Raw genomic sequence first — 55874 nt, 5'->3', positions numbered from 1 at the left:
CAGCGGTGCTGGACAAGTGCCACGCGGAGGGGTTGGCGGCTGGATTCGCGGCTTCGCGCGAACGACTCGGGCGGCGTGGTGTTGCTGATGATGTCCATGGTGGATCGTCCTGACTGGACCTAGGGGTCCTTGTCTCGTGGGGTTCTTGAGGAACCCGATATGTGGTTGTGGTGCTTGTGGTTGTTCATGAGCCAAGGTCCTCTTCGGAAACCTTGCGCAGGGGAGCGGTCAGTGAGTCGATGGCGCCGGACACCAGGGAACGTGCGTGTTCCGTGGTGATGAAGCCGCTGAGCCAGCGTCCCGAGATGCCCTCCACCAGGCTGGTGAGGATTTCTGCCGTGACGGCTGCTTCCTGGTTGCTGGTGCCTGCGTGGACGGCCTGGATGGCCTCGGCGATTTCGCGGTTCCATTCGGACGTAGTGCGGGAAAGGGGCTCGGTCAGTTCCGGTTCGAAGATGGAACAGGCCCGGAGTTCGTTCCACGCCACCGAGTTCCGGCGGACGTCGGCGTCGTCCTTGATTTCGTCCAGGAGGAGGTGCCGTAAGTGCTTGCCGCTGTCCTGGGTGGCCTTCGCCGAGGGTGCGTCGTCCTTGCTGACCTGCTTGTTGATGTGCTCGAGGGTAGCGGCGAGCAGGCCGGCCCTGTCCGTGAAGTGGTAGTACAGCAGTCCGGAGGAGACGCCGGCTTCCTTCGCAACATCGTTGACCCGCAGTCCCCGCACACCGCTCCTGGCAATGCAGGTGGTGGCGGCGGTCAGGATCTTGGCTAGTTTGTCAGTCATGGTTTGACAGTAATACGTGCTCACCCCGCTCCGTTGCCGTGCCATCCTGTACAGCCGGAGCCTCCGGCCAAAGCCGCAGGGCTGCCAGGTATCCGAGCGATCCGATCACCGTGGATCCCACGAAACTCAGGTCCACGCCACCGCCCAGGTGGGAGAGGGGGCCGGTATAGAGGGAGGTGTCCGTGGCGAGCACGCCAAACACGGAACCGAGTGCCCACGGAATGACTGCCCTCAGATTCCAACCCTTGGTGAACCAATAGCGTCCTGAAGGACCGTTTGCCCTGAACAATTGGAGGTCTGCGGGACTGTACTTTCCCCGGCGGGCAACAAGGAAACCGAGCACGTTGATGGCCACCCAGGGACCGGCGAAGCCGTTGAGTACCAGCGTCATCGCTGTGATGGAGTCGACGGCGTTGTACACGAAGACGCCAAGGTAAAGAAGCCCGACGGCGGCTGCCGAGGTGATGAGCGTGGTGTGGATCCTGCGGAGCCGCGGAAAGAGGGCTTCAAGGTCGAGGCCACTCGCGTAGAGATTCAGGACCCCTTGGCCCAGGCCGCCCGCCAACGCGATGACCAGGATGGGCAGCAGGTACCAAACGGGCGAAGCATGCACCAGGTCAGCGACGTACGAGCCGCCCAGTTCTGGAATGGCGGAGGCGGTGAACGCGCCGAAGAGCGCTGTGACGAACAGGCCCAGGAAAACACCTGAGCAGGTTGCGGCGAGGACGGCGCGATCCGAGTGGGCTTTGCGGGAGATACGCCGGCTGTAATCTCCCAGAGTGGGCGCATAGGACAGCGGGCCGCCAATGGAGATCACCACGGACAGAATCCACGTGGGCCAGAAGTCGCCCAGGAGGTAGTCGCCGTGCACGGTTGTGGGGCTGAACGTGGGGGCGAAGGCCACGATCCCTGCTATGAGGAGAAGTCCGACCACCGGCGCCACGAACTTCTGCATGGCGACCACCGTGCCGTGGCCGAAGAGTGCTACCAGCACGATCTCGATGGAGATGATCGCGTAGCCGATGGCGAGCGTGGTGCTGTCCAGGGGTATGCCCAGGAGCCGTTGGGCAGCTGCCACGAGCGCGTCCCCGGAGGTCCATACGGCAATGGCTGCATAGGCCAGGGCGAAGAGGAGGGTCAGTCCGGAACCGATCAACCTTCCCCGGGTGCCGAAGTGTGCGGCGCTGGAAACGGTGTTGTTGGTGCCGGTCCGGGGGCCGAGGAGTGCCATGGGGGCGATGAGGATGGTTCCGATGAGGAGTCCGGTAAGGCTGGCTGTTGCGGCACCCAGGAAATCGAGCCCGAAGGTTATGGGGAGCCAGCCGAAGACGATGACGGAGAAAGCAAAGTTTCCGCCGAAGAAGACTGAGAAAAGGTTACGTGGGCGGGAAGTGCGTTGTTCGTCGGGAATGTACTCGATGCCGACTGATTCGATGCGGCCGAAGCTGTCCTTGGGAGAGGACTCGGCACCGACGGGATCCGCGTCTTTGCGGAAGCGCGTGCTGAACATGTCAGAGCCTTTCGTGAACTACATCACGTTGATGCGGTGTATCCACTATAGATCCTGACTGAAATTTCAGTCAAGAGTGGTCATGGGTCGCAAGTCCGGAGGGGAGTGGCGGCAATCATGAATATGTCGCACCCACTGACGCCCTGCGCCACGTTTCTCGCGGGCGCGCAAGGCGGGAGCGGGTGCGCTGGGCGGGCCTTGGTGGTGCGTGGGCGGTGGGTGCGCCCGCGAAGGCCTCACGCCGGTTCCTGGATCCGCGCGGCCTTCCGCCCACGTTGCCTCAGGGCCAGCATCGGAAACAGCAGCACTGAAAGCATCCCGGCGCCCACCAAAGCCGAAGCTATGCCGTTGGGGATGATCCCCGTATCCTGCCCGATCCCGGTCACGGCCACGATGATGGGCAATCCGGTTGCGCCGAACAGGGCAACAGCCCGTTTCTCTGCAAACGAGGAGCCCTTGGGTGCGGCGAGCATGGACGGCAGGCCGCGGATGACAAGGAGAAGCAAGAGGAGAAGGGGAACCAGGGCAAGAGTCAGCGGGCTGGCAGTCAGGGCGCCAAGATCGAAATCGATGCCGGTGTCAATGAAGAAGATCGGTACCAGGAATCCGAAGGCGATGGCGTCGACTTTGGCTTCGATGACTAGGCGGTCCTGCTCCGGCGCGCGGGCGATGACCACCTTCCAGAGGATGCCTGCCGCGAACGCACCCAGCAGCATGTCCAGTCCCAGGGTCATGCTCAGGACCACCAGTACGGTCAGGATGAACATGATGGAGCGCACGGCGAATTGACTGCTGGTGTGCAGGGTCCGGGTCACTTGGGCGTGCAGGAACCGGTGCCTTGAGCGGGATGCGAGGAAGACGGCCAAGCCGGTGAGGACCACGAAACCGAGCAGCACGCCAGTGGCCGGCCCCAGTTGCTTGCCGCTGAGGAAGAGTGAAATTGCCACCAGCGGACCAAATTCCCCGATTGCTCCGAGGGCGGTCACCGCGATGCCAACGGGCGTGCGGGACTGGCCTGCGTCCCGAAGGATCGGCAGCAGCGTGCCAAGCGCGGTTGAGCAGAGTGCGACGCCGATAATCACTGCTGCTTCCACGCTCGGTCCCAGCAGCAGGCCGGCCCCTATGCCTGCGGCCAAGGAGATCAGCCAGCCGAGTCCGGCGCGCGACGCCGGCCGGCCACGGATCAGGGCAAAGTCGATTTCGTTGCCTGCGACGAAGAACAGCATGGCCAGCCCAAAATCGGCCAGCGTGTCAGTGAATTGAACAGATTGGACCCAGCCGAGCACGCTGGGACCCAGAAGGATGCCCAGCACTATCTCGAACACCACCAGCGGAACCTTCACCACCCGGTCCAGTGAACGGACGGCCAGTGGTGCGGCGACAGCGAGCAAGGCAATGACCACCAGTGACGTTGATAAGCCTTGCATCAGCGGTACCTCCACCGCATTGAAGGAAGAGTAATCCAAAGCTACAGCCACGGCTCGCGAGGACGCCATAAAAACCCGGGCGCCTTAAAGGACTCCGTACGACGACGGGACTCACCGCTGGTGGTGAGTCCCGTCGTCGTACGTCTTGCTATGGCGTGGGGCTGCCGCCGTTCACATTCAGCGTTTCGCCAACCACGTAGCTGGATTCCGGCGAGGCAAGGAACACGTAGGCCGGCGCGAGTTCGGCCGGCTGCCCGGCCCTGCCCAGGGGAGTGTCCTTACCGAACTCCGGCAAGGCTTCCTTCGGCTGGCCGCTGCTGACCTGGAGCGGGGTCCAAATGGGACCAGGAGCTACGGCGTTCACCCGGATTCCCTTCGGTGCGAGCTGCTGGGCCAGGCCCTTCGTGAAGTTGTTGATGCTGGCCTTGGTGGTGGCGTAATCCACCAGCGTTGGCGAGGGGTTGTAGGCCTGGATGGACGTGGTGTTGATGATGGTGGAACCCTCGGGCAGGTGGGGGAGGGCTGCCTTGGTCAGCCAGAACATGGCGTAGACGTTGGTCTTGATGGTGTGGTCGAACTGCTCGTCGGTGATTTGTTCCAGTTCTTCCTGGGCCACTTGCTTGCCGGCGTTGTTGACCAAGATGTCGATCCCGCCCAGGGAATCCACTGCGGTGTCCACAACGTTGCGGCAGGCTTCGGCGTCTTTGAGGTCGCCGGGAACCTTGACGGCCTTGCGGCCTGCGGCTTCGATGATGCGGGCAATGCGGTCGGCGTCTTCTTCTTCCTGGGGCAGGTAGGAAAGGACGATGTCGGCACCCTCACGGGCGAACGCGATGGCAGTTGCTGCACCGATGCCTGAGTCTGCTCCCGTGACGATGGCCCTGCGGCCCTCCAAGCGCCCGGTTCCGCGGTACGTGTCCTCGCCAAGGTCCGCTTTCGGGGTCAGTTCCGCATCCAGGCCCGGCTCTGGCTGGTGCTGCTTGGGCGGGGAAATGTGCTCGTAGGCAGTGACCGGGTTTCGGAACGTGTACTGATCGGTCATGGTGATCCTCCTGGGGAGTAGGCGTGGAACACTGGCGGTTTCGCATGCTTATTAGTAAGTAAGCTTACTGTTTTAGCCTAGGCATGATGGTTTGGAGTCGCAAGTGAGGCGTGGTCTGGGCGGTGCCTGCAGTCGGATAAGATAGCCGCGGACAGGTGGTTGTACCGGTAGGCATCCCTCGCTTCCAGCGTCGCCTACGGAAACCTTCGGACCCTGTCTTCGCATCTTTGTTGGGGGACTCTTGAGCTCTGTACTCCGCCGTACCCGGCGCCGCGTTTCTGCTGCCATTCTTGCCGCCGGAGTTGGCGCGTCGCTCCTCTTCGCAGCTCCCGCACAGGCTTACGACGCTCCTGTCTTTGACGTGCCGGATGCCTCGCAAGAACCGTTGCCCTACATTGGCCGGGCTGCTGATGCGGCCGATGTCCTGGAACTCTGGACCAGCGGCGGGCCGGCCACGCGCAAGGCTGCAGGCGTGGCGCTGACGGGTGGCGCCGGTGCCGTGCAGGCCTTCATCGACGGAGGACAGGACGGGCCGCTGGCAACTGACCGGAAGCAACTGGTGACCGAATTGTCGCAGAGCGGCACGGAGCACGTGCGTTCGTCCGCCTCGAAGATGCTTGCCACGGGCGATCCCGCAAAGATTGACGCTTTCCTGGCCACAGGGTGGGAGCGCGCCTGGCAGGTTGACTTGCGGATAGCGGCCACCAACTTCCTCCACTACGGAGTGGCGAGCGTGCAGAAGGCTGCCTCCACCAGCCTGGATACGTCCGAGGACGCTGTGGAGGAATTCGTGCTCAACGGCTGGAAGAAGGTCGCGGCCACCAACGACCGCGTGGAAGTCACTTGGTTGACGGATTCCTCTTCGCCCAGCGTCACCCTCGGAGCGCAGGCGGCCCTCGATACCTATGAGCCGGCTGCGCTGGCGGATTTCCTGCGCTACGGCCAGCATGTGGCCGCCGGCCGCGATGCTGAGGCAGCCTCAGTCACGAAGGTTCTGGAGCAGGTCAAGGCCGACGTTGCAGGCAACCCAACTGGAACCGCAGCTGTGGCTGACAGGGCGGAAGCCGCCGTCGGGCAGGCCAAAACCATCGCTGCCGCAGCGAGGACCGAAGACCAGACGAGGCTGGGAGCGGACAGGACAGTTCTCGTCTCCCAGGCTGGGGAGAGGGCGGCACTGGAAGGCGTTGTCCTCGCCCGGCAAAAACCGGCGCGTGAGGCGTTTGCCAATGCTGCGAAAGAGCTCCCTGGGCTGTTGAAGGCGCTGGCCGGAGCGGACCTGGACCAGAACATCGCCAAGGCCCGTCAAGCGACGTTGTACGTCTCCCTGGTTGAAACTCCGACGGTACAGAAGGCGGCCACGGATGCCTTGGTGGGCGGTGACCAAGCCGTCAAGGCGTTCATTGCTGCCGGGCTGGATGACGCCAGGGCGGCCGGCGGCTCGGAGTTCGAGTCCGACCGCCAGCGCATCTACCACGCCATCGGCACCGGGGGTCCCACCGTCCAAAAGGCTGCGAAGGTGGCGCTGGAAACGGGCAGCCACCCGGATGTCCGCTACTTCCTGGAGTACGGATGGGCTCAAGCTGCGGAGCTGGACAACTCCATTTTCGCGTACAAGAGCATCGCGAACGGTGGCCCGGAAGAGCGCACTGCCGCGGATGTTGCCTTGAGCGGCAGCCGGGAAGATCAGCAGGTCTTCGCAACTGCGGGACAATCCACCGCCGCCAATCGTGATGCGGCTACTGCCGCGCACATTGGGCGCATCGACTCCATGGTTGCGGAGCTGACGGCCCTCGCCAACAAGGCAAGGCTCGACGCCGGTGCCGCGGCTGAAGCGGCGAAGGCAGCAGAAGCCGCCCGGGCCGCGGAAGCGGCGCGCCAGTCGGCCGGCACGTCTGCGAATGCGCCGTTCTTCGACGCGTCGCGTGGATCCGCCCCGATCGTCATGCCGTGGCCCCAGCTGGGTTCCTCCGCAGTTCCGCTCGGCGAGCCGGGTGCACAGCCGCCGGTGGATGACTCGGCGAACCCCCTGCCCACCATCACCGTCCCGTCACCGCAGGCAGCCTCGGAAGAATCGGCGCTTGCCGGAGTTCCCTCTGCAGAGCAAGCCGCGCAGTCCGCCAGCTCTACTGCTTTGGGTGGATGGACCATGGGACTGATCGTCGGTTTGGTCCTCGCCGCAGCGGCAGCCATCACTGCGCTGCTTCGCAGGAAGGCGCCGGCCGCCAAAGTTCCGGCAAAGAAGGCGTAGCCCCGCTGTTCGGACAAGCCCAATTCCCGATCGTGAGCATGGTGGGGATAGGGTGGATTCTCGGCTGAAGCAAGCGGCCACAGTCACAACTGTGCGGAGCTGCTTCAATGCCGGACTACTCATATCTGATCGACGCCGCCGCCTCGGCGTTCAGCCTTCCCGAACTCCGGGACGGACAACTCGATGCCATGGGCGCGCTCACCGACGGTCGTGATGTCCTGGCCGTCATGCCCACCGGCTACGGCAAGTCAGCCACGTACCAAGTGGCGGCGTGGTACCTCCACCAACGCAAGGGCAAGAACAAGACCGCACGTCCCGCCGTCGTGGTTTCTCCCCTCATTGCGCTGCAAGAGGACCAGCGGGAAGGGCTGATTGAGCAGCTGGGTGATGGTGCTGCAGTGGCCATCAATTCGTCCCGTAGTGACTCTGACGTCGAGGCCGCGTGGGACGCAGTTGAATCCGGGCGGGCGGTTTTCCTCTTCCTGGCCCCCGAACAACTGGCCAAGCCGGGCACCGTGGACAGGCTTGGCAAGCTGGACCTCTCGGTGTTCGTGGTGGATGAAGCCCATTGCGTATCGTCCTGGGGCCATGATTTCCGGCCCGATTACCTGGAACTCGGCAGCGTCCGGGAGCGGCTGGGGAACCCTCCCGTGGCAGCACTTACAGCCACGGCATCGCCACCGGTTCGGGACGAGATCCTGCATCGGCTCAACATGCGGGACCCCTTGGTCCTGGTACGAGGCTTCGACCGGCCGAACATCAGCCTGGACGTCGTCCGTCACCAGGACGACAAAGCCAAGCGGTCGGCTCTCCTGGAGCAGGTTGCCAGGCTGGCGGGGGCGGGTGAGAAGGGACTGCTCTATGCGGCCAGGCGCAAGGACACTGAGAAGTACGCCGCAAAGTTGGCGGAGGCCGGCGTGAGTGCCGAGGCCTACCACGCTGGCCGCTCAGCTGCCGACCGCGAACGCATCCACGAGCAATTCCTGGCGGATGAACTGGATGTTGTCGTCGCAACGACGGCCTTCGGAATGGGCATCGACAAGCCCAAAGTGCGGTTTGTGGTGCACGCGGACATTCCCGAATCGCTGGACGCCTACTACCAGGAGATTGGCCGCAGCGGCCGGGACGGTGGGCCAGCGAAAGCCGTGCTGCACTATCGTGCCGAGGATCTTGGGCTGCGGAAGTTCTTCGGCACCCATGCGCCGGATGAGGAAGCACTGCTGGCCGTTCTGAAGGTGGTGAAGCACGCCGGCGAGGCTGCGCCTAAGACGGCCATCGCCGAGTTAACCGGTTTGAAGGCGCGCCGTGTCACGGCGCTGGTGAACCAGCTGGAGGAATCCAAGGCAGTGCGGGTGGGGAGGCGCGGTGTCAGGCTTGTTTCGAAGGCCAAGCTTCCCGCATTGGTGAATCACGCTGTTGAGCTCGCTGAGGCAAGGCAGCGCGTCGACGAATCCCGCCTCACCATGATGCGCGGGTATGCGGAGACCGATGGGTGCCGCAGGCAGTTCCTCCTGGGGTACTTCGGCGAGGAACTCCCGGAACCGTGTGGGAATTGCGATGCTTGCTCGGAGGCGGCCCGGCGCGCCGAAGCGCCGCTCGCCGATTCAGGAGCGCACGACGGCGGTGGGTCACCTTCTGATGGTCCCTTCCCGTTGCAGTCCCCGGTGGTCCACAAGGAGTGGGGTCCAGGGCTTGTCATGCGGTATGAGGATGACGTCATCACCGTGCTGTTCGAACGCGAGGGTTATAAGACCCTTTCCCGCTCGGCTGTTGTGGAGAATGAACTCCTGAAACCGGCCTAGGTATTCAATTCGAGCATCAATGCAGGGAGTTGGTCGGCGAGTTCGCGTGCGAGGTATCCGAGAGGACCAAGCTTGCTTGCCAAGCGGTCCGCGGCAGCTGCATGAAGGTGGGTTCCCCAGCAGGCTGCCTGGGCATGGCTGGTTCCCCGCGCGCGAAGGCCGGCAATTGCTCCGGCCAGCACATCGCCGCTGCCGGAGGTACCCAGGCCGCCATATCCCGTGGTGATCTTCCATAGTTCGGAGTCGTCCTGTTTGACGCCTGGGGGAGCTGCAATGAAACCCTGGCAGCTGACCACCGCGTCGAACCTCCGCGCCACGTCGGCTACGTCCTCCTGCAGGTCTTTGGTGTCGCGGCCAAGCAGGATTCCTGCCTCCGTGGGATTGGGAGTGAGGATCAGCCTGCCGCGCCACGGATCCAGTCGGTCCTCGAGCTTGGTTACCGAGGCCAGCGCGTAAGCGTCCAGTACGACGGCGGGGCCGCTGCCGGTGCGCTCCGCACCGGCTGATTCCTCCCGGGCAAGGAGGGCGGCCAGCAGTTGCTCCGTCAGCCCTAGGTTGTCCAGGCCGGGCCCGACCAGGATGGCATCCGATCGGTCCAGGTACGAGGAAATTCGGTCAAGTCCTCCGCCTGTCATGGAGCCCTCGCCATTTTCCGGCAGACCCACCGCCCCGCACTCCGGCAAAGCAACCCCCAGCTGGACGGCCACAGATTCGGGAACCGCCAAGGTCAATTTGCCGGCACCGGCCCGTAGGGCAGCGATCCCCGCGAGCAAAGCAGCCCCCGGCGTCGAGCGCGAACCACCTATCACCAGCACCGCGCCACGCGAATACTTGTCTTCGCCTGGCGCCGGCAGCGGCCAGTCACGCAGCAGTGACGGTGTGACGGGTATGGGAGTTTCACTGTGGATGGACACTGGCATCCCCGGCATGCTCGGTTACGGTGACTCCCTGCTCCGTGAGGTGGTCCGCCACGTTGAAGCTCTCCAAGGTCCACGGGCCGGCGCCTGAAGGCCGGACATACCTTGTGATGGAGGCGTTCAGCACCGAGGTGGTTGACGCCAGGTCCAGGATCTCCTCCTCGGACATCCCTTCCAACACGTAGCGAACCAGCAGGATCACGGCGTCGTGGCACACCAGCATGACGCGGCGTCCACTGTTCAGGGTGTTGAGTTCGGCGAGCACGGAACGCAGCCTCAGCGCTACATCAGCCCACGACTCGCCCCCTGGCGGCCGGTAGTACAGCTTCCCCAACCACAGCCTGCGCTCCGCTTCCTCGGGGAACCGCGCCTGGACGCCACGGCTTGTTAGCCGGTCCAGGATGCCCAATTCGCGATCCCGAAGCCGCTCGTCAGTGAGGACGCTTGCTTGCCAGCCCGCCGCCTCGCAAGCTATGCCCGCGGTTTGCCTGGCCCTTGCATAGGGTGAGGACACCACTGCGTCCGGCCGGGAATCTTCCGGTATTTTTGCCAACGCCGTCCCGAGTGCCTTTGCCTGCTCCTGCCCGGTGCCCGAGAGGTTCACATCCGCGTCGCGAGCGGGGACATCGATGACCTCCCGGCCGGCTTCGCGGGCCTCGGTGGCAGCCACGTTGCCCTCGCTCTCGCCGTGCCTGATCAGCAGCAGCTCCACGGCACCCGCTTCCTGCACCGCATCTGTCAGTCCGTCGTCGTTCATCCGGCACCACCCCGTCTGTTTGCTTGGCCGAAAGCAGAAACCTATTCGCCCAGTACCCACTGGTGCTGGAGTCAAACGCCCGACGGCGACCTGCCGCCGTCGGGCGTCAAGGCCTGTTGCCGCCGCGCGTGGTGAAGTAAGTTGCTGGAATGGACGACACATACCAAGTCATTGTGGTTGGTGGCGGATTTGCTGGCGTTGCAGCAGCCAAGGAGCTGGGGCGCAAGGGCGTAAGGGTCCTGCTGATCGACTCAAACAACTACCATCAGTTCCAGCCTTTGCTTTACCAAGTGGCCACCTCGCAGATCGGCGTCTCGGCCATTGCGCGTCCGTTGCGCTCCGTGTTCCGTCGCTACAAGAGCGTCAAGGTCCTGACAGCCAAAGTCGCGTCCGTAGATACCGCCGGGAAAACCGTGACCATCGAGGACGGCCGGACCTTCGAAGCCCGGATCCTGGTTCTCGCCGTTGGCGCTGTTCCCAATTTCTTCAACACCCCCGGAGCCGAGCAGTACGCCTACCCGCTCTACTCCGTCACCGACGCCACGAAACTAGGCACAGGGCTCACCCGCCTCCTGGACAAGGCCGACCGTGGCTCCGAGGGCATGGTGGACGTGGTGGTTGTGGGCGGAGGGCCCACCGGCGTGGAAACAGCCGGGGCGATGGCCGAGAACGTCAAGTACGTGGTCCGCAAGTATTTCTCGCCCGAACTGGCAGCCCGCTGCCGGGTGCACCTCGTGGACATGGTTCCGGTGGTCCTGAACGCATTCTCGAAGAAATCACAGGACTACGCAGCCGACCATCTTGGGAAGGTGGGCGTTCAACTGCACATGGGTGTCGGTGTGACGGAGGTCCGGGCAGATGGCGTCTCGCTGGCCGACGGCACCTTCATTCCCGCTCAGATCGTGGTGTGGGCCGGCGGTTTGAAGGCCGGCGATCTCATCTCCGGCTCGGGGCTGGCGCAAGGGAGGGGCGGCCGGATTGACGTCCGTCCGGACCTGACTGCACCGGACGTTGACGGGGTGTATGTGCTCGGCGACGCCGCCAACATCACCGACGCTGCCGGGAACAAGCTGCCCCAACTGGGTTCGGTGGCCCAACAAGCGGGCAAGTGGGCAGCAGGAAACGTGCTTGAGGACCTGAACGGTGGCACCCGCAAGCCTTTCCATTACGTAGACAAGGGCTACATGGCAATGGTGGGACGCGGCGCAGCGGTGGCCGAGCTTGGCCGTAAGCGTCTCCAGTTGCAGGGCACCTTCGCCTTCCTGTCCTGGTTGCTGGTGCACCTGGCGCTGTTGTCCGGCCTGCAGCAGAAGGCCCGAGCACTGTTCTCCTGGCTCAACGGGTATGTCCTTCACAGTCCCGCGCAGGTGGTGGTCAGTGGGCCGGTGGACAAGGAACCTGATGCTTCTGGTCCGTCCGGGGCCTCTGGTCCGGAAGGGTCGGGGTCCACCGGGTAATAGGCTGGGGGGAGAACCCCTAGCGAGGAGCACCATGTCACTGAAGGATCGTCTCAAAGCAGACGTCGTTGAACACATGAAAGCCGGCAACAAGACCGCGCTGACCACTGTCCGCAATGTGCTGGGCGAGATCACCACGCGTGAGAAGTCCGGTAAGACCCCAGTGGACCTGGACGATACGCAGGTGACGGCACTGCTTCAGAAGGAAGCCGCCAAGCGCCGCGACACGGCCAAAATCTACACCGAAGCCGGAGAGAATGACCGTGCTGCTGCCGAAGTCGCCGAGGCCGAGATCATCGAGGCCTACCTTCCCAAGCCGCTCACGCGCGACGAAGTCGAGGCGATTGTTGACGGGGAGATCGCGGCACTGAAAGCGGACGGACAGGAACTTTCCATGCGGTCCCTCGGGGCTGTGATGAAGCCCGTGACAGCCAAGGTCGCGGGTCGTTTCGACGGCAAGACCGTCAGCGAAATCGTGCGTTCCCGGCTGTCCTAATTACGTGCGCGGGGCTGCTTCGCGTCAACCGGCGCCAAGCAGTCCCCGCAGCGTGTCAGCATTCCGCACGGCGTTCCCACCGCCGTCGTTATTGAAGTACGCGAACACATCCCTGCCGGTGCCGGCCCACTCACGGATCCGGTCTGCCCACCAGCGCATGTCGTCATCCGAATAGGAGCCGCCATAGAGGTGCTGATGGTCCGGTAAGTGCAGGCGGATGTACACGAACGGCGCCGTGGCCTTCAGGATGCACGGCAGGTTTGCGCCGCTCATGATGCAGTAGGCGGCCTGATGGCGCTCCAGGATCGCATAAACGTCAGGATGGTCCCAGGACTCATGCCTGAATTCCACGGACACCCGGATCCAGTGGGGAACGGCTGTGAGGAAGTAGTCGAGCCGGGCGTCGTCGCGGGCGAAGTCCGGCGGGAGCTGGGCGAGCAGGACCGCCCGTTTGTCACCCAACTCGTGCCAGCACCGTGCGATCCGTTCCAGCCAGACCTCCGGAGCGTAGAGCTTCTTGCCGTGGGTGAGACCCCGGGGTGCCTTCACGGACATGGCGAAGCCGGGTGGAAGCCGGTCGCGCCAACCTGCAAACGTGGTGTCCCTTGGCCAACGGTAGAAGCTGGCGTTCAGCTCGACTGTGCTGAACCGCTCCACATAGGCTTGCAGCCGCTTGGCTGTGGGCAGCCCCGGCGGGTAGAGCACGTTGGTCCAATGGTCGTAGCTCCAGCCGGAAGTGCCGATGTGGATGGCCATGGTTTGGATGGTAGTGGCTCTTCGTGGTTTATCCACAGCTCGGCTCTGCCCGTTTGGTTCTGTTTCTCGTAACTCTGGGCATTTCAGCGTTGACGAAGAGTGGCGGCATGGATCCACTCTTCCCACTCTTGACGCAAGTGCTTGGTCCGCTGGTGGCCATTTTCTCCCCTGGTGCTTCAGGCAGCACGCTCCGAAAGTCGTGGCAGTGGCTCAACCTGGGGGTTCCGCAGTAGTGAGTAAAAACTCCATTGCGGCCGTGGGCCAGGTGGGTGAAGTGCTCGCGGAGCTCTTCCCCATGCTGCGGCCTCAGTGGTCTGCCGCGTGGTTGGAGTTCAGGGAGATCGGTACCCACCGGGAAGGCCTCTTCGTTTTTGAGGTGGACGGTGGGCGCTACACCAACGACGTTCCCGCGCAGTTGATGGACCAGCTATCGGAAGTCCGGCAATTGACGTGTGGTCCCGGCGGCAGCACGTGGTTCGAATGCAAAGCCGAGCTCAACCCGGCGAAACCGGGTCACTACGAAACGGATTTTATTTACCGGGAACCCGCGTGGGTGAAGCAGCCCGAAGCCGGGGACTACTTGGCGGAAGCCGAACGCATGGAGCTTCCCGTGTGGTTCCTGCACAAGATGGCCACGGCCAGCTAGATGCGACCCCATACTCGGCTCGCGCAAACTTGCACTCCCTGCTGCACCCAGGTGGCCGCGTGTTGCTTACTTGAGCGGGGCTTCACCCCTCAGGACCGGGTGCCGAAGAGTTTCTTGCCGATCCGTGACACGATGCCGGGTTCCAGGGACGGGTCGATGATTGTTGGTTCGACGGAGAAGTCGGTGCCGCGGTCAGTGACGGGGCGTCGCCGGTTTTTCCAATCCACGGATTTGAATTCCGGGTTGTAGATCGGGGGAGTCACGCCTTCTTTCCGGAAAATGTCCCACATCCAGGCCGGTATGTTGTCGACGGTGCGAGGGTAGGTGAGGAGTTGTTGGGCCCACGTGGACGCGTCCGCTGGCTCCGCTCCCGGATGCCAGCTTCCATCACTCATTCGTCTGAGGTGCTCGTCGTCTGAGACATGGAGAATGCCTGGCTTATGCGGAAAAATACGAACTTCCGCTGTAGTCCAGGTACCGAGGCCCGGCTCATAGGCTGTTTTCCGATACTCGTCCAGCTGTCGGTGACGGTCGAAAAGTGAGCCATTGTGACGGTTGAAAACTGAGCCATTCGTTCCAAACGATTGGGTGGGTGATCACTGTGGAGGATTGGGCGCTTATTCGGCGGTTGCATCTTGCCGAGGGTGAGTCGATGAGGTCGATAGCAGCGCGGCTGGGTATCTCAAGAAACACGGTTGCGAAGGCTGTCGGTGCCGAGGGGCCGCCGGTGTATGTGCGCGCGCCGCAGGATTCTGGGATCAAAGCCGTCGAGCCGGCTATCCGGGCGTTGCTGAAAGAGAATCCGCGGATGCCGGCCACGGTAGTGGCTGAGCGGGTGGGGTGGACCGGTTCTCCGGCTTGGTTCAGGGAAAACGTGGCCCGGATCCGGCCGGAGTACGCACCGCCGGATCCCGCGGATCGGATCAGTTACGAACCGGGCGAGCAGGCCCAGTGCGATCTGTGGTTCCCGGAGGTGCGGATCCCGGTCGGGTCCGGGAAGCCGCGGATCCTGCCGGTGTTGGTGATGGTGTCCTCGCATTCGCGGTTCATCATGGCGCGGATGATTCCGTCGCGCATGACCGGGGATCTGCTCGCTGGCATGTGGGAGCTCCTTGGTGGTTTGGGCGCTGTTCCGCGGCGGCTGGTCTGGGATAACGAAACCGGCATCGGTCGCCGGAACAGTTTCGCGGCCGGGGTGTCAGCTTTCGCCGGGGTCCTCGCGACGAAGATCGTGCAGGTCAAGCCCTACGACCCGGAGTCCAAGGGTGTGGTGGAACGGGCCAACGGGTTTTTCGAAACCTCCTTCCTGCCTGGGCGGTCCTTCGCATCCCCTGAGGATTTCAACACCCAGCTCGGCCAGTGGCTGCCCAGAGCCAACGCCCGGCTGGTCCGACGGACCGGGGCCCGGCCCACGGACCTGCTTCCCCTGGACAAGGCGGGGATGTTGGCCCTGCCTCCGGTTCCGCCCGTGACAGGGTTCGCTGCGAGGATCAGGCTTCCACGGGATTACTACGTCCGGGTGGGATCGAATGACTACTCCGTCCACCCGCAGGCCATCGGCAGGTTCGTCGAGATCACCGCAGACCTGGACACGGTCCGCATCAGCCTGGACGGCAGAAGCGTCGGCGATCATGCCCGGTCTTGGGGCACGGGCTTGACGATCACCGACCCGGACCACGTCGAGGCTGCCCGGACCCTGCGGAAAGCCTTCCAAAACCCCGCCCCCGCTGCGGACGCTGCAGGGCTGCGGGACTTGGCTGACTATGATCGCGCGTTCGGGATCGTCATTGATGACGGGCAGGTCGCATAATGTCCGGGACCAAGGAAACCGTCGGCCAGATCGAGTATTACTCCCGGGCCATGAAAGCACCTCGGATCAGGGAAGCGGCCACCCGTCTCGCCGAGCAGGCACGAGAGGCCGGCTGGACCCATGAGGAATACCTCGCCGCGGTCCTTTCCCGGGAAGTCGCCGCCCGCGAAGCCTCCGGAGCCGAAGCCCGTACCAGGGCCGCGGGGTTCCCGGCCCGTAAATCGTTGGAGGACTTCAGCTTCGACCACCAGCCAGGCCTCAAACGGGACACGATCGCCCACCTGGCGACTGGGGCGTTCCTGACCGAGGCATCCAACATCGTCCTGCTCGGCCCGCCCGGCACCGGGAAAACCCACCTCGCGACCGGGCTCGGACTGCGCGCCGCGCAACTGGGTCACCGGGTCTTGTTCGCTACCGCTATCGACTGGGTCGCCCGGCTCCAAACCGCGCACCAGAACGGGCGGTTGCCGCAGGAGTTGGTCAGGCTGCGTCGCTACGGGCTGATCATCGTGGACGAGGTAGGCTACATCCCGTTCGAGCAAGACGCCGCGAACCTGTTCTTCCAGCTCGTTTCCTCACGCTACGAACACGCTTCCCTGATCCTGACCTCGAACCTGCCCTTCGCCCGATGGGGTGATGTGTTCGGAGACCAAGTCGTGGCCTCAGCAATGATCGACAGGATCGTTCACCACGCCGAAGTCATCACGCTCAAAGGCTCCAGCTACCGGCTCAAACACACACAAACGGACTCGCTGCCCTCGACAAGACCGGAAAATACGGCAGAATAACCACGTCAACGTGGATCAGTTTTCAACCCACGAAATGGCTCACTTTTCGACCAGCGCTGACACCAGCCATTCATCGTAGGCCTCATAGGTGAATTCCGCGTCCGGCTCGGTCATACCCCGCGTTCGAGTTTGGCCGTTTACGACCGCATACCTAAATCCGATAGTGTTCGAGCCCCGATGTATCAGCACGTAGTAGAGCTCGTCGACGCCATGAGCAAAACCTGACTCACCGAATGCTTGGTCACGCAGCCTCTCAAGGCCCGCGTTGACGTAGGAATTCTCTTGCAGTCCTGAATCCGTCACTTCTGCAGTTACCCAGCTTTCTGAAGATTATTTTTTCTATGCGTCGGGTCTCGCCTTCAGGAGCGGCTGCCGAAGAGCTTCTTGCCGATCCGTGACAAGACACCGGGCTCCAGGGAGGGATCAATGACTGTTGGTTCGACGGAGAAGTCCGTGCCGCGTTCTATTACAGGGCGTCGCCGGTTTTTCCAATCCACGGATTTGAATTCCGGGTTGTAGATCGGGGGAGTCACGCCCTCTGCGCGGAAGATGTCCCACATCCACGAAGGGATGTTGTCCACAGTTCGGGGGTAGGCGAGGAGTTGCTGTGCCCAGGTCTGCGCTCCGGAAGGGTGGGCACCTGGGTACCAATTTCCATTTGGCATTCGGTCTAGAACTTCCTCGTCGAAAAAATTGACGTAGCTCTGCCCTTTGGCCAATACGTGTACCTGTGCTGTCGTCCATGTACCGTGCCCGGGTACGTAGGCTGCGTTTCGGCATTCGTCGAGCCACGGGTCCATGGAACTCTCCGAATATTCGGCGTTCTGTTCACGCCTGATCCGTGTTTGGCCCGCCTTCATGTGGCCTCGTCGATATGTAGACGCTGGCCGCTTGATGACGATGTCGACCACCTCGTCAATCCCTGAAGCGAAGCCGGATGGTCCGAACGCCTCTTGATGAAGCGCCCTCAGGCCTTCGATGATAATGGGCCGTGATTCGAGATCGTAAGTCGTCAAGTTTGTAGGCCTTCCCTCCTGGCCAGGTTGTTGAAGACAACCTGGCCAGCCTTCATCACCAAACGCTTACCGGAGGCGAACATCGCTTGGTCGACCTGCGCTTTTCCAGGTGATAGGTCGATAGTCCATTGAAGGACGACTAGGTCGCCGGCGCGCAAGTCCGACTTCACTCTATCAATGACATCCATCTCGGCTTTGTGGGAGTTGTTGCTCTCATCGACTTTTGTGGGTGTGCCCTTGCCGCGGTTTTGCGCTTGTGTTTGGTGAACAGCCCGGCTTTCTCGCCGATGACCTCGGGAGCGACGTTGCAGACGTTTCACGCCCGCGTATGTGTCTAGCGGGAACCGAACAGTCTCTTGCTGATCCGTGACAAGACACCGGGCTCCAGGGAGGGATCGATGATTGTTGGTTCGACGGAGAAGTCGGTGCCGCGGTCAGTGACGGGGCGGCGCTGGCTTTTCCAGTCAACGGACTTGAATTCCGGGTTATAGATCGGGGGAGTCACGCCCTCCGCGCGGAAAATGTCCCACATCCACGCCGGAATGTTGTCTACGGTTCGGGGGTAGGCGAGGAGTTGCTGAGCCCACGCGGTTGCGTTGGCCGGCTTACCGCCCGGGAACCAACTCCCGTCGCTCATCCGTGGTAGTTGCTCTTCGTCGGAAACACGAATGTACCCAGGCCGGTCGGGCAGTACATGCACCTCTGCTGAGGTCCAAGTTCCTCGTCCGGGACTATATGCGAGCACCCTGACTTCCTTCAGCCATTTGTCTAAAGCGTCACGCGAAAAGTCGTCCTCGAAGGTTCGTCCCTTGTAGATCACTTTGTCGCCGGAGAGTTTGTGCCCGTACCCAAATGACCCGGATGCCATGGCTACAAGGACGTGAACGACCTCATCCATGCCGTGTGCAAATCCTGTGGGATTGAAAGCTTCCTTGGCTAGTTTCTCCAAGCCGGCAAGCACGAAGGGGTCTTCATTTAGTTCGAGGGCACTCACTGTGTCAGCCTATCTGTCGGTTCGGAGAGATTATTAAATTCCCCTCGCGCAGGAAGCTCGTCTCCGAACGTGTAGGCCAAATCCAGCGAATCGGGTGTAGCGCGATCTCCAGATGCCAGCCTCATCTACCATGCCAGATCTACAGGCTTGCCAGCTTTCAAGTCGCGCCTCACGACACCAATGACATCCATTTCGACCTTATGAAAGTTGTCGGCCTCGTTGACTTCAATGGGTGTGCCTTTAATCCGTTTATGCCGCTCATGTTGGGGGAAGCAGCCCGGCTTTCTCGCCAATGACTTCGGCGACGACGTTGCAGGCGATTCACGCCCGCGTAGGTGTCCTCCCTGGTCACTTTGCCTGCACTGACCCTTAGTCCAAGTGGACTCGCATCCGCCTAGGATGCCGACACGTGCAGAGTTCGTATGTGCCGGGTTTCGCCCTCAGGAACGGCTGCCGAACAGTTTCTTGCCGATCCGTGACAAGACGCCGGATTCCAAAGACGGATCAATGACGGTGGGTTCGACGGAGAAATCGGTGCCGCGGTCAGTGACGGGGCGTCGCTTGTTGTCGTAGTCCACGGTCTTGAGTTCGGGGTTGTAAATCGGCGGGGTGACACCTTCCGCCCTGAATACGGTCCACATCCACTCAGGGATGTTGTCTACCGTCCTTGGGAATGCTAATAGCTCTGATCTCAGCGTGTCAGCGTCCGATGGATCATTCCATCCCGACGCAGCAAAGAGTCCATCCGTGAGTATCTCTTCGTCAAAGACTTCAAGACGACCAGGGGCGTCCGGATAGAGAAAGACCCTATAGCTCACCCATGTGCCGACGCCCGGGGAGTAGCAACGCGACCGGACTTCAAGTAGCCAGTCATCAATCGTCTCTGTGGAGAAACGGTTGGAGAAGTCCAAGAAACCCCATTGTGAGCCGCGCCGAACGTCTTCGCACCTCCGCGACATACTCTGCTGGATCACCGAGGTGCTCACGAGTTCCTGGGCCTTATCGCCAGGGCCGCCTTCTCGGAAAGCCTCAGCTTTTAAACGCTCTAAGCCTTCGGCAACAAAGGGGGTATCAACCACCACACTGCTTCTCACGTTGTCACTAGTCCCTCGGAAGATTGTTGAATCGTTGCGTCTTTAGCGGACCACCATCGAAGCGATGATCAAGCGTCAATCGAGATGGTAGACCCAACGTTGGACTTGGAGTCATTCGCATTTCCCAGTCCAAATCTACCGTTTTGCCAGCTGCTAGGCGCTGCTTCACTTGTTTGATGATGTCAGCTTCGATCTTTCCGAACCGGACCTGGTCGATGGGAACGCCGACCCCGCGGTTATGCCACATGTGTTGTGGAAACACGCCCGCCTTTTCGCCGATGAAGCCGAGGGCGGAGGGGCTCGCGTGGCCGCCGTCGTAGCCTGGGCCACCCAGCCGCCCGGCCTTGAGTTGCTGGTAGCCGTTGCGGTTGGAGTTCCCGGCGAGCGTGGAGACGATGTGGCCCTTTGCCGATGCAAGATGGGCGTGTTGATCCATGACGAGTGTGAAGGTGTTTCGTAAGCCGCCGTCGACTTCGGCAACCACGTTGTAGGTCACGTTCGGCATCGGCTTCATCAGTTCCGGTGACCACGCGCGTTTCACGCCTGCGTAGGTGTCCACCCTGGTCACTTTGCCGGTTTCGTCGGTGTAGTACTTCTCGATGGTTGCGGTGTTGACTTCGCCGGTGTTGTCCTTCATCAGACGCCGGTTTTCAATGACGTACTCGGTGTTGGGCTTGAGGTTGGTGCGAGCGGCGAAGTTTTCCTTGCGGTGGATCGGGAATTCGATATCGCCGTGCCGCAGAGTCACGGCGTTGGTGATGTGCTCTGGTTTGGGGAACTTCGTCTCCATGGTGGAGGTGAATGTACTTGCGGGTGCGTGGGTCCCGGATGTCCTTGGCGGGGTGAACGCGGGCTGGTGGTTCTCCTTGATTGAACCCGCGATGCTGTCCAGCCTGTCGGCCATTGCGGTGTGGCCGCCGGTGCGCATCAGGACGCCGTCGGGATTGGGAATCATCGCTCGGGAGAAGGCCTCGTCCATTCTCCGGAGACCGTGGGCAGCGCCAGACAGGCTGTTGGCGGTCGTGTTCTTCACCCCAGAGACCAATCCGTCCTGCGCCTTGGTGACAAGGTTCCAGCTACCCACGCTGGCCTTGGTAAGCGCTCCCTGGACCTTCGCCGTGGTGTTGGGGGCAAGAATGTCGGAGACTTTCAGAGCCAGGGAGCCGGGCTTGTCGAGGAATTGGCCGGTCTTGAGGAGCACACTGGACGTGGCACTCAGCCTGGCAGAAAAGGCCGCTAAACGTGCACTGTCCATCGTCGCGATGCTCAGGTGCTCGGCGGCGAGCCCTGCCTTGCTGGCCAAAGTTCCGCCCTTCACCGCTGCGCCGGCCCCGACGCCGATAACCGTGCTGCCGATGTTGAAAGTGGCACCGCCGATGGCCCAACCGACGTTGGTTTCACCATCCTTGAGATGGATGAACGCGGAAGGAAGGGAACCAAAAAGGTCTTGTGCTTCCCGGATCTTTTGACCCTCGCGCTTTTGGTATTCCTTATCGTCCAAGTGCCAGAGCGAGGCGATCAGGGTCCCCGCCGCCCCCGCCATGGCATTCATGCCGCCATAGGTAGCATCACGTTTGTCTTCGTTGGTCCATGGATTGAACGACCAGACGCCGTCGACCAGTTCGACTGCGCCTGCACCGATGCCCTGCATCAGTCCCAGGACATCGTGAGGCCGGTACACGACGGTTTTATTACCCCAGGGACGTTGCTCGTCATGCTGGATTCCAAAAAACGAACCGGCGTCGTAGAGGATTTCATCCACCACGCTTCCGGACCGAAGGTCGGACTCCTCGGGGAGGTCCACCCGGTGAACCTGTCCGCCCGAGACTTCAGCCAAGGACGCTGCGCAAGTGTTCTGGGCGGCGAAGTACTCGGAGCGGATGGCCTCAACGTCTGAAGACAACCGATTTCGTCGCGCCGTGAGGTCTGAGTCACCAGTCCAGTGTCGCTGCTCGTGAGTGGTAATTTGCTGACCACCCTGGGTGATGGTCGTTTTCTCAACCGACGTTGGGAACGCGTCGATGTCAGCGTCCAGGGCGTGTACGGCCCGGCCATAGGCCTCCAAACGCAGCTTCAAATCCCTGCAGACACCGGAGAAGGTCTCGAGTGCCGCGGCTGTAGACCTTGCAGTGCTTTGTACCCGCTGCGCGGTCGGAGTCAGGTGGTCAAAAGCCGACAGCACAGTGGCGGATTCATCGGCGATGTAATGGGCCGAGAGTCCCCGCCACGCTGCCGTGGTGTTGGTGAAACTGACAAGGTAGTCCTCTGCGTGCTGACGCAGTGACTCGGACGCGGTGTCGAGCGAATCAACATCCGGGAGACGAAAGCCTCCGGAAGGGTCCAGCCCGGAGGAGCCTGTCTGGACGCACACTTCAGGGGTTAGAGCCATCTGTCCTACTCCTTCAACGCCTGCGCTGGACCGCCGTGCACGGGAGCGGGTGCGGTGGTCTCGGCCAAGGCGGCGTTGCGTTGTGCAGCGCTGGCCATGGCCAGGTCCCCTTGCTGGTAGAAGGCCAGGGCCTTGGCGGTGGACGTAAGGATGGTCTCGGACCGGCCGGCCACTTCTCCGGCGGACGGTGTAAGCCCGAGGACCACTACGTCGTTGAGTGCATTGAGGACCACTGCAGCGTCACCTGGGATCGACGCAGCGGCCTGCTCGAGTGCTTTGCCCATCCCCTCCAGCGAGGGTTGCGAAGCTTCGACGTGGGAGGCGGCTGCCTTCAGTGTTGAGGCGGTGCCGGCCGTGTCGATGTTCCAGACAGCCATCCCAGAAACAGGGGACCAGGGTTAGCCGATGCCTTGCACGGCGTTCCGTGCGGCGGTCGCAGCTGTGGTGGCGGTGTCGTCGGTTTGGGCGAGGGTGGAGCGGACCAGTGCGACGATGGACCGGACTTCGGAGGCGGCGGAGGTCCACCGGTTCTCGACTGCTTGGTATTCGGCGTCGACGCCGTCGGCGCGGAAGTCGGCCATGGCGTGGTTCACGTCCTGCTGCCGGGCGGTGATGAGGTTCTCCAATTGCGCAGCCAAGGCTTGGAAGTCGGACTGGACCTGGGCGGAGACGTTCGTGTCATATGCAATGCGGCTCATGATGGCTAGGCCCTTCCCTGGAAGCGTGCGGCGTCGAAGTTCGCGGACCCCTCTGAGCGGCGGGCCGTGTCGGAGGCGGCCTGGTCGCCTTGGGTGAAGGCGGTGTTCATCCCGGACTGGCCTTGCACGATCGCACCGAGTGCGGTGTTCAACTCTGAGGCGACCAGGTCGGAGCGGTTCTTGAAGGAGTCGAATGCGGCCTTGCCCGCGCCGCTGAACTTTCCTTCCAACGGGGTCACGGCGTCCACGAACCGGCGCACCAACGCACCCAGGTCCTGGTGCGAAGCATCCGTTTGCTTACCCAGGGTGGCGAGTGTCTGCGCACCCATATCGAAAATAGCCATGAGGTCCCCCAATTGAAGACAGTTCTGTTCCGCTGAACCAGCGGACGACCTTAACCAGCATGGTGACAAGCGTTGTTTATGTCCAGTCGATGAAGTAAACATCATCCATAAACATGATGACTTAATAGTCATACGGCTGGATTTCCACAGCCCGGGGTTTGTTGACTTGCGCTGGCGGATCAATGGCGGGATAGGTTTAAGGGCTGTGGCACCGCAGCTGAGCGGTGGCCGCGACGATGCCCGAATGGGGGAGTGCACTTGGCTGAAGACTACGATTCCCGTCTGCTGGAGTCGGCGCGCGTGCGTAAGCACAGGCTCGATGACGCGCTGTTGTTCGGGCAGAATCCGCAGGAACGCACTTACAAGTCCGCCACCGCCAGGCTGATGCAGTCGCTCCTGATTGCCGCGCTGATCGCGGCCGTTTGCGTCGGTTTCAGCTTCGTCCAGCACCTCCTCAGCGAGCAAGCAACCAAACAGCCCCCGGCGTCCTCAGCTACAGCCGTGACCATGACCGAAGGGACTGTATGAGCACCGCCCTCAGCAGGGTGACGGTGATGGCCGCGCACCGTCACTTGGACCTGAGACTTCCGTCGGATGAACCCATAGCAACCCTGCTGCCGCAGATCATCACCATGATGGCGGACCCCAGGGATGCTGAAAGCCAGCAATCGCCCGGAAGCCTGCAGGTGGTGACCACCTCGGTCCTCACAACCAGCCTCGGCTCCACGCTGGAAAGCTCCGGCTCTCTTCGCGAGGCTGGAATCCAGGACGGCTCGGTGCTCTACCTTCGCGATGAGCGTGACGTACCGGCCGCCCCCGACGTGTACGACGTTCCTTCGTTTGCCGCCGACTCGCTGGAACGCATGCAGGCGTTGTGGAAGGGGCGGCTGAGGACCGTGGGCTTGTCGGCGGTCTCCGCCGTGCTCTTGGCTGCGGCGGCCAGTTCGTTTGTACTACTGCTTCGTTCCATCGGCAACAGCACTGCAGCCCTGACCGGGATCGCCATTGCCGCCGCACTCATGGTGGCAGGCGCTGTGCTTGGGCGGACCCACTCCACCCCTGGAGGCGTGTCCCTGCTGACGGCCGGTCTGGCCGCTGCGGCCGCCACAAGCTCAATCGTGGTCCCGTTCGCAACCGGTTCGTTGCTCTTCGCCGCGGCCTTGGTCCTTGCCCTGGCAACAGGGGCGTTGGCCACGGGAAAATATGTTTCGCTGCTCTCCAGCGCGGGATTGCTTCTTGTCCTGGGTGGTTTGTGGGCCGTCCTGGGCCTCGTGACAAGGGACCAACCCCTTTCCGCCGGGATCGTGGGGATCCTGGCAATCTTCGCGCTGGGCATTGCGCCCCGGCTTGCAACGGTGCTCACGGGACTCGGCGCCCTGGACGACGACCAGCGCCAAGGCAAGCGAATCACCCGGAACACCACCCTCGATGCCATCCACGCCGCCCATGCCACACTGACCGGCTGGACCCTGACGGCGGCGGTCGTCGCAGGAACTGCCGCGCTGGTTGTGGCGACGGCGCGGGACAGGCCCGTGTGGGCCGTTCTCCTCTCGGTGTCGCTGCTCGGGGCTTTGACGTTCCGCGGCCTGGCGCTACCGCTGTTTGCGCAGCGTGCCGGTGTTTATATCGCGGCCGCAGGAGGTTGCTGGGGCGCCGCGTATGTTCTGGCGGTAGCTGCCAAGCAGCCCTTCGTGCTGGCCGCTGCAGCGGCGGTAGCCCTGCTCGTGTTGCTTGCCTCGATGCTCACGGTCCGCGAACAGACTGCCGCCAGTCTTCGCGTTGTCGCGTCGCGCCTTGAACTGATCTGCATGCTCGCCGCCGTGCCGCTGGTCCTGGGCCTCTCAGGCGCCTACACACAGTTGGGACATACCTTTGGCTGAACAACCACGCACCGGCTTCCCGTTCCAGAAACCGGGCGGCAAAAGAACACGCACGACGACGGCGGGCGGCTTTCCGGGTATGGCCGGCTCTCCTGCGAACCGGCTTGCGGTAGACGACGTACCCGGCCCCTCAACCGCCGCCCCGGTTTCGCCGCCGCAAGCAGCCGCGGCGAAAGCAGCCCCATCATTGCCGCCGCTCGCAGCGCCCGGTTCGCTGCCGCCGTCGGGCGTTGCTCCTTCCGCACCAGCCAGCCCGGCGAAGGTGCCCCGGAAAGGCGGCGATACCTGGTGGGAACGGGTTCGTTTCGAGGTGACGGATGCCGTGACCTCCGGATCTTTGTCCGAGCGGTTGATCCGGGCCAGTTCAGCGGTGGAAGCTCCCATCACCACCGGGCGCCGGGTGGTTGTCCTGGGAACGGCCGGGGGAGCGGCCACGTCCACCGTGACGGCGTTGCTCGCCAAGCTCCTGGGAAGCATCCGCCAGGAACCGGTCATGGCTGTGGATACCACGGACCTCCACGGCCGCCTCTTGAAGTACCTCGGTGTGGAGGAAACGGCCCTGCTGTCTGACTTGATGCGGCAGTACACGGCCCAACCCGTCAGGACATTGCCGGATGCCGTTGCTGCCGCCGGCAGCAGTGTAAGCAGGGTGTTCGCGGTGGGGCGCGGGGACGTGCCAGCCATGGCGGATGCACCGATTGGCCTGCAGGAATGGACCGACGTCTCGGCCACCCTCTCGCGATTCATGGCCGTCACGATCGTCGACGGCGGCGCCTCACCTTTCTCACGGCACGCCGCGGCCCTGCTGGACAGCGCGCACGCAGTGGTGTTCGTTTCGCCGGTGGACGCGGACCCGTCAAGGCTGCAGGAGCTAAGGGAGGACCTGCTGCGCTCCTATCCTGAAGTCCATCAGGTGCCCGTCACGGTGCATTCGCGCCAAGGCCGCGGCGGTGCGTTTGCCGATGGTGTGCTGCCCTTTGACCGGCACCTCGCCATGGCAGGGAATCTGCAGCTTGGCAGGCTCGGAGCGCGCACCAGGATCGCGGCCACCGAACTCGCCGGCAGGGCACTCATGGCCGCGAACGGGGCGTGACCCCATGACCACCCGCCTGGTTCACCGTCCTGCCCGCACCACGCTCCCGGATCAGCCGCCCGAAGCCGCGGTCATTGATGCGCCTCCCCAGCTGGCCAGCGGTGCCGGCGGAATGAACCTGCTGGCCTTGGTGCCCATGCTCGGCGCGGCTACGTCAGTCACAGTGATGATGTTGTTCCGTGGTTCGTCCCTGGCTGGCATCGGTGCGCTCATGATGGTTGCCACTGTGCTGGCTTCCGTGGTCCTCATGTTCTCGCAGCGCGGCAAGGCCACCCGGCAACGGGCTTCCAAGCGCCGGATGTACATGGATTACCTTCGACGCCGCCGGAGTGACTTCGAGGCAGACGAACAAGCTGCCAGGGCCAGGGCAAACGCAGCCCACCCGCGGGCCGACGTGCTTGTCCAGGCCGTGGTGAACCACCCGCACCGGCTGTGGGAACGGCGACGGACAAGTCCGGACTTCCTCGCGACCCGCTTCGGAACGGGAAGCGTGCCCCGCCGCAGGATTACCATCCAGGACAGTGGAGACGCCGTCGAACGGCCCGATGCCTTCATGCTGTCCGAAGCTGAGCAGCTCCGCGGACGGTTCGCCGCCAATCCGGATATGCCCCTCACCTTGCCACTGGCCGCGGCCTCTGAAATATCGATCGTGGGGGACAGGGCAACGGCCCTCGACATTTGCCGCAGCCTGCTGTGCCACCTCGCGTCAGCGCAATCACCGGAGGACGTAGAGCTGGCCATCCTGGCCGGGAACAACGAGGCCGAGGATTGGGAGTGGGCCAAGTGGCTGCCCCATCTGCAGGACCGCGGATCGCTGCGCCGGGCGTCCACTCCTGCCGAGCTGGCTGTTCTCCTCGAAGGTCCCCTGGCCGCCCGCTTGGCCGTCATGAACAGTGCAGCACGCAATTTCCAACAGGTGGCTCCCGACGCCCTGCCCCGTTTGATCGTCATCTCGGATCGTCCGGGGCACAACGCCGCCTCCCTTCCCGGACTGCCATCGGACATGCCTGCGGCCAGGCTGGCCGTCACCCGGATCCATCTGCTGGCCGAACAACAGCAGGAGCCGGAGCGGGTTGATCTACGGCTCCGGGCCACTCCGGACGAGGTCACCCTCGAATGGACGGCCACGGGCCAGACCATCCGGGGCACAGCGGACAAAGTCCCGGCGGTGGTGGCCGACTCCGTGGCCCGGGCGCTTGCTCCGTTACGGCTGTCCGAACTGTCCCACGAATTCGGGGAGCACAGGTCCTCGCGGAGCTACGCCGAAGCCCTGGGCTTGGGCGATTACACCGTTGAGAAGATGCTGAACCTCTGGAAGACGCCACGCGGTGCTGACTTCCTCCGCGTGGCCATCGGTGAGGATGAGGACGGCACGCCGGTCTACCTTGATCTGAAGGAACCGGCCCGGCAGGGCATGGGACCGCATGGACTGTGCGTGGGTGCCACGGGCTCGGGAAAGTCGGAGTTGCTGCGGACCATAGTCCTCTCCTTGATCGCGACGCATCCGCCGGAAGACCTGACCATGGTCCTGGTGGACTACAAGGGCGGCGCTACTTTTGCGCCCTTCGAGCAGGCGCCGCATGTCTCTGGGCTTGTCACCAACCTGGTCAGCGACGCGGGCCTCATCGACAGGATCTACTCCAGCCTGGCCGGAGAAGTGAAGCGTCGGCAGGAGATGCTGAAGGACGGCGGCGACTTCGCCCACATCAACGATTACCGCGAGGCCCGGAAACGGCATCCCGATGACCCCGCGCTCGCGGAGCCGATGCCCTACTTGTTCGTGTGCATCGATGAGTTTGGTGAGCTCCTCACCGCCCGAGCGGACTTCATCGACCTCCTACTGTCCATCGGCAGGATCGGGCGGTCCATCGGCATCCACCTGCTCCTGGCGTCGCAGAAAGTGGAACAGGGCATGCTGCGCGGCCTGGACACCTACCTGGCCTACCGGATCGCCCTGCACACCAACTCGGAGATGGAAAGCCGCACCATCATCGACGTCCCGGACGCCTACCACCTGCCCAGCACCCCCGGCCATGGCATCCTCAAGGTGGATACCTCGGTGTTCAAACGGTTCCGCGCAGCTTACGTTTCGGGTCCCTTGCCTTCTGCTGACAACGACGCCGGCAGCTTGGTTCCCGAGGCCGTCCCCGTTCGTACCTTCCGCATGTCGGGTGACTCAACCCCGGCGCTTTCCGTGCCGGCGGTGGCTGCCCCTGCACCGGCTACCCCTGCGCCGTCGTCGCCTGGCCACCCCGAGTCCCGTGACGCCGACAGCGCAACCATCCTTTCCGCCGTCGTGGGTTTCGCGGCCGGGCAACCGCGCCTGACTAAGCCTGTGTGGTTGCCGCCGTTGCCCTTCGCTGTCTCCCTGTCCGGGATCGGTGCTTCCTTGGACCTCACGTCCACGGGTCCACGGCTGGCCCAACCCCGGTACCTGAGCCCCGCCGTCGGGATCCTGGACGACCCCGCCCGCCAGTGGCAGGGTCCGTGGCACCTTGACCTGGCCGGCCGCGGTGGCAACCTGGCCGTCCTTGGAGCCCTGCAAAGCGGGAAGTCGACAGCGCTGCGTACCATCGCGGCGTCGCTGGCGCTGAGCCACAGTGTGGGGGAGGTCAACCTTTACGCGGTGGACCTGCTGGGAAACTCGTTGGCGGGACTGGCCGAGTTGCCACACTGCAGTGGTGTTGCCGGCAGGGGGAACCGGGAACTGCTGCGGCGAACCGTGGAAGAAGTCCAAAGCCTGCTCAACGCCCGGCAAACCGCTTTCGACCGGCACAAACTCGACTCGCTCCACGCCATGCGGACCATGCGGAGCAGGGGAGAGCTGCCGGAACTGAGCTGCACCGACGCTTTCCTCTTCATCGACGGGTTCGGCAGCCTGGGCTCGGAGTTTCCCGAGCTTGAAGAAGCCGTGGACGACGTCATGATGCGTGGCAGCACCCTGGGCGTTCACGTGGTTGTCAGCGCCCGGAACTGGTCCGACATCAAGATGAACCGGCAGTCGTTGCTCGGAAACAGGATTGAACTGCACCTGACCGATCCGGCCGACTCGATGGACCGCCGGCTTGCGGGCAGTATTGGTGCGGATCGCCCGGGCCGGGCATTGACCAGGGAAAAGAAGATCGGCCACTTCGCACTGCCGTCATTAGAGACCGAACCTGACCGCGACAATGCCGGGCAGGAACTGGCAGCCCTTGCTGGCACGCTCCGGCAATATGCCTCCACGAGCGCTGCGCCCGTGCGGGTCCTGCCCCGCCTGGTGGGTCTGCCTGAGGACCACGACGCCGTGCCAGGCACCATTGCGCTGGGGGTCAGGGAACACGACGGCGGCACGGAGAACCTTGAGCTGTTCGGCACGGACAGGGGAGCCATTGTGGTGGGCGACCCGGAGACCGGCCGCACCAACCTCCTGCGGAGTGCCGCAGCCCAATTGATGGCCACCCACAAGCCCAGTGACCTGGTGTTTGCTGTGTTCGACCCGCGCCAGCAGTTGCAGGGGTTCATCCCGGACGACTATCTGGGCGAGTACGCGGCCAACAGCCACCGGGCCTCCGAACTGGCCGTCTACCTCTCGGATCAGGCAAAGGAACGGCTGGGCGACGGAACCAAGGAACCCCTGCGCAAGCCCAGGATCGTGCTGCTGGTGGACGATTACGACATCCTCGTAGCCACCGGCAACCAACCGCTCCACGCGCTGGCCAGCTACTTGCCATCCGGAGCGGATATTGGATACCACGCCATGGTCACCACAAGGACCACTGGGAGCAGCCTGTTGATCCATGACACCTTCATAGCCGGAACCCGGGCATCCGGTGCTCCCGTGATCATGTTCTCGGGCGACCGCAGCGAAGGCGCGGTGGCCAGTGGCGTCCGGCCCGTTTCCCTGCCAACCGGCCGGGCAAGGGTGGTGCGGACCGGTCGCCCACCCACCACCATCCAGTCTTTCCACCACAACGAGGTACAAACCCATGAGCTATGACTTCCACCTGATCTGCGAAGAAGATCCGCGGAAAGAGCGCTTCGCTTATGCCGCGGGGGAGTTCGAGAACAAGTTCACCTATGAGAAAGCCAAGGATTCCCAGGACCTGATCCTGAGCCTCGCTGGAGAAGCCTTAGGCCTCATCACCGAGCCTGTCCTGGTTCCGCAGAACGAGCTCCGTCGGCTCTTCGGCGACGACGTAGCCACGCAGTTGGGTGGGCAGGGCTGGGTTTCCGACGTCAACATCCCTCTTGACAAGGAAGTTGCCGAGTCGGTCCGGGCCTTTCTGATGATCGCCGTGATCGGCACCAAGGGCGTGCTGATTGATCCCCAAACCCAGCAGGTGATCAACGCGGACTGGGGATCGTGAAACCGGCGCCGTTGCTTACAGTCGCAGTACACGGCCCACGGCCTTCGCTGGGAGCCGGACTGCGGAGGCAATTGGCCGAAGCAGTGGCCAACGCCCCGGAACGCTATGCCCTGGCCCTCCAGACATCTTCCGAGGCGTGCCTGAGCTATCCGCTGGTGTCGTTCCTTAGAGCGAGCGCAATCTTGTGGCTGGTGGAAGGGCCTCACGGAGAAATCAGGAATGGGCTGCTTGGCCCCTCCGCCGGCCGGGACCATGCACCAGCGGCGAGTACCGCCGTCGTGCTTTTCGGCAGTGTGCTCCACGCCGCAGGAGGTGACCTTCCCGTGGGCGCCTTTGCGACGCGGATGCTTGCGGCGTGCTCCCTGAGTCCGGCGTACATGGGACTGACCGAGCCACTGCACCAGGCATGGGATATGGATGCCTTGACCGCTGAGCTGAGGGGGCAGGCACCGAAAGGGGTCGCCTTGGTGTCTGGCGACGGATTTTCCGGCACCGTGAGCGCGTACCGCACTGAGGCCGGCGTGGTGGAAGGCTTCGATGTCCTGCTGCCTGCCGGGCTACCGGAAGCAGGTTCGGTATCGGCAGTGGCGGACGCGGCCGTGGAAGCGAACGCCCAGGAAATCGGCATCGACGTTCATCACGGGCTGGTGGACGGGTTTGTGCGTGAGGGCGGAGAACTATCCAGGGAACCCTGGCTCAGGGTATTCGGTCCCTCACTGCACAGCGGCCTACCGGAAAAGCTGGACGGGGACGCCGAGCTGCGCGGCGTGCGCCCGTTCCAGCACTTGGTCGCTACCTTCCCTGGAGCCGTTGGTCAGACGTAGCCATCCACGATTGCCGCTGCGATCTCCTTGTAGGCCCGCCGGGTTCCTGCGGCGATCTTGTCCAAGGAGATCCGGTCGCCATCGGCCACCCCGCGATCGTGTGGCACGGTGATGAGCTGCCGGCAGAACCCCGCGAGGTGTTCCTCGATGGCGCGCTTGTTGACGCGGCTGGAAACCTGGTCCTTGTCAGTCACAACGACGATTGCGTTGCGGGCCAGGTTTTCATAGCCGTGGTCGGCAAGCCACTGCAGGGTGTTGCGTGCCCGCTTGGCGCCGCTGACCGCGTACCCGGAAGCGATGACCAGGTTGGTTGCCTCGGGCAGGACGCCTGCCATGGCCGGGTGTGAGACGCCGGTGCCACAGTCCGTGAGAGTGACCGAGTAATACTGGGAAACGAGTTGCTTGATCCGGAGGTATTCCCCGGCAGTCAGGGCATCCGACAAAGCCGGATCCTGCTCACCAGCCACCAGGTGGAGCCTGTTGGCGTGGTGCATGTAGTCGGTGAGCATGGTCAGCGAGTTGATGTGGTCGATGTCCCGGACAATGTCCGTGATGGTGCGCGGTTTGACCTTTTGGTACAGCATTTCCCCGAGCGCGCGCTCTGCCAGATCGCCGCTGTCAGGATTCGCATCAATGGCGCAGGGATGGTCTCCCCGGTATTCGGCCAGGATCATGCCGACGCCCACGGTGGTGGAAGTTTTCCCGATGCCGCCCTTCAAGCTGAGGATGGCCGTGTTAAAACTGCCTGAAAGGGGCCTTGCGATGCGGCGCTCCAGTTCGGCCTCGTCCTGGTCCTTGGCGCTGGGGCCAAGGTTCACGAAGCCGCCCGTCGCCGAGTACAGGACGCTGCGGAACCCGGTGCTGGGTCGCGGCTTGTCCGGCCGCACGAACTGGGTCTCCAAGTGGGCCGAGGGCGCAGCCACGGGGACGGACGGTGCCTGGGTGGTCTTTTCGGCGACAGGGAAGCTTCCCAGAGCCTCCGCCCTGCCATCCGGGTGGACGTGAAAGCGGCCTTCCTGTCCCTTGACGTGGTCGATGGCCTCAGCGAGGACCGGAGCACCGGACGCCTTGGCATAGCCCGCAAGGACGGTGATGGCCGCCGAATACGGATCCGTTCCCTCGGTGGTTGAAATGGATTCTCCACCGACTGTTACCCGGCCGTCGGCGAACACTTCAACGCGTGTGGCCCCCAGTTCCATCGCTGCACCCTTCGATAATCCATACGGCGCCAAGGCGACGCCCCAACCAGAGATCCTAGCGGGGCCGGCAGACACTGGTCTTGTCACATGGCTTTCATTCACCGGCCTAGTTCCCGCCAGCCAAGGATGCATGGAGGACGGCGGCGTCATCGACGATGGTTTGGAAGCTGGGCACAGTCAAGCCGCCACCCTAGGCATGGCTTCCGGCGGGCAGGCAAATTGCGGTTGGCGGAACTGTGGATAACGTCGTTGCTGCGCTCAGTGCCGTTCTGCGGTGCGGGCGATAAGGGCCTGAAGGTCTTCGGCAACCTTGTCCTGGCGGGCGCTGCGCGTCAGGACGCCTGAACCGTGCTTGGGCTTCGAGGCCTGGCGCGGTTGGGATGTCCGCGGCTGCGTGTTGCGGCGGAACGCGGCGTCGCGTGCCGTCCTCGGTTCACGCATGGGCGCGTCGACGGTGACGGTGCCCTGCAGGGGGTCGTGGAAGAGAGGGAGATTCATGGGTCCATTCCGGTAAGTGCGGGCCGCACGGGTGCAGCCTTGGAAACGCTCAAAGGGATATGAACTCTGATCCTTGCATAACTGAAAACGCGGTGATATGGACGGATGCATATCGGACTGCCATTTGCTTGTGCACTTGTCCACGGTTTTTGGGGGCTGGCCGGCGCTTCGAGCCGTGACGCTGGAGAATCCATGTCAAGCCAGATCCTGCGCAGCCTTGCGCTTGCTGTGAGGGGGGCGTTTTTCCGGACGCCTATAAGATATGCGGACGTACATCCAGGAGCGGTGTGAACAATTCAACTTCGGCTGTAGGAATCCTGCAGCTAACCGCTGCTTCCCGCCACTGGGTGAGGGACCGGAGAATGGCCGACAGAATGGCATCCCGTTTGTTGGCACTGACGAAGTATTCCGAAACGCCCATCAGCGCCCGTAGTCCGGATTCCCGTTTCGTAGCGCCGTCAATTGACGTAGCGTGTTCGGAATTGACGTCCGGATTGGGGTTGACATCGAAGGCCGGGGACAGGCGCCACCCGTTGCTTCCTCGGATGAAGCCGTGGTTTCTAAGGTGATCATCTGTGTTGTTGACGGCGTAATTGAAAGCTATTCGCCGGAATAGTTCTTCGCGATCCTCGGAAGGAGCTTCCGAATGTTCGTCGATGACATCCAGAAGATCAAGATAGTCTCCGTGTGTGCCGTCTTCCTGCTGCAGCATGGTCATGGCCGATACGTAGTTGATCCGCTGACTCTTGAGCCTGTCAAAGCGATCCAGCACAAGAACGGGGTCGTTTGTGCCCACATGATGAAGGCTAAAGGCAGGAGTCTTGATCCCCGCGTCACGGGCCAACTTGAGGGTCGCCGCTTCCCATGCGATGACTTTCCATTGATCTCCTTGATGCGCGAACTTGGCTATGGCAAGCTCGGAGCCGTCCTGGACTGATGCTTTTGGCCTCGCGCCTCCGAGGCTCGCCGTTCCGGCGTCCAGTAGCTTCTTTAGTGCAGCGAGGTTCCCGGTGTCCAACTCGGCTTCATGAGCGGCTGCCCGGAGTTCCGGGAGCTGGACGAGCTTGGGCACGTCAGTGCCATCGCTCAGATGCGGACCGTCCACGAGGCGGAACCGAAGAGCTCCTTGTCGCGTGACATCCGATACCCCTAGCAGGAAGTCCCGGTCGGTTAGCGTACCCGGATTTTTTCCAAGGCTCCTGGCTTCAGTTTGGACTCTCTTGGTGACTATGTGCCGGCCCCAACGATCAGGCGAGGCATCGGCGAACGCTCCGGGCAGACCCTTGACCGTGTGGCTTCCACGGGTGACAGGGAGTGCCGGATCGATGGCGTACGACTCAGGATGGGCCAGAAAGGTGGGGGAGTAGGTGAAGCTCGTAGTGGTGACACCCCGCCGAGCAACTATGTAGGCCCTGCCGACGTTGATTGGGCCAGTAGCCAGCTCGAGGTCTACCTCGACGGGATTCGTCATCGCCGTACGCGCTCAGGGAGTATCTGGTCGGCGCGGGCACGGCCAAAATCGGTTTCGTAGGGATCCAGGGCCTTATTAAGTTGCTCGCTTAGCCCGAGGACTCTGGCTACGTCGAGAAAGGCTTCCAAGCCCACGCCCAACTCCCCGTGTTCAATCTTTCGGAGTGTATTGCGGCTTATACCGGCCCGATCTGCGACTTGCGCCGCGGTGAGCCCCAAGAGCCTCCGCCACGTGAGCAACTGTTCGCCGATGGTGGTGGCTGTCCGTTGGGTTCTGCTGGAGGTCCGCGACATAGCCATGAGACCAGCCTAGACCTTAATGATCCGGATTACGACCATTAAGTGTTTTAGTGGTCAGCATTGTGAGCACTAAAGTCTGTCAGATACTTAGCCCCAGAGGGCTTTGCGGAGCAGGGTCTTCAGTTGCGTCACTTCGTCCTCGCTCAAGTGGGCGAGCTGCTGTTGTTCGCAAGCGTCCAGCTCCGAGCGGATCTTGTTGTGGATCCGGCGTCCCTCACCCGTGGAGACGATGGCCCTGGAGCGCCTGTTCCGTTGGCCGGGGGCGCGTTCCACCAGCCCGCGGTGTTCCAAATCATCCACCAGGCCCGCCACTTGGTTGAGGTCGAGGCTGAGGAATTCGGCAATCTCGCGCTGCGTGGCGTCCAAACCACTGCAGGCAAGTGTCAGTACCGAGAAGGTGCGCTCGCGGAGGCGGAAGTCGCCCAGGGTGTGCTTGTTGAGGGCGGAGCCGGCGTCGTGGAGCTTCCCCAGCAAGAGACCAACATCGTTGCCGATCTCCGCGGCCGCGAGGCGCGGTGTTTCAACATCGGCAAGCAGCGGACCCATGACAACTCCAAATAGTAGAAACGACCACGACCGCTACATTTTTGTCAGATGCGCAGGCCCCCATGACCGCTTCAAGCATCTCACGACGCCAAGAGTCGTGCGCGCAACGGGTCCTGTCAAGCGTGGGCTAAGGTGCTGGAAGACTCACTTCCCAGGCTCACAAGGGGTTCCATCACACATGGGCGCGCTCGGATATCTCGCCGCTTCAGTTCCACCACGCATGGCGAGTGCCGGTGCCGCAGTAGCCCTGCCCATCCTGGCCGTCCAGCAATTGGGGGATGTCGCCGTCGGGGGCTTGCTGGTGGCGGCGTCCCTGGGTCCCAGCGTGCTGGCCGCACCCTTGGTGGGCACTGCCCTGGACCGGACCCGCCGCCCCCGTTTGTTGGTGGCGGGATCCGGTGTCCTGACGGCCATCGCGTTTGCCGCTGCAGCGCTCATCGGGCAGGTTCCGCTGCCGGTAGTGTTCGTCCTCCTGGTCCTGGCCGGCGCCGTGTCGCCCTTCTATATGGGTGGGCTTTCCAGTTTTGTGTCCGGTGCGATTCCGGATGGCCGCCGGGCCTTCGCTTATGACGCGCTGTCCTACAACGTGTCCGCCGTGGCCGGCCCGGCATTGGTGGCGGTCATTTCCGTGCTACTCCCGGCACAGGCTGCCCTGTGGGTGTTGGCTGTTGCGGCGGCCCTCGGTTCCCTGGCGATACGTGCCGTGCGGCTCCGGCCCCATGGTCGATCGGGTGGCTCGCCTTGGCAGGCCGTCAAAGGGGGCCTGGGCATGATCTTCTCGCATCGTCCGTTGGCTGTGATGACGGCGTCATCCACCCTCACCCAATTGGGGCAAGGCGGTTTGGCCGTTGCGGCCATCGCGTTGTCCGTGGAGCGCGTCGGATCGCCCAGCGAAGGTGCAGCAGTGGTGACTTCGTTTGCCGTGGGCAGTCTTCTCGGGGCGCTTTACGAGACGGCGCGGCCCACGCGGCGCTCGCCGGAATTCGTGATGCTGGCCGGTTTCCTGGCCACCGGACTGCTGACTGCGTTGGCCGCGTTGAACTTCGGAACTGTGTGGACCATTGTCGCCATCGGCTTGTCCGGCGCATTCACCGCACCCTCTACTGCCGCCATGCTGTTCCTGCGGAACCGGCTGAGCCCGCCACACCTGAAGTCGCAGATCTTCACTGTCAGCGCCGGATTCCGAGCCAGTGCATCCGCGGGTGGCGCAGCGGTCGCGGCCTCGGCCGCGGGGTTGGGCGGTGCCGTGATGGTGGTGGCCATGGGGGCGATCTGGATCATTTCGGCGGCGGTGATGGGCGCCTATCCGAAGTCGGAGGGGTAGGGCTGCTGGCGGCAGTCACTCGATGCCGGCGGCAGGATCTTGCCGGTTTGTTCTCTAAGTGCGCATGCGGCCGCCTGAGAAGAGGCAATCGGCAGGATCTTGCCGAATCGGGGGGAGTGGGTCAGAATTGACCCACTATTGTCATTGATCGGCAGGATGTTGCCGGAATGGTATGAGGAACATGATCGACGCAGAGACCATCGGACGGGCTATCCGTGACGCCCGAAAGCAGGCTGCCCTCAATCAATTAGACCTGGCGGAACTCGCTGGCGTGGCGGAGCGCACCGTCAGGGCGGTGGAAACGGGAAAGGGCAATCCCGGTTTGGGAGCGGTCATCGCTATAGCCAACGTCCTCGGCCTGCACGTGATGGTGGGCTGATGACAGGCGACTTGGAACGCCTTCGGCATCTTTCCGCCGCCGATGTCTACAAGCAAGGGAAACTGGCAGGGCGCTTGGTGCGTGGAGACTCGGGATCTACGGCCTTCGCTTACGACCAGCAGTACCGGGAAGCCGGGCTGGACGCCGTGGCTACCACCCTGCCCCTAACGGACGATGTCATCGTTTCGCCGGGTGGAGGTTTGGCGGCCTTCTTTTCAGGTCTGTTGCCCGAAGGGCACAGGTTGACCGTGCTGCGCAATGCCACAAAGACCAGCTTCGATGACGAGCTGACCCTCTTGATGGCGGTGGGTGCTGATGTCCCGGGCGATGTGCAGATTGTGCCGCAGGGTGAGGTTCCTGTGCTGCCTCAATCACTGGCGGATGTCTCACAAACTGAGGCCTTGGATTTTGCGGAACTGGGAGGAAAAGTGGACCTGCAGGCGATTCCGGGGGTTCAACCCAAGGCCAGCGCATCCATGCTGTCCGCACCCGTTGCCCTCAGTGATGGTCGTTTCATTCTCAAGCTGGATCCGCCCGAGCATGCGCATCTGGTTCGAAATGAGGCAGCCCATTTAGTGGCAGCTCAAGCCTTGAGGATCCCTGTGGCTTCGGCAGTCGTGGTGCCCGATAAGAATGGTCTCGACGGGCTTCTGGTTAGACGCTTTGACCGTCAACGTCTTAGGGGCGGGTGGCTTTCCCTGCCTCTTGAAGACGGTGCTCAAGTGATGGGTCTTCCTCCCGCGGCAAAATACGGCATGAGCTCCGAGCAACTGGTCCAGGCCCTGAGCGCGATCACCAGAGCGCCTGTCGTGGCTGCCCGAAATTTGTACTTGCAGTTCGTTTTTGCCTGGCTGACAGGCAACGGGGACCTTCATGCCAAGAACGTCTCAGTATTGGGCAACGGAACAGGCGATTTCACGATAGCTCCTGTCTACGATGTTCCGTGCACTTTGTTGTACGGGGACGAGACGATGGCGTTGCCAGTGTCCGGACGAACGAGGAACATCCGTAAGCGGCATTGGGCGGCGTTCGCCGCTGATATCGGGTTGCCGGAAAAGGCGGCGGAATCGGCCAATGCCCTGGCGCTGAAAGCCGCAGTGAGCGTTGACCTATCAGCCCTGCCTTTTTCCGGTTCGCCTCTCAACAGGGCGATCCGGGAACTACGTCTGCGGCGGAATGAGTTGGCTGACTGACAACAACTCGACCGGAGACATTCCGTCAAAGGGATAAATCCCGGTTAATTTTGTCCATTCAACTGCCTTTGCCGCTCCAAGAGCATTACGATGAGCAACGACTCATCACTATGAGTACACGTCTGAGTTCGACTCACACCTAACCGGGGGATATACCAATGAGCTATCAGCAACAACCTCAGCAGACCCAGCCTTACGGCGCGCAGGCCGGCGAACCGCCGCTGTGGGCTCCCTACTACGGCGCACCCATTGGCGCTGCTGTTCAGCGTTTCTTCAAGAAGTACACGGCGTTCACGGGCCGTGCGAGCCGCAGCGAGTACTGGTGGTGGGCACTCGTGGCAGCCGTCGTCGGCTTCGTTTTGAACCTTCTGACCACCATCCTGGGTGCCGCCGGTGCCACGGTTTCCAACGGAACCTCCGTTCCCGGACCGGGTGCCGTTGTTGGCTTCATCCTGATTGCCGTCTGGGGCCTCGCGACGATCGTTCCGTCCATCGCCCTGACCGTCCGTCGCCTGCACGACGGCAACTTCAGCGGCTGGCTTGTCCTGCTGGTCCTGGTTCCGTTCCTCGGAGCCTTGGCTGTCCTCGTCCTGACGCTGCTCCCGTCCAACCCGGCCGGCCAGCGTTTCGACGTTCCCACCGCGTAAGTACCTCGCATCTCCCGAAAAGGGGCGGCACACCACGTGCCGCCCCTTTTCGTTTCCCACCGACCAAGCCGTGGCATGCTGAAGACCTGCCCCAACGACGAGGAGTGACATGACCAACCCTGCACAGGCCAGGAGCATCAAACGCTGCGCAGTGGTTGGGGGCGGCATCATTGGCGTCGCCGTGGCGCGCGAACTCGCGAACAAGCTCGACGGCGCCCACGTCACCCTCTATGAGAAAGAGGACAAACTCGCTGGGCACCAGACGGGCCACAACTCAGGGGTGGTGCACGCTGGCCTCTACTACGAACCGGGCGGATTGAAGGCGACCCTGTGCCGCAGGGGAGTGGGGCTGCTCCAGGAGTTTTGTGCCGCGAAGAACCTTCCTTACGAGGCCTGCGGCAAGCTGGTCATTGCCCAGACCCCAGAAGAGGCCAAGCGCCTGGACAACATCTTCGCCCGCGCCACGGCCAACGGGGTTCCGGGTGCGCGCATGCTTGACGCCCACCAGATCAGCGAGGTGGAGCCGAACGCCGTCGGGCTTTCCGCCCTTCACTCGCCGGAAACGGCGATCGTCGATTACGCGGCCATCACCAACGCGCTCGCCGACGATGTCCGCCTGGCGGGCGGGCAGATCCGCCTCGGCCAGGAGGTCACTTCCCTGGAGCAGCAGGCAAACGGCGTGGTGGTCCATACAAAGGACGGCGGTGACCACTACGACTTGGTGGTGGCCTGCACCGGACTCCAGTCGGACCGGCTGGCAGCAGCCACCGGGGAATCCGGAACGCCACGGATCGTGCCTTTCTTCGGGCAGTATTTCCTGTTGGGTCCGGAAATGCGTGACCAGGTGAAGGGCCTGATCTACCCCGTACCGGATCCCAAGCACCCCTTCCTGGGTGTGCACCTCACCAAACGGATTGACGGCGAAATGATGCTGGGTCCCAACGCCTTCATTTCCTTCGGCAGGGAGTCGTATTCCTGGAGGGACGTCAATGTCCGGGACGTGCTGAATTATGCACTGTTTCCAGGGTTCTGGAATTTTGCCCGCCAGAATGTCCCTTCGGCCGTCCGTGAGTTCCAAACGGTGGTCAGCAAAAAGAAATTCATCAAGGAAGCCATGCGCTTTGTGCCTTCGTTGGAAGGTGCCACGGTTGTCCCCGGGACACGCGGCGTGCGCGCCCAGGCGATGAATGGCGACGGTTCGCTGGTGGACGACTTTGTGATTGCCCGACGCCGGGACACAGTTTTGGTGCGGAACGCACCGTCGCCTGGGGCCACGTCCTCCCTGGCCATTGCCGAGTACATTGTGGAACAGGCCTTGGCGGGCTAGCCATTCCGCAGCGAAACGCGCGTAAATCCAAGCGATATGGCACCGCCGTGTCGTGTTGGACACAGTATTCGTGGAATGCGGGTTCTTTGCCCTAAACTGCTGCACTGAGGTGCCGGAATGGCACTTATGCAGCAACGAAAGCGAACCCTATGGCTACTGATTACGACGCCCCGCGCAAGACCGAAGAAGAGTCTCCCGCTGAATCGCTTGAGGCCCTTCAACAGTCCCGCGGGACCGGCGCCCAGACTGCTGTCATCGATGTCGATGAAAACGACACCGCCGAGGGCATCGACCTCCCGGGCGCCGATCTTTCCAATGAAGAATTGACCGTTGTGGTGGTTCCCGAACAATCGGATGAATTCACCTGTGCTTCTTGTTTCCTGGTCCGTCACCGGTCCCAGGTGGCCTTGGAAAAGAACGGGCTCAAATACTGCAAGGACTGCGAAGGCTGAGCCACTTCGCAGCGGAACGGACCCCATCTGACCAGCAATGGCCGGGTGGGGTTTTTGCTTGCCCAAGATCACGCCATGGTCACGTGATCTTGGGTTACGAACGGGGTGCCGGAATTACAAGGAATGGGGTTCCAAGGGAGCCAAAATGCCTCCTGCATGACCTTTCCGTGACCACCGAAATACCCCTCTAACGGTTGGGCGCCGAAGCGGAAACGAACGGTCCAAACCCGGCGTGACGCTCCTACTCTGGAGGTATCCAACCCGCCTTGAAGGGGGCAAAAAATGAGGAAAATCAGCGCCGGAGTGGGAGCCGTGGTCGCGGTTGCCGGTCTCGGGCTGGTGGCGCCGGGCCCAGCCTCGGCAACACCGTATTGCGGGATCACGTGGGGATCGCTGGCAAAGGGCGATCCGGACATGAGCTCCGCCACGGTCACGAACGTCCGCACGGGCCAACAGGCCTGTTACGACCGTTTGGTGATCGACCTTTCCGGCAAAGTGGCCGGATACTCCGTGCAGTACGTCCCGGTGGTGGTCCAGGATGGCTCGGGCTTTGAGATCCCGTTGCTCGGCGATGCGGACCTCCAGGTGACCGTCACAGCTCCGTCCTACAACCAGGGCGGCCAATCCACGTATGTTCCTGCGGCGAAGGCCGAGCTCTCCAACGTCTCTGGCTACCAGACGTTCCGACAGGTGGCCTATGCAGGCAGCTTCGAGGGCTACACGAGCGTGGGGCTTGGGGTCCGCGCCCGGCTTCCGTTCCGGGTGTTCACTTTGGACGGGCCCGACGGCGGCTCACGCCTGGTAGTGGACGTGGCGCACCACTGGTAGGCGCCGAACACACGGCCAAACACGGGGAAAGCTGCCGGTTCGTACGGAAGATTCCGTGCGAACCGGCAGCTTTCCAGCGAACTGCGCGTGGTTGGGCAGCGCTTGTTGGGCAGCGCGGGGCCGGGTAGGCCTACTCCGGGACAACCAACGCAGGGGTGTCCTTGCGGATGGTTTCGCCCCGGAAGAATCCCGGGCGCACGCGGGACATGATGAGCATGACCACCGCGCCCATCGCCAGGATCCCCACGCCGAGGACGAACACCAGTCCCACCCCGAAGATCTCCGAGCCGCTGCCAAATTCCGGCGCCCAGCTGTCCACTGCCGTCTGCAGGAACACGACGAACAGCCCAACCCCGCCCAGCAGCGGGCACAGGAGCCGCAGGAAGAAATTGCGGGCACTCGTGAAAACGCTGTTCCGGAAATACCAAACACAGGCAATGGCGGTGAGTCCGTAGTAGAAGCAGATCATCAGGCCCAGGGCCAGGATGGTGTCGTTCAGGACGTTTTCGCTGATCACGTGCATCACCGCGTAGAAGCCCGCAGACAGGACGCCCGCAGCGATAGTGGCGAAGCCCGGCGTCGAGAATTTCTTGCTCATGTGGCTGAAACGCTCGGGCAGGGCGCCGTAGTGCGCCATGGCCAGCAGGCTGCGGGACGGCGACGTGAACGTGGACTGCAGCGAGGCCGCAGAACTCGAGAGCACCGCGAGGGACATCAGGATCGCGAACGGTCCCATCACCGGTGACGCGAGGGCCGTGAACACGTTGGCGTGGTTCTCCTCGTTGTTCAGCCCGATGCCTGTGTCGCCCACGCCGGCGAACATCATGGTGGCGATGGTGACCAGCAGGTAGATCCCCAACACGATCACGGCGGTCAAGGTACCTGCTGCGCCCGCCGTTTTCTTGCCGTTTGCGGTCTCCTCGTTCACCGTGAGGCAGACATCCCAGCCCCAGTACACGAAGATCGAGAGTGAAATGCCCGCCGCCACCTGGCCGAAGGTTTCAATCTTGGTGACGTCGAACCAGTCCCAGCTGAACGGGACGGCTGTCTCCGATGTGGACCAGTTGGCGAAGGCCATCGCCACGAACAAGCCAAGGACCAGCAATTGGAAACCCACCAGGCCGTACTGCACGATCTTGGTGGTGTGCAGGCCCCGGTAGCTGACCCACACAGCCAAGGCCACGAAGACGAAGCAGGTGAGGACGTTGATCACTTTGTCGCCTGCGAGGTCGGCGAGTTCCGGGTTGCCGGTTGCCTGGGCCAGGAACAGGTAGAAGAAGTCCACGGCCACGCCGGCCAGGTTGGACAGGACGATGATGTTGGCGGCCAGCAGGCCCCAACCGCCCATCCAGCCCACCCAAGGCCCGAACGCCTTGGTGACCCAGGTGAACGTGGTTCCACTGTCCGGGGAGTCTGCGTTGAGTTCCCGGTAGGCCAGGGACACCAGGATCATCGGAATGAACCCGATCAGGAAGATCACGGGCAGCTGAAGCCCGGCTTCGTTGACCGTGGGTCCAAGCGCGCTGGTGAGCGTATACGCCGGGGCGATAGTTGAAATGCCAAGAACGACGACGGCGAGGAGCCCCAACTGCCCCGTCTTCAGTCCCTTGCCGCTGATGTCATGCGACGTTGCAGCGTCAGTGCTGCTGCGGATTGTCTGGCTCATGGAAGGCCCTTTCTAGATGGCCGTAGGCTGCTGCTGCGTGATGCAGTGGATGCCGCCACCCCTGGCAAACAGCTCGCGGGCGTCAACACTGACCACGCGGCGTCCGGGGTAGGCATCGGCGAGAAGGCGGAGGGCTTTCTCGTCCATGGGGTCGTTGAAGCTGCAGGCGATGACCCCGCCATTGACTACGAGGTGGTTGATGTAGCTGTAGTCCACATACCCCTCGTCGTCCGTGAGTGTTTCCGGTGCGGGAACCTCGATGATGTTCCATTCCCGGCCCGCTGCGTCATGGGTGGTGCGCAGGAAGTCGATGATTTCCCGGGAAACCTTGTAGTCAGGGTGCTCGGGGTTCTGCTGGGAGTGGACCAGGAGCGTTCCCGGGCTGGAGATCGCTGCGACGATGTCCACGTGGCCGCGGGTGCCGAACTTCTCCGAATCACGGGTCAGTCCACGGGGCAACCACACGACGTGCGTCGCCCCGATGGTGCGGGCCAACTCTTGCTCGATGTCGGCCTTGGTCAGGCCCGGATTGCGGCCCTGGTCCAGCTGTACGGTTTCCGTCACCAGTACGGTGCCTTCACCGTCAACCTGGATTCCGCCGCCCTCGTTGACAATGCCGGACGGGACGTGCTGGACCCCGGCCCGGCCGGCAACGAACTCGGCGATGAGGGAGTCCTTGTCCCACGCAGCCCAGTCCTGGCCGCCCCAGCCGTTGAAGATCCAGTCCACAGCGCCGAGCTGCTTGTTGGCATCGAGTACGAAAGACGGACCGATGTCCCGCATCCAGGCGTCGTCCAGCTCAGCTGTCAGTACCTCGACGCGAGGGTCCAAGTAGCGCGCGGCCGTTTCGACGTCGTCGGGCGCTACCACCATGGTGACCGGTTCGAACTCAAGGATGGCGTTCGCGACGGCCGCCCAGGTGGAGCGCGCCGCATGGGCTTCTTCCTCGGTGTCGCCCAGGGTGTAGCCGCCCGTGGGGAAGGCCATCCAGACGCGGTCCTGCGGGGCCGTCTCGGACGGCATGCGCCAGGCGCTCACGCGGAGACTGCCTGTGCAGGAGCGGCACCCAGCGGAGCGTCCGGGTTCACCGGTTCCGTGAGGCGGGAGTAGGTTTCCGGGCGCCGGGTTGCCAGGAACGGGAAGAGCGTCAGCCAGTCCTTGCGCTGGTCGAGGTCCAGGTCAGCCACCAGGACTGCGGACTCATCGCGGGGTGCCTGGACCAGGATGCGGCCGTACGGATCGGAGATGAAGGAGGAACCGTAGAAGTTCAGGGTTCCTTCGCTGCCGTGGCGGTTGGGCGCGATCATGAAGAGGCCGTTGGCGATGCCGTTGCCCACGATCACCTGCTGCCACAGCGGCTGGGTATCGAAATCCGGGTGGTCCGGCTCGGAACCGATGGCCGTGGGATAGACCAGGATTTCCGCGCCGCCAAGGGAGTACACGCGGGCAAGTTCCGGGAACCATTCGTCCCAGCACGTCGGCATGCCCAGGCGGGCGCCGCCCAGTTCGGCGGGTGCGTGCACGGCGTAAGCGTCATCGGAGTCCGGGCCCTTGCGGAAGAACTTGTCCTCGTAGTAGCCGGCGGTAACTGGGATGTGGAGCTTGTGGGTGCGGGCCACGAGTTCGCCAGCGGGGGAGACCAGGATGGCGGTGTTGAGGCCAAGGCCGTCATCGGTACCGTCCGGGTTCTCGGCGCGCTGGTACAGCGAGGCATGGACGGACACGCCGAACTTCCTGGCTGCTTCTGCGGCGAAGGTGAAGGTGGGGCCGGTGAGCAAGTCCTCAGTGATGTCCGAGGGACGGATACCGACGGCGGGGTTGTTCTCCGGGCGGGTGTCCGCCGGGTAGCGGGACAGCGTCAGCTCAGGCAGGAAAACAACAGTGGCTCCCAGCTTGGCCGCGCGCTCGATGCCCTCGTTGAGCTCGGCGCGCAGGACGGCTTCGTCGGCGTGCCAGCGGTGCTGGACGACGCCGACCCGCAGCGGGGTGCGGGTGGACGGTTCGGTGCGTGCCAGGGAAGTCGGGGCTTCGAGGCGGGTAATTTCAATCATGATGGCATGTACTCCGGTGAGACGACTGTCACTAAATGAATAGCGTTCATTTAGTATGGCGGGAGTCACGCCTGAGCGCAAGGGTGGAAATGAACCTCGTTCTTTTATGACCGCTCGAGCGGCAGCGTTCAGCGCTTGGGGCGGGCCCTCACATGCATGCGCTCGCCTTGCTGGCCGAAGAGTGTCAGCAGTTCCACGGGCTCCGAGGTGGCGCTCGCGAACCAGTGCGGCGTGCGGGTATCGAATTCCGCGGCTTCGCCGGCCTTGAGGATGAAGTCGTTCTCGCCCAAAATCAACCTGAGCTTGCCGTTGAGGATGTACATCCAGTCATAACCCTCGTGGGACTGCGGGTTGGGCTCCTCCTTGCCCGTCCCTCCCGGCAGGATCATCTTGAAAGCCTGGATGCCGCCGGCTCTCTTGGTGAGCGGCAAAGCGGTTCCCCAGTGGTGGACGTGGGGCTTGAGGTGGATGCGGGGATCGCCCGTTTCCGGCGCGTCGATGAGTTCCTCGAGGGGTACCTGGTGCAGGCGGGCAATGGGCAGCAGGAGTTCCAGGGTTGGCTTCCGCTGCCCGGACTCGAGCCGGGACAGCGTGCTGACCGAAATGCCCGTGGCTTCGGAGGCCTCTGCGAGCGTCACGTTCTTCCGGGTGCGCAGGTCCCGAAGCCTGGGGCCGACGGAATCGAGGAGTTTGCTGAAATCGGAATCCATGCTCCCAGTTTGCCATAGCAGCAAACTTTCTTGCCGGTTTGCTTCGGGTCGCGAAACCATTGAATCCAAGCGTTGTGGGGCCTGCTTTGCGGCTTGTGAGTGCGGAATGGCGCGTAGAGCGGGCCTCGTAAGGGAAGAAGGGAAGCGTATGGAACAGCAGTATGACGTTGTAGTGATCGGTGGAGGGGCGGCCGGGCTGAGTGCGGCCGTCACGTTGGGCAGGGCTTTGCGCTCGGTGCTGGTCATCGACGCCGGAGAGCCCAGGAATGCGCCGGCGGCAGGCGTCCACGGATTCCTGTCCCGGGACGGCATGAGCCCGCTGGAACTGCTCGCTATAGGGCGGGAGGAAGTCCGGAAGTACGGCGGCAGCATCGTGGAAGGGGCTGCAGTAGCGGCGCGTTCGACGGCGGAGCCCGGCCCGGGTGCGGAGCCCGCCTTTGAGGTGGAGTTGGCCGATGGGCGGTTGGTTGGTGCGCGGCGTTTGCTGGTTGCGACCGGACTGAAGGACGTGCTCCCGGACATCGAGGGCATCAGTGAACGGTGGGGCAATGACGTGCTGCATTGCCCGTACTGTCACGGCTGGGAGGTGCGGAACACACGTATCGGGATCCTGGGAACCGGGCCGATGTCCATGCACCAGGCCCTGCTCTTCCGGCAATGGAGCCCGCACATCACCCTGTTCCTCAATGACCTGCTGGAGCCCACGGAGGAGGAGTGGGAGCAGTTGGCCGCCCGTTCCATCACGGTGGTTGACGGCAAAGTGGCCTCGCTTAAGGTCGAGGATGATGCCCTGTCCGGCGTCACCCTGGAATCGGGCAGGACCATTCCCGTGGAAGCCGCGGTGGTAGGTCCACGGATGGAAGCCCGCTCAGCTGTGCTTGAGTCGCTCGGCATCCAACCGGCCGAGCATCCCATGGGCGTGGGACACCACGTGGAAACCATGGCCCTCGGCGGTGCGACATCGATCCCCGGCGTGTGGGTGGCCGGTAATGTCACGGACCTGACTGGGCAGGTGGTGGCCGCTGCTGCCGCCGGCAATATGGCCGGAGCGGTGATCAACGCCGATCTCATGGTGGCCGAAACGCGTAGGGCAGTGGAGGCCGCGAGTCAGGGGTCTCCCGCAACGGTTTACTGACGGACTAGCGTGGTGCCCAGATCCTTTCAAGCCTTGAGATGGGGACACCATGAGAATCGTTGTCATTGGCGGCAGTGGACACATCGGCAGCTTCCTTGTGCCGCGGCTGGTGCGGGGTGGCCATGAGGTCATCAACGTCAGCCGCGGGAACCGGGCACCCTATGTGGAAAGCCCGGAATGGAGCCACGTCCACAGCGTGGCTGCGGACCGCGAGCAGGAGGACCGGGAGGGCACCTTCGGCGAGCGAATCGCGGAGCTGCATGCCGACGTCGTAATTGACCTGGTGTGCTTCACGCTCGACTCAGCCACGGCGTTGGTTGCATGCTTGCGCGGCGAGGCGGGCCATTTGCTGCACTGCGGTTCCATTTGGCGCTACGGGCCAAGCCGTAAGGTTCCCATTCCCGAGGAAGCCGATCTGCCGCCGTACGGTGAATACGGAATCCAGAAGGACAGGATCGCCCGGATGCTGAAGGAGGAAACCGCGAACGGTGGGCTGGCCACCACGTCGCTGCATCCCGGCCACATTGTGGGTCCGGGCTGGCATCCGATCGGCCCGCTCGGGAACCTGGACCCGGAAGTCTGGCGCACGCTCTCCGCAGGCGAACCACTGACCATTCCCGGCAGCGGGACGGAACTTATGCACCACGTCCACGCCGATGACTTGGCGCAGGCCTTCGAAAAGGCGGTGGAGCGCCGGCAGGAGGCGGCGGGGGAGGACTTCAACATCGTTGCGCCCACAGCGCTCAGTGTCCGCGGCTATGCCGGGATCGCTGCCGGGTGGTTCGGGCAGGCAGCCCGGCTCAACGCCGTCAGCTGGGACGAGTTCCGTGGTTCCACGCCGGAAGAGCACGCGGAGGCCAGCTGGGCGCACCTGCACCGCAACCATTGCTTCTCCATCCGAAAGGCCGAACGGCTCCTCGGATACCAGCCGCGCTATGAGCCGGAAGAGGCGGTGCTCGAATCCATCCAATGGCTCGTCGCCAACGGGAAGTTGCGCGTGGCAGAAGGGCTGCGGCCAAGCAATTAACGGTCGACTTGTAGCCCGAAGGCGAGGACGATTAAAGGGCAGCCATTGAAGGAGGTTGGTATGTGCTACGCGTACTATCAGGACTTCGAGCGGCGCACGAAGAAGGACTCCGCGCGCAAACCCGAAACCCGCAAGACTGAGGAAATGCCGGTTCAGCCGGTCGAGAAGCGGCCGCAGACAGAAGGCACGCTGTGGACGTTCCTGGCCCGCCGCCGTCGGGAGTTTGAGGTATCCGAACCGAAGATCGAACGCATCCGCGAGAAGGTCTGATTCAAGCAACGCGGGGTCACTTACGGCCCATTCCGAGGGGGATTATGGGCCGTAAGTGACTCCGCGTTGCTTTGTGGTGCTGCGGAGAACCAAGGCGGGCTCGATCAAGGTGCGCTCGGGTTCCAGGCCGTCGTCCTCGAGGCGTGCCAGCAGCCTGCGTGCCGCGTCCATTCCCACCACGTCGCTTCGGTTATCGATGGACGTCAGGTCCAGGTAACGCGACTTCGCCAGGGGCGAGTTGTCGTAGCCAATCACCGAGACGTCCGATGGCACGGACAGTCCGCGTGCCTTGAGCGCGGCGAAGGCTCCGAGCGCCATGGTGTCGTTGGCGGCGAAGATCGCGGTGGTGTCCGGATGGTGGTCCAGGAGCCAGCATGCGGACGCATAGCCGTCTTCTTCCGAGGTCCCGCCGGACTCGGCAACCACGCCGGGCAAACCGGCGGCCTCCATAGAGCGGCGGTAACCTGCGCGCCTGTGGTCGGAGGCGCCGTCGTGCCCTGACAGGTGGCCAATGCGGGTGTGGCCCAGCTGGAGAAGATGGTCCGTTGCCATGGCGCCGCCGAGGTCGTCATCGTTGGTGATCAGGTCGGCTCCGGCGGGGACGCCTTGGCGCCAACCCGCGACGACGGTGGGCACCCAGGTGCGGGCCAGCATGGATTCGCTGGGTTCGGCTGCGATGACCAGGGCGTCCACGTGCATGGCGAGGAGGCCGTCCGTCGCTTCCTTGATGCGGTTCTCGCCGGGACGCGAATCGGCCAGGGTGACTTGGTAGCCGGGCTCGGAAAGGACGGATTCCATGCCCCGGAGCAGGTCCACGAACCAGAGGTTCCGGTAGTCGTCGATGACCAATCCGATGCTCTTGGTGCGGTTGCTGGCCAGGGTGGTCGCAGCGCGGCTGGGCCGGTAACCGAGTTCGGTGATCGCGGTGTGCACGGCGTCCCGGCGCTTGGCGCTGACCCTTTCGGGGTCCTTGAGGAAGAGCGAAACCAACGACGGCGAGACGCCGGCCTGGGTGGCGACGTCGTAGAGAGTGGGGCGTCGGGACTGTGGAGTGGGCCGCGCGTCGGGTGTTTTCACGGAGTTCAGCATGCCTTTCGGGTCTGTCTTCGAGGATAGTCGGCGAATGATTGACAGGACATATGGACATAGCTACGATCAATGCCAGTGCAAAAATTGTAGCGCTACAAAATGCCGATCAGTGCCCCATCTGACGGCGGAATTTCGAAGGAGAAATCATGGCTGAAAGCCTCGGCGTCGCCGTTATCGGTGCAGGAATGGCGGGCAAGGCCCACGCCGCCGCCTACCGCACGGCATCTGCCCTCTACAGCCCGGTGCTGCCCCAGGTACGGCTTGTTTCGATCGGTGACGTGAACGCCGAATTCGGCTCCCTGGCTGCACGCCGGTTCGGGTATGAGCGTCATGACACGTCGTGGCAGGCGATCGCCGAAGCCGACGATATTGATGTGGTCAGCGTGGTGATTGCCAACTCGCTGCACCGCGAAGTGGTGGAAGGATTGTTGGCCGCGGGGAAGCACGTGCTGTGCGAGAAGCCCCTGAGCGACACATTGGAGGACGCCCGTGCCATGGCTGACGCGGCCCGTGCTGCCGAGGCCCGCGGCAACCTGGCCCGCATTGGCTTCACGTTCCGCCGCACCCCGGGCATTGCCTACATCCGTGAATTGATCCAGAACGGTGTGCTGGGCAATGTGCTGCATTTCAGTGGCCGGTACTGGACCGATTACGGCTTCAGCCCTTCCGCTCCCATGAGTTGGCGCTACAAGGGCGGGCCCGGCTCGGGTGCGCTGGCCGACGTCGGAAGCCACCTGACGTACGTCTCTGAGTTCTTGTGCGGCGACATCAAGTCCATCAGCGGCGGCCGCCTGACTACTGCGATCGACAAGCGTCCGCTGCCATTGAGCGCAGTCATGGGTCACGACCACGTGGCCGTTAGCGACACCTTCGAGGCCGTGGAGAACGACGACTACGCGGCCTTCAACGCCGAGTTCGCCAACGGTGCGGGCAGCTTCGAAGTGTCCCGGGTTGCTGCCGGACACGCCAACAGCCTGCAGTTCGAGGTGTTCTGCGAAAACGGCGGCGCGAAATTCGACCAGCGCCGTCCCAACGAAATCCAGCTCTTCCTCAACGACGAGTCCGGCCTGCAGAACGGCTACCGCCAGGTGATCCTCGGCCCCGGACACCCGTACATTGCCGGTGGTTTGGCGATGGACGCCCCGGAGGTCGGTTTCGGCCAGAACGACGCGTTCGGCTACCAGACCCGCGCCTTCCTCGAAGAGATCGCCGGCCTTTCCGAGGCAGAGTCGCTGCCCCGCTGCGCCACGTTCGATGAAGGGGTCCGCAACATGGAACTCCTCGAGGCCGTCACCGAATCCGCCCTGAACAACGGAAAGAAGATCACGCTATGAAACTCGGTGTCTACAACGCGATCCTGCACGACCGCCCGCTTCCGGAGGCCTTGAAGGTCATCGCGGACCTGGGCCTGACCGGCATCGAGATCAACACCGGCGGGTTCCTACCGGCCGTCCACGTGCCCACCATGGACCAAATCCTGGTCTCGGACGCGGCCCGGGACGACTATTTGGGACTCTTCGAAGGCACCGGGGTGTCCATCGCCGGCCTGAACTGCAACGGAAACCCCCTGCACCCGCGCCCGGAAATCGGCGAGAAGCACGCCGAGGACATCCGCCGTTCCATCCGCCTGGCACAGCGTTTGGGCCAGGATCGTTTGGTCACCATGTCCGGGTTGCCCGGCGGTGAACCCGGAGCCACAGTGGTGAACTGGGTGGTCAACGCCTGGAACTCCGCCGCGCTGGACGTGCTGGATTACCAGTGGGGCGTGGCCGCGGAGTTCTGGAAGGAAACCGACCGGCTGGCAGCAGACCACGGCGTGAAGGTAGCCCTGGAGTTGCACCCGCAGAACATCGTGTTCAACACCGCCGACGTGCACAAGCTCATCGAGCTCACCGGCGCCACGCACGTGGGCGTGGAACTGGACGCTTCCCACCTGTTCTGGCAGCAAATGGACCCCGTCACCGTGGTCCGCGAACTCGGACCCCTGGTCTTCCAGGCCGCCGCGAAAGACGTCCGCGTCAACACGGACAACGCCGCGCTCTACGGCGTGCTGGACAACAGCTTCCGCAGGCTCTCGGCCGAGGAGAACCGCACCAACCTGGGTGGCGACGAGTGGGCCAACGAGTGGCCGAAGAACTCGGCCTGGGACTTCGTTGCCCTGGGCCGCGGCCACGACACCGCCTACTGGACCGAGTTCCTCCGCGCCCTCCACGAAGTTGATCCGAACATGCTGGTCAACATCGAACACGAGGACGTGTCGCTCGGCCGGATCGAAGGACTCGAAGTTGCGGCCAACGTCCTCCGCGACGCCGACGCCGCCCTCGAAGCGTCGCTCAACGTCCCTGCCTGACGCGCTGACCCCGTCCAACGGACTATTCGCCCTGGAACGCCATGGTGCGTGGTCCGTTGGGCGGGGTTTTGCGTTTAAGAACCGAGCTCTGCCCGCAGCGGGTACGTGCCGGCGTCGAGAATCACTTGGATGCACGCCCCGGTGGCGGGGTTCAGCAGGATGGGCGCCATGAGGTTCACCGTGGTCTTCTCCGCCGAGGGGTTCACTACCACCAATGTGGTCCCTTCCGCGGAGGCCAGCCCAACGGCTTCCAGTGCGAAACGCGGAATGGCCGGGGCATAGTCCGGCACGTACACCGAAGCGTCGGCGACGAACATCCGTACCTGCGGATTCGTGGCCTCCAAGGCGAACAATCCTTCGGCACCCGGAACGCCACGCAGGGTGAAACCTTCCGCGGCCTCGAGTCCGGGCAGGGGAGCGGCGAAAGCCAGGGCCGTGCTCATCGCAGGAAATCCATCAACGTAGGCTGCAATACCTTGGCGGTCACCGCGAGGGCCACTTGGTAGTTGGTCTCCTGCACCTTCAAATCCATGACAGCCTTTCCCAAATCCAGGTCTTCCACCCGTGACCTCTGCGTTTCCAGCGTAGCTTTCATCCCTTCCAATGAGTCCTGGGCCTGACCCAGGCGTGTTTGCCGCATGCCCACATCGGCGCGGCCGTCGATGACCGATTGGATCCCCGCGCCAATGGCCGCAAGCCGTCCGTTGGGGTTGACCCCTGCGCGGATGTCAGCCACCACGTCACCCACCATGGCGAAAACCGAGCCGGCGCCGCTGCCGAAGATGGCACCGCCGTCGGAATCCACGCGCACGGTCCGTGACGCATCCACGCGACGCTCCACCGACGCTCCGGCCCCACCGTTGAACACCGGGGGAGTGCCGTTGGTGAACGCGCCGTCCGTATCCGAGCTGCCGGCGAAGACGTTGCGGCCCAGGTACTGCGTATTGGCCTGCGTCAGGAGGTCCTTGCCGAGGCCTTCGATTTCGACGGCGATGGCCTCCTTCGCGGAATCGTTCAGCGTGCCGTTGGCCACTTGGACCACGAGGTCCCGCACCCGGTTCAGGATGTTGGTGGACTGGCCCAGCGCGGTGTCGGCGGCGGCCAGCCAGCCGTTTCCGTCGCTGATATTGCTGCCATATTGATTGGCCGCGTTGAGCTGGCCCCGGAGGGCGATGGCCTGTGCGGCACCCGCTGGATCGTCCGAGGGGCGGTTGATGTTCTTGAGTGTGAGTGCCCGGTCCTGCAGCTCGGCCAGCCGGGTTTGCGCCGATTGCAGGCTGCGCTGCGACGAGGCCGCCATCATGTGGGTGGTAACGCGGTTGATCATGGCTTACCTTCCCACCAGTCCGGTGCGGTTGATCAGGACGTCCAAGGCCTCGTCGATCGCGGTCATCACACGGGCCGCGGCCTGGTAGGCGTGCTGCCCGGCGAGGAGGTTGATGTTTTCCTCGTCCAGGCTGACTCCGGCACCTGAGTTGCGCTGCCCGACGGCGGCAACTCCCGCTGCGTCGGCCAGTTGCGAATGCTGTTGTGCCGAGCGGGAGGCCATGCCGATCCCGGAAACGACTCCGCTCCAGAAAACATCCGGCGACGTGGAGGATGAACCAATGAGGGAAAGGGAATCGGCGATGCTTCCATCCAAGGCACCCGCGCCGGCAGCTCCCGTGGCGATTCCGGCCCCACTGCCCGGGACCACCCTGAGTGACAGGGCCGCAGGGACGCCGGGGGTGGTGGCGAAGAAGTCCAGGTTGCCGGCACCGGTGGTGGACTGCCCCGTGCGGTGGATGGCGTTGACGTCGTTCATGAGCTGCGTTGCGAAGGCATCGTAGGATGCCGCGGCCTGGGCGAGGGCGCCGCCGGTGCCGCTCCCGTTGGCCGGTGCCAGGAGGGACACCGCCCCGGCGAGTTCACCGCCGTCGAGGTTTACCGCCATGCCCGGACGGTCCGCCCATTCCAGCTGCACCGGTGTTGTGCTGCCGAGGGTCGTGGGGCCGGCGAGGGTCAGCACGCGGGCCGACGTTCCGGAGACCAGGGCGTTGCCCCCGATGAAGACGTCAGCAGTGCCATCGGCATTCTCGCGGACCGTCCCACCGGCCATCGAGGCAATGGACTCCGTCAACTGGTTGCGGGCATCGATGAGCTCGTTCGCGGACCCGCCGGCAGCCACCGTGGACCGGATCCGCCCGTTGAGGTCCGCCACGCGCCCGGCGGCGGCGTTGAGCTCGTTGACGTTGGCCGCGGTTTCACCCCGGACCCGACTCCACTGGGCGTCCAGGGCCCTGTAGCCTGCGGAGACCGTCTCGGTCAGGGTAGCCGCCGATTCGAGCAGGACCGACGTCGGAGCGGACTCGCCCGGGTGGTTCGCCACTCCCTGCCATGCCGCCCAAAAGGTTTGCAACGCCGTCGAGAGTCCATGCGGACCGGGTTCCTGCAACGAGTCCTCAAGCCGCTGCAATTCCGTGGACCGGATGGTTGCGTAACCGGACGCGGCGGCGGTGTTGCGGACGCCAGCGTCGAGGAAGCTGCTGCCCAGCCGTGCGATCCCGTCAACGGACACGCCTTGCCCGGCCTGCCCGATGCCCGGGTTGAGCCCCACGGGCACCGGCGCTCCGATGGCCGACTGCTCGATCCGCTGGCGGGTGTAGCCGGCAGTGGAGGCGTTGGCGATGTTTTGTCCGGCCAGGTTGATGGTTTGCTGCGCTGCGGTGAGGCCGCGGTAGGCCGTGTTGAGTCCGCCGAAGGTGCTCACTGTGTGTTCCTCCTCAGAACTTCCGGTCCACCAGGTGGGCGGTTGGGGTGTCGCCCGTGCGGCCGTGGGAATCGTACGTGCCGGCCACCGGTTTCAGGTCCGCCAGGGTCTCCTGGGTGGAGCGGACCGCTGCCCGGAGGAACTGTTCATTGGCGTCGCGGAGTTCCTTGATGGTGGCCGTTTGTTGCCGCATGGCCGTCAAGTGGGACGTCAGGACGTCCGCCCACGCAGGCTCCGGTGCCGAGGCCGCCAGTTCGGCGAGCGAGGAATCCGGGGAGATGCCCCATTGTTCGGCCACGGCTGCGATCTCGACGGCCCGGGCCAGGCCGGCCTGGGATACACGGTCCAGGACCTGTTCCACTTCCCGGGTGCCGTGCGGCAACCAACGGGACTTGCCGGCCGTCAGCAGCAATTGCTCTTCTTCGAGCTTGAACGTCAGCAGATCCAGGAGCTCACGTTCTCGCCACAGCAGGGCTGACAGTTCATGGATAGCCACTGAGGTCAACTCCAGTTCTGGTTTTGGGGATGTCCCCATTTGCTATCGGCCGGGAGCGTTGCAGCGTTAGCTTCCGGCGGCGTCGAAAGCTCATTGAAGTTTTTGCTAACCGCGCTGCTGGCTGTTCCGATAGTGCGCTGTGACGGCCCACGGATGGGCTGCCACACAGTAAGTCCAGATCACGGAGGAAAAATCATGGGCATGCAGATCAACAACAACCTGATGGCAAACAACGCGTACCGCAGCTTGAACGCCACGCAGGACACCCTTGCCAAGTCGATGGAAAAGCTCTCCAGCGGCCTGCGCATCAACCGTGCCGCTGACGACGCGGCCGGCCTTGCCATCTCGGAGGGCCTCAAGTCCCAGGTGAGCGGCTCCTCGGTTGCCGCCCGTAACGCCCAGGACGGCATCAGCATCATCCAGACCACGGAAGGTGCCCTCACCGAAGTCCACTCCGTTCTGCAGCGCATGCGCGACCTCGCAGTCCAGGGTGCCTCGGACTCCAACAACGCGGACGCGCGTACGGCCATCAAGACCGAAGCCGATTCGCTGGGCAAGGAGCTGGACCGCATCACGCAGTCCACCAACTTCAACGGCATCGACCTCCTCAAGGGTGGCGCGGCGCTGAACATCCAGGTGGGTACTGCCGGTTCGGCCAACGATGTCATTGCCGTCAACCTCGGCGACGTAGCAACGGCAGCGGGCACGCTGTCCGGCGCCGCCGGTGCCACGGGCTTCGATGTCACCACCAACGCCAACGCCCAGACCACCATCACGGCGATTGACGCAGCCATCAAGGCAGTCTCCACGCAGCGTTCGGACCTTGGTGCAAGCCAGAACCGACTGGACCACGCCATCAAGTCGCTGAACGTTGCCGGCGAGAACCTGCAGGCTGCACAGTCCCGCATCGCGGACACTGACATGGCTGCGGAAATGGTCAAGTACACCAAGGCCAACATCCTGTCCCAGGCAGGCACGGCCATGCTGGCACAGGCCAACCAGTCCGGCCAGGGCGTTCTCTCGCTCCTGCGCTAAACGCTCCTGCGCTAA

General features: G+C 63.4%; 59 protein-coding genes (1 of these 59 cut by a window edge). 27 read left to right on the top strand and 32 right to left on the bottom strand.

Annotated features, from left to right (window positions below):
* From ACH488_RS07645 to ACH488_RS07625, 5 genes are all read right to left on the bottom strand, one after another.
* On the bottom strand, positions 1 to 98 hold the 5' portion of the coding sequence (locus tag ACH488_RS07645; protein ID WP_397323278.1) for a nitrilase-related carbon-nitrogen hydrolase. It extends 892 nt beyond the left edge of the window; only the first 98 of its 990 coding nucleotides appear in the window; it begins with the start codon at positions 96 to 98; its stop codon lies off the left edge, out of view.
* Between the two features lie 86 nt (positions 99 to 184).
* The gene (locus ACH488_RS07640; RefSeq protein WP_397323276.1) at positions 185 to 781 is read right to left on the bottom strand and encodes a TetR/AcrR family transcriptional regulator; all 597 of its coding nucleotides are present in this window, start codon (positions 779 to 781) and stop codon (positions 185 to 187) included.
* A complete protein-coding gene (locus ACH488_RS07635; RefSeq protein WP_397323275.1) occupies positions 774 to 2291 on the bottom strand; it encodes a purine-cytosine permease family protein in 1518 nt (505 codons plus the stop codon). The genes ACH488_RS07640 and ACH488_RS07635 overlap by 8 nt, the downstream gene beginning before the upstream one ends.
* Positions 2292 to 2527: 236 nt before the next feature.
* The gene (locus tag ACH488_RS07630) at positions 2528 to 3787 is read right to left on the bottom strand and encodes a cation:proton antiporter (protein WP_397323273.1); all 1260 of its coding nucleotides are present in this window, start codon (positions 3785 to 3787) and stop codon (positions 2528 to 2530) included.
* Between the two features lie 79 nt (positions 3788 to 3866).
* Positions 3867 to 4760: a glucose 1-dehydrogenase gene (locus tag ACH488_RS07625; protein ID WP_397323272.1), complete on the bottom strand. Its 894-nt coding sequence runs from the start codon at positions 4758 to 4760 to the stop codon at positions 3867 to 3869.
* Between the two features lie 241 nt (positions 4761 to 5001).
* Between ACH488_RS07625 and ACH488_RS07620 the strand changes: the two genes are divergently transcribed.
* Together ACH488_RS07620 and ACH488_RS07615 are read left to right on the top strand one after the other, a co-directional pair.
* Entirely contained in the window at positions 5002 to 7008 is a 2007-nt protein-coding gene (locus tag ACH488_RS07620) for an ALF repeat-containing protein (RefSeq protein ID WP_397323270.1), read from the top strand.
* Positions 7009 to 7115: 107 nt separating this feature from the next.
* A complete protein-coding gene (locus tag ACH488_RS07615) occupies positions 7116 to 8810 on the top strand; it encodes a RecQ family ATP-dependent DNA helicase (RefSeq protein ID WP_397323269.1) in 1695 nt (564 codons plus the stop codon).
* On the opposite strand, the gene ACH488_RS07610 is transcribed toward ACH488_RS07615, so the two are convergent.
* Both ACH488_RS07610 and ACH488_RS07605 read right to left on the bottom strand, forming a co-directional pair.
* A complete protein-coding gene (locus ACH488_RS07610; protein WP_397323268.1) occupies positions 8807 to 9730 on the bottom strand; it encodes an NAD(P)H-hydrate dehydratase in 924 nt (307 codons plus the stop codon). The genes ACH488_RS07615 and ACH488_RS07610 overlap by 4 nt on opposite strands.
* Complete coding sequence (locus ACH488_RS07605; protein WP_397323267.1) at positions 9708 to 10484, bottom strand: histidine phosphatase family protein; 777 nt, start codon at positions 10482 to 10484, stop codon at positions 9708 to 9710. The genes ACH488_RS07610 and ACH488_RS07605 overlap by 23 nt, the downstream gene beginning before the upstream one ends.
* 149 nt (positions 10485 to 10633) lie before the next feature.
* Here ACH488_RS07605 and ACH488_RS07600 point away from each other — a divergent pair, with 149 nt between their 5' ends.
* A complete protein-coding gene (locus tag ACH488_RS07600) occupies positions 10634 to 11941 on the top strand; it encodes an NAD(P)/FAD-dependent oxidoreductase (RefSeq protein ID WP_397323266.1) in 1308 nt (435 codons plus the stop codon).
* Positions 11942 to 11975: 34 nt separating this feature from the next.
* A complete protein-coding gene (locus ACH488_RS07595; RefSeq protein WP_397323265.1) occupies positions 11976 to 12437 on the top strand; it encodes a GatB/YqeY domain-containing protein in 462 nt (153 codons plus the stop codon).
* A 24-nt stretch (positions 12438 to 12461) separates the two neighbouring features.
* Here ACH488_RS07595 and ACH488_RS07590 read toward each other — a convergent pair whose 3' ends face one another.
* The gene (locus ACH488_RS07590; protein ID WP_397323264.1) at positions 12462 to 13193 is read right to left on the bottom strand and encodes a DUF72 domain-containing protein; all 732 of its coding nucleotides are present in this window, start codon (positions 13191 to 13193) and stop codon (positions 12462 to 12464) included.
* A gap of 107 nt (positions 13194 to 13300) precedes the next feature.
* On the opposite strand from ACH488_RS07590, the gene ACH488_RS07585 reads away from it, so the two are divergent.
* Positions 13301 to 13426 (top strand): hypothetical protein, encoded by a 126-nt coding sequence (locus ACH488_RS07585; RefSeq protein ID WP_397323263.1) that lies wholly within the window; start codon positions 13301 to 13303, stop codon positions 13424 to 13426.
* The gene (locus ACH488_RS07580) at positions 13426 to 13839 is read left to right on the top strand and encodes a hypothetical protein (protein WP_397323262.1); all 414 of its coding nucleotides are present in this window, start codon (positions 13426 to 13428) and stop codon (positions 13837 to 13839) included. The genes ACH488_RS07585 and ACH488_RS07580 overlap by 1 nt, the downstream gene beginning before the upstream one ends.
* Before the next feature lie 89 nt (positions 13840 to 13928).
* Here the strand turns inward: ACH488_RS07580 and ACH488_RS07575 are convergent, their stop codons facing one another.
* A complete protein-coding gene (locus tag ACH488_RS07575; protein WP_397323261.1) occupies positions 13929 to 14234 on the bottom strand; it encodes a hypothetical protein in 306 nt (101 codons plus the stop codon).
* 197 nt (positions 14235 to 14431) lie between these two features.
* Here ACH488_RS07575 and istA point away from each other — a divergent pair, with 197 nt between their 5' ends.
* Positions 14432 to 15649 carry an IS21 family transposase gene (istA, locus tag ACH488_RS07570; protein WP_397323259.1) on the top strand — a complete coding sequence of 406 codons (1218 nt, stop codon included), beginning with the start codon at positions 14432 to 14434 and terminating at the stop codon, positions 15647 to 15649.
* A complete protein-coding gene (istB, locus tag ACH488_RS07565; RefSeq protein ID WP_397323258.1) occupies positions 15649 to 16437 on the top strand; it encodes an IS21-like element helper ATPase IstB in 789 nt (262 codons plus the stop codon). Before istA ends, istB begins: the two co-directional genes overlap by 1 nt.
* Before the next feature lie 39 nt (positions 16438 to 16476).
* Here istB and ACH488_RS07560 read toward each other — a convergent pair whose 3' ends face one another.
* The 9 genes from ACH488_RS07560 to ACH488_RS07520 form a co-directional block, all read right to left on the bottom strand.
* Complete coding sequence (locus tag ACH488_RS07560; RefSeq protein WP_397323256.1) at positions 16477 to 16740, bottom strand: hypothetical protein; 264 nt, start codon at positions 16738 to 16740, stop codon at positions 16477 to 16479.
* A 56-nt stretch (positions 16741 to 16796) separates the two neighbouring features.
* On the bottom strand, positions 16797 to 17102 hold the full coding sequence (locus ACH488_RS07555; protein WP_397323254.1) for a hypothetical protein: 306 nt from the start codon (positions 17100 to 17102) through the stop codon (positions 16797 to 16799).
* Between the two features lie 347 nt (positions 17103 to 17449).
* Positions 17450 to 17773 carry a hypothetical protein gene (locus tag ACH488_RS07550; RefSeq protein WP_397323253.1) on the bottom strand — a complete coding sequence of 108 codons (324 nt, stop codon included), beginning with the start codon at positions 17771 to 17773 and terminating at the stop codon, positions 17450 to 17452.
* A gap of 14 nt (positions 17774 to 17787) precedes the next feature.
* The gene (locus ACH488_RS07545; RefSeq protein ID WP_397323252.1) at positions 17788 to 18351 is read right to left on the bottom strand and encodes a hypothetical protein; all 564 of its coding nucleotides are present in this window, start codon (positions 18349 to 18351) and stop codon (positions 17788 to 17790) included.
* A 536-nt stretch (positions 18352 to 18887) separates the two neighbouring features.
* A complete protein-coding gene (locus ACH488_RS07540; RefSeq protein WP_397323251.1) occupies positions 18888 to 19526 on the bottom strand; it encodes a hypothetical protein in 639 nt (212 codons plus the stop codon).
* A 22-nt stretch (positions 19527 to 19548) separates the two neighbouring features.
* On the bottom strand, positions 19549 to 21723 hold the full coding sequence (locus ACH488_RS07535) for a hypothetical protein (protein WP_397323250.1): 2175 nt from the start codon (positions 21721 to 21723) through the stop codon (positions 19549 to 19551).
* Between the two features lie 212 nt (positions 21724 to 21935).
* The gene (locus ACH488_RS07530) at positions 21936 to 22307 is read right to left on the bottom strand and encodes a DUF6507 family protein (protein ID WP_397323248.1); all 372 of its coding nucleotides are present in this window, start codon (positions 22305 to 22307) and stop codon (positions 21936 to 21938) included.
* Between the two features lie 21 nt (positions 22308 to 22328).
* A complete protein-coding gene (locus ACH488_RS07525) occupies positions 22329 to 22628 on the bottom strand; it encodes a pore-forming ESAT-6 family protein (protein ID WP_397323247.1) in 300 nt (99 codons plus the stop codon).
* A gap of 5 nt (positions 22629 to 22633) precedes the next feature.
* Complete coding sequence (locus tag ACH488_RS07520; RefSeq protein WP_397323246.1) at positions 22634 to 22972, bottom strand: hypothetical protein; 339 nt, start codon at positions 22970 to 22972, stop codon at positions 22634 to 22636.
* Positions 22973 to 23230: 258 nt separating this feature from the next.
* On the opposite strand from ACH488_RS07520, the gene ACH488_RS07515 reads away from it, so the two are divergent.
* The 6 genes from ACH488_RS07515 to ACH488_RS07490 all read left to right on the top strand — a co-directional run bounded on the left by ACH488_RS07515 (position 23231) and on the right by ACH488_RS07490 (position 31118).
* Positions 23231 to 23500 (top strand): hypothetical protein, encoded by a 270-nt coding sequence (locus ACH488_RS07515; protein ID WP_397323245.1) that lies wholly within the window; start codon positions 23231 to 23233, stop codon positions 23498 to 23500.
* Positions 23497 to 24852, top strand: a complete 1356-nt coding sequence (locus ACH488_RS07510; RefSeq protein WP_397323244.1) for an EsaB/YukD family protein — start codon at positions 23497 to 23499, stop codon at positions 24850 to 24852. The genes ACH488_RS07515 and ACH488_RS07510 overlap by 4 nt, the downstream gene beginning before the upstream one ends.
* Positions 24845 to 25945: a hypothetical protein gene (locus tag ACH488_RS07505; protein ID WP_397323243.1), complete on the top strand. Its 1101-nt coding sequence runs from the start codon at positions 24845 to 24847 to the stop codon at positions 25943 to 25945. Before ACH488_RS07510 ends, ACH488_RS07505 begins: the two co-directional genes overlap by 8 nt.
* Positions 25946 to 25949: 4 nt before the next feature.
* Positions 25950 to 29924 carry a type VII secretion protein EccCa gene (gene eccCa, locus ACH488_RS07500; protein ID WP_397323242.1) on the top strand — a complete coding sequence of 1325 codons (3975 nt, stop codon included), beginning with the start codon at positions 25950 to 25952 and terminating at the stop codon, positions 29922 to 29924.
* The gene (locus tag ACH488_RS07495) at positions 29914 to 30294 is read left to right on the top strand and encodes a hypothetical protein (RefSeq protein WP_397323241.1); all 381 of its coding nucleotides are present in this window, start codon (positions 29914 to 29916) and stop codon (positions 30292 to 30294) included. The genes eccCa and ACH488_RS07495 overlap by 11 nt, the downstream gene beginning before the upstream one ends.
* 71 nt (positions 30295 to 30365) lie before the next feature.
* The gene (locus tag ACH488_RS07490; protein WP_397323240.1) at positions 30366 to 31118 is read left to right on the top strand and encodes a DUF6177 family protein; all 753 of its coding nucleotides are present in this window, start codon (positions 30366 to 30368) and stop codon (positions 31116 to 31118) included.
* On the opposite strand, the gene ACH488_RS07485 is transcribed toward ACH488_RS07490, so the two are convergent.
* The 5 genes from ACH488_RS07485 to ACH488_RS07465 form a co-directional block, all read right to left on the bottom strand.
* Positions 31109 to 32317 carry a MinD/ParA family protein gene (locus ACH488_RS07485; RefSeq protein WP_397323239.1) on the bottom strand — a complete coding sequence of 403 codons (1209 nt, stop codon included), beginning with the start codon at positions 32315 to 32317 and terminating at the stop codon, positions 31109 to 31111. The genes ACH488_RS07490 and ACH488_RS07485 overlap by 10 nt on opposite strands.
* 258 nt (positions 32318 to 32575) lie before the next feature.
* Entirely contained in the window at positions 32576 to 32815 is a 240-nt protein-coding gene (locus ACH488_RS07480; protein ID WP_397323238.1) for a hypothetical protein, read from the bottom strand.
* A gap of 253 nt (positions 32816 to 33068) precedes the next feature.
* Positions 33069 to 34286, bottom strand: a complete 1218-nt coding sequence (locus ACH488_RS07475) for a type II toxin-antitoxin system HipA family toxin (protein ID WP_397323237.1) — start codon at positions 34284 to 34286, stop codon at positions 33069 to 33071.
* Positions 34283 to 34579, bottom strand: coding sequence for a helix-turn-helix domain-containing protein (locus ACH488_RS07470; protein WP_397323322.1), 297 nt, complete (start codon positions 34577 to 34579; stop codon positions 34283 to 34285). The genes ACH488_RS07475 and ACH488_RS07470 overlap by 4 nt, the downstream gene beginning before the upstream one ends.
* Before the next feature lie 93 nt (positions 34580 to 34672).
* On the bottom strand, positions 34673 to 35131 hold the full coding sequence (locus tag ACH488_RS07465) for a MarR family winged helix-turn-helix transcriptional regulator (protein ID WP_397323236.1): 459 nt from the start codon (positions 35129 to 35131) through the stop codon (positions 34673 to 34675).
* A 178-nt stretch (positions 35132 to 35309) separates the two neighbouring features.
* Between ACH488_RS07465 and ACH488_RS07460 the strand changes: the two genes are divergently transcribed.
* The 7 genes from ACH488_RS07460 to ACH488_RS07430 all read left to right on the top strand — a co-directional run bounded on the left by ACH488_RS07460 (position 35310) and on the right by ACH488_RS07430 (position 41281).
* The gene (locus ACH488_RS07460; RefSeq protein WP_397323234.1) at positions 35310 to 36455 is read left to right on the top strand and encodes an MFS transporter; all 1146 of its coding nucleotides are present in this window, start codon (positions 35310 to 35312) and stop codon (positions 36453 to 36455) included.
* 181 nt (positions 36456 to 36636) lie between these two features.
* On the top strand, positions 36637 to 36834 hold the full coding sequence (locus ACH488_RS07455; RefSeq protein WP_397323233.1) for a helix-turn-helix transcriptional regulator: 198 nt from the start codon (positions 36637 to 36639) through the stop codon (positions 36832 to 36834).
* Positions 36834 to 38027 carry a type II toxin-antitoxin system HipA family toxin gene (locus ACH488_RS07450; RefSeq protein ID WP_397323232.1) on the top strand — a complete coding sequence of 398 codons (1194 nt, stop codon included), beginning with the start codon at positions 36834 to 36836 and terminating at the stop codon, positions 38025 to 38027. Before ACH488_RS07455 ends, ACH488_RS07450 begins: the two co-directional genes overlap by 1 nt.
* Before the next feature lie 158 nt (positions 38028 to 38185).
* Positions 38186 to 38674, top strand: a complete 489-nt coding sequence (locus ACH488_RS07445) for a DUF805 domain-containing protein (RefSeq protein WP_397323231.1) — start codon at positions 38186 to 38188, stop codon at positions 38672 to 38674.
* A 109-nt stretch (positions 38675 to 38783) separates the two neighbouring features.
* A complete protein-coding gene (lhgO, locus tag ACH488_RS07440; RefSeq protein WP_397323230.1) occupies positions 38784 to 40001 on the top strand; it encodes an L-2-hydroxyglutarate oxidase in 1218 nt (405 codons plus the stop codon).
* A gap of 149 nt (positions 40002 to 40150) precedes the next feature.
* Entirely contained in the window at positions 40151 to 40453 is a 303-nt protein-coding gene (locus ACH488_RS07435) for a DUF4193 domain-containing protein (RefSeq protein ID WP_387438096.1), read from the top strand.
* Positions 40454 to 40735: 282 nt separating this feature from the next.
* Positions 40736 to 41281, top strand: coding sequence for a hypothetical protein (locus ACH488_RS07430; RefSeq protein WP_397323229.1), 546 nt, complete (start codon positions 40736 to 40738; stop codon positions 41279 to 41281).
* Between the two features lie 130 nt (positions 41282 to 41411).
* Here ACH488_RS07430 and ACH488_RS07425 read toward each other — a convergent pair whose 3' ends face one another.
* From ACH488_RS07425 to ACH488_RS07410, 4 genes are all read right to left on the bottom strand, one after another.
* Entirely contained in the window at positions 41412 to 42947 is a 1536-nt protein-coding gene (locus ACH488_RS07425; RefSeq protein ID WP_397323228.1) for an APC family permease, read from the bottom strand.
* Between the two features lie 12 nt (positions 42948 to 42959).
* The gene (locus ACH488_RS07420; RefSeq protein WP_397323227.1) at positions 42960 to 43985 is read right to left on the bottom strand and encodes an agmatine/peptidylarginine deiminase; all 1026 of its coding nucleotides are present in this window, start codon (positions 43983 to 43985) and stop codon (positions 42960 to 42962) included.
* Positions 43982 to 44998 carry a nitrilase-related carbon-nitrogen hydrolase gene (locus tag ACH488_RS07415; protein WP_397323226.1) on the bottom strand — a complete coding sequence of 339 codons (1017 nt, stop codon included), beginning with the start codon at positions 44996 to 44998 and terminating at the stop codon, positions 43982 to 43984. The genes ACH488_RS07420 and ACH488_RS07415 overlap by 4 nt, the downstream gene beginning before the upstream one ends.
* A 128-nt stretch (positions 44999 to 45126) precedes the next feature.
* Entirely contained in the window at positions 45127 to 45708 is a 582-nt protein-coding gene (locus ACH488_RS07410; RefSeq protein WP_397323225.1) for a helix-turn-helix domain-containing protein, read from the bottom strand.
* Positions 45709 to 45856: 148 nt separating this feature from the next.
* On the opposite strand from ACH488_RS07410, the gene ACH488_RS07405 reads away from it, so the two are divergent.
* The 3 genes from ACH488_RS07405 to ACH488_RS07395 are packed head-to-tail and all read left to right on the top strand — an operon-like array spanning position 45857 to position 48140.
* On the top strand, positions 45857 to 46843 hold the full coding sequence (locus ACH488_RS07405) for an NAD(P)/FAD-dependent oxidoreductase (RefSeq protein WP_397323224.1): 987 nt from the start codon (positions 45857 to 45859) through the stop codon (positions 46841 to 46843).
* Positions 46844 to 46892: 49 nt separating this feature from the next.
* Entirely contained in the window at positions 46893 to 47870 is a 978-nt protein-coding gene (locus tag ACH488_RS07400; protein WP_397323223.1) for an NAD-dependent epimerase/dehydratase family protein, read from the top strand.
* Positions 47871 to 47930: 60 nt separating this feature from the next.
* Entirely contained in the window at positions 47931 to 48140 is a 210-nt protein-coding gene (locus tag ACH488_RS07395) for a hypothetical protein (protein ID WP_397323222.1), read from the top strand.
* 42 nt (positions 48141 to 48182) lie between these two features.
* On the opposite strand, the gene ACH488_RS07390 is transcribed toward ACH488_RS07395, so the two are convergent.
* Positions 48183 to 49217 carry a LacI family DNA-binding transcriptional regulator gene (locus ACH488_RS07390; protein ID WP_397323221.1) on the bottom strand — a complete coding sequence of 345 codons (1035 nt, stop codon included), beginning with the start codon at positions 49215 to 49217 and terminating at the stop codon, positions 48183 to 48185.
* Between the two features lie 158 nt (positions 49218 to 49375).
* Between ACH488_RS07390 and ACH488_RS07385 the strand changes: the two genes are divergently transcribed.
* Positions 49376 to 50563 carry a Gfo/Idh/MocA family protein gene (locus ACH488_RS07385; RefSeq protein WP_397323220.1) on the top strand — a complete coding sequence of 396 codons (1188 nt, stop codon included), beginning with the start codon at positions 49376 to 49378 and terminating at the stop codon, positions 50561 to 50563.
* A complete protein-coding gene (locus ACH488_RS07380) occupies positions 50560 to 51579 on the top strand; it encodes a sugar phosphate isomerase/epimerase family protein (protein WP_397323219.1) in 1020 nt (339 codons plus the stop codon). Before ACH488_RS07385 ends, ACH488_RS07380 begins: the two co-directional genes overlap by 4 nt.
* A gap of 74 nt (positions 51580 to 51653) precedes the next feature.
* Here the strand turns inward: ACH488_RS07380 and ACH488_RS07375 are convergent, their stop codons facing one another.
* From ACH488_RS07375 to ACH488_RS07360, 4 genes are read right to left on the bottom strand one after another with little or no spacing between them, the layout of a single operon-like run.
* Complete coding sequence (locus ACH488_RS07375; RefSeq protein ID WP_397323218.1) at positions 51654 to 52022, bottom strand: flagellar assembly protein FliW; 369 nt, start codon at positions 52020 to 52022, stop codon at positions 51654 to 51656.
* Positions 52019 to 52906: a flagellar hook-associated protein FlgL gene (gene flgL / locus ACH488_RS07370; protein ID WP_397323217.1), complete on the bottom strand. Its 888-nt coding sequence runs from the start codon at positions 52904 to 52906 to the stop codon at positions 52019 to 52021. Before flgL ends, ACH488_RS07375 begins: the two co-directional genes overlap by 4 nt.
* A gap of 3 nt (positions 52907 to 52909) precedes the next feature.
* Positions 52910 to 54328 carry a flagellar hook-associated protein FlgK gene (flgK, locus tag ACH488_RS07365; RefSeq protein WP_397323216.1) on the bottom strand — a complete coding sequence of 473 codons (1419 nt, stop codon included), beginning with the start codon at positions 54326 to 54328 and terminating at the stop codon, positions 52910 to 52912.
* Between the two features lie 13 nt (positions 54329 to 54341).
* Positions 54342 to 54824, bottom strand: a complete 483-nt coding sequence (locus ACH488_RS07360) for a flagellar protein FlgN (protein ID WP_397323215.1) — start codon at positions 54822 to 54824, stop codon at positions 54342 to 54344.
* A gap of 195 nt (positions 54825 to 55019) precedes the next feature.
* Between ACH488_RS07360 and ACH488_RS07355 the strand changes: the two genes are divergently transcribed.
* Positions 55020 to 55859: a flagellin gene (locus ACH488_RS07355; protein ID WP_397323214.1), complete on the top strand. Its 840-nt coding sequence runs from the start codon at positions 55020 to 55022 to the stop codon at positions 55857 to 55859.
* Positions 55860 to 55874: the final 15 nt, after the last annotated feature.

The organism is Paenarthrobacter sp. NPDC018779 (genome assembly GCF_044391085.1).
GTDB lineage: Bacteria > Actinomycetota > Actinomycetes > Actinomycetales > Micrococcaceae > Arthrobacter.
Note: the sequence above shows the minus strand (reverse complement) of the source record. Positions and strands in the feature narration are given on the sequence as shown.

Coding starts and splice junctions, on each gene's coding strand:
- ACH488_RS07640 (WP_397323276.1), bottom strand. CDS start 781: ATGACTGACAAACTAGCCAAGATCCTGACCGCCGCCACCACCTGCATT.
- ACH488_RS07635 (WP_397323275.1), bottom strand. CDS start 2,291: ATGTTCAGCACGCGCTTCCGCAAAGACGCGGATCCCGTCGGTGCCGAG.
- ACH488_RS07630 (WP_397323273.1), bottom strand. CDS start 3,787: ATGGCGTCCTCGCGAGCCGTGGCTGTAGCTTTGGATTACTCTTCCTTC.
- ACH488_RS07625 (WP_397323272.1), bottom strand. CDS start 4,760: ATGACCGATCAGTACACGTTCCGAAACCCGGTCACTGCCTACGAGCAC.
- ACH488_RS07615 (WP_397323269.1), top strand. CDS start 7,116: ATGCCGGACTACTCATATCTGATCGACGCCGCCGCCTCGGCGTTCAGC.
- ACH488_RS07610 (WP_397323268.1), bottom strand. CDS start 9,730: ATGCCAGTGTCCATCCACAGTGAAACTCCCATACCCGTCACACCGTCA.
- ACH488_RS07605 (WP_397323267.1), bottom strand. CDS start 10,484: ATGAACGACGACGGACTGACAGATGCGGTGCAGGAAGCGGGTGCCGTG.
- ACH488_RS07600 (WP_397323266.1), top strand. CDS start 10,634: ATGGACGACACATACCAAGTCATTGTGGTTGGTGGCGGATTTGCTGGC.
- ACH488_RS07595 (WP_397323265.1), top strand. CDS start 11,976: ATGTCACTGAAGGATCGTCTCAAAGCAGACGTCGTTGAACACATGAAA.
- ACH488_RS07590 (WP_397323264.1), bottom strand. CDS start 13,193: ATGGCCATCCACATCGGCACTTCCGGCTGGAGCTACGACCATTGGACC.
- ACH488_RS07585 (WP_397323263.1), top strand. CDS start 13,301: ATGGATCCACTCTTCCCACTCTTGACGCAAGTGCTTGGTCCGCTGGTG.
- ACH488_RS07575 (WP_397323261.1), bottom strand. CDS start 14,234: ATGAGTGATGGAAGCTGGCATCCGGGAGCGGAGCCAGCGGACGCGTCC.
- istB (WP_397323258.1), top strand. CDS start 15,649: ATGTCCGGGACCAAGGAAACCGTCGGCCAGATCGAGTATTACTCCCGG.
- ACH488_RS07555 (WP_397323254.1), bottom strand. CDS start 17,102: ATGCCAAATGGAAATTGGTACCCAGGTGCCCACCCTTCCGGAGCGCAG.
- ACH488_RS07545 (WP_397323252.1), bottom strand. CDS start 18,351: ATGGATGAGGTCGTTCACGTCCTTGTAGCCATGGCATCCGGGTCATTT.
- ACH488_RS07530 (WP_397323248.1), bottom strand. CDS start 22,307: ATGGCTGTCTGGAACATCGACACGGCCGGCACCGCCTCAACACTGAAG.
- ACH488_RS07525 (WP_397323247.1), bottom strand. CDS start 22,628: ATGAGCCGCATTGCATATGACACGAACGTCTCCGCCCAGGTCCAGTCC.
- ACH488_RS07520 (WP_397323246.1), bottom strand. CDS start 22,972: ATGGCTATTTTCGATATGGGTGCGCAGACACTCGCCACCCTGGGTAAG.
- ACH488_RS07510 (WP_397323244.1), top strand. CDS start 23,497: ATGAGCACCGCCCTCAGCAGGGTGACGGTGATGGCCGCGCACCGTCAC.
- eccCa (WP_397323242.1), top strand. CDS start 25,950: ATGACCACCCGCCTGGTTCACCGTCCTGCCCGCACCACGCTCCCGGAT.
- ACH488_RS07495 (WP_397323241.1), top strand. CDS start 29,914: ATGAGCTATGACTTCCACCTGATCTGCGAAGAAGATCCGCGGAAAGAG.
- ACH488_RS07485 (WP_397323239.1), bottom strand. CDS start 32,317: ATGGAACTGGGGGCCACACGCGTTGAAGTGTTCGCCGACGGCCGGGTA.
- ACH488_RS07480 (WP_397323238.1), bottom strand. CDS start 32,815: ATGAATCTCCCTCTCTTCCACGACCCCCTGCAGGGCACCGTCACCGTC.
- ACH488_RS07475 (WP_397323237.1), bottom strand. CDS start 34,286: ATGACGAATCCCGTCGAGGTAGACCTCGAGCTGGCTACTGGCCCAATC.
- ACH488_RS07470 (WP_397323322.1), bottom strand. CDS start 34,579: ATGTCGCGGACCTCCAGCAGAACCCAACGGACAGCCACCACCATCGGC.
- ACH488_RS07465 (WP_397323236.1), bottom strand. CDS start 35,131: ATGGGTCCGCTGCTTGCCGATGTTGAAACACCGCGCCTCGCGGCCGCG.
- ACH488_RS07460 (WP_397323234.1), top strand. CDS start 35,310: ATGGGCGCGCTCGGATATCTCGCCGCTTCAGTTCCACCACGCATGGCG.
- ACH488_RS07455 (WP_397323233.1), top strand. CDS start 36,637: ATGATCGACGCAGAGACCATCGGACGGGCTATCCGTGACGCCCGAAAG.
- ACH488_RS07450 (WP_397323232.1), top strand. CDS start 36,834: ATGACAGGCGACTTGGAACGCCTTCGGCATCTTTCCGCCGCCGATGTC.
- ACH488_RS07445 (WP_397323231.1), top strand. CDS start 38,186: ATGAGCTATCAGCAACAACCTCAGCAGACCCAGCCTTACGGCGCGCAG.
- lhgO (WP_397323230.1), top strand. CDS start 38,784: ATGACCAACCCTGCACAGGCCAGGAGCATCAAACGCTGCGCAGTGGTT.
- ACH488_RS07435 (WP_387438096.1), top strand. CDS start 40,151: ATGGCTACTGATTACGACGCCCCGCGCAAGACCGAAGAAGAGTCTCCC.
- ACH488_RS07430 (WP_397323229.1), top strand. CDS start 40,736: ATGAGGAAAATCAGCGCCGGAGTGGGAGCCGTGGTCGCGGTTGCCGGT.
- ACH488_RS07425 (WP_397323228.1), bottom strand. CDS start 42,947: ATGAGCCAGACAATCCGCAGCAGCACTGACGCTGCAACGTCGCATGAC.
- ACH488_RS07415 (WP_397323226.1), bottom strand. CDS start 44,998: ATGATTGAAATTACCCGCCTCGAAGCCCCGACTTCCCTGGCACGCACC.
- ACH488_RS07410 (WP_397323225.1), bottom strand. CDS start 45,708: ATGGATTCCGATTTCAGCAAACTCCTCGATTCCGTCGGCCCCAGGCTT.
- ACH488_RS07405 (WP_397323224.1), top strand. CDS start 45,857: ATGGAACAGCAGTATGACGTTGTAGTGATCGGTGGAGGGGCGGCCGGG.
- ACH488_RS07400 (WP_397323223.1), top strand. CDS start 46,893: ATGAGAATCGTTGTCATTGGCGGCAGTGGACACATCGGCAGCTTCCTT.
- ACH488_RS07395 (WP_397323222.1), top strand. CDS start 47,931: ATGTGCTACGCGTACTATCAGGACTTCGAGCGGCGCACGAAGAAGGAC.
- ACH488_RS07385 (WP_397323220.1), top strand. CDS start 49,376: ATGGCTGAAAGCCTCGGCGTCGCCGTTATCGGTGCAGGAATGGCGGGC.
- ACH488_RS07380 (WP_397323219.1), top strand. CDS start 50,560: ATGAAACTCGGTGTCTACAACGCGATCCTGCACGACCGCCCGCTTCCG.
- ACH488_RS07375 (WP_397323218.1), bottom strand. CDS start 52,022: ATGAGCACGGCCCTGGCTTTCGCCGCTCCCCTGCCCGGACTCGAGGCC.
- flgL (WP_397323217.1), bottom strand. CDS start 52,906: ATGATCAACCGCGTTACCACCCACATGATGGCGGCCTCGTCGCAGCGC.
- ACH488_RS07355 (WP_397323214.1), top strand. CDS start 55,020: ATGGGCATGCAGATCAACAACAACCTGATGGCAAACAACGCGTACCGC.